This window comes from Planomonospora antibiotica (assembly GCF_014647955.1).
GTDB classification, from domain to species: Bacteria; Actinomycetota; Actinomycetes; order Streptosporangiales; family Streptosporangiaceae; genus Planomonospora; species Planomonospora parontospora.
The window spans coordinates 225,594-282,576 of record NZ_BMQE01000004.1; the positions used below are offsets into that span (position 1 = coordinate 225,594).

At 71.9% G+C, this 56,983-nt stretch carries 49 protein-coding genes and 2 tRNA genes (2 of these 51 only partly in view); 18 read left to right on the forward strand and 33 right to left on the reverse strand.

The window, feature by feature from the left end:
* Window positions 1-365, forward strand: partial view of a sensor histidine kinase gene (locus IEZ06_RS05720; protein WP_189235576.1) — the end only. The gene continues 781 nt to the left of window position 1, outside the view; the window shows 365 of its 1,146 coding nt (coding positions 782-1,146); its start codon lies off the left edge, out of view; the stop codon is at window positions 363-365.
* A 53-nt stretch (window positions 366-418) separates the two neighbouring features.
* Here the strand turns inward: IEZ06_RS05720 and IEZ06_RS05725 are convergent, their stop codons facing one another.
* Window positions 419-1,789 carry a cystathionine beta-synthase gene (locus IEZ06_RS05725; RefSeq protein ID WP_189235577.1) on the reverse strand — a complete coding sequence of 457 codons (1,371 nt, stop codon included), beginning with the start codon at window positions 1,787-1,789 and terminating at the stop codon, window positions 419-421.
* A 190-nt stretch (window positions 1,790-1,979) separates the two neighbouring features.
* Here IEZ06_RS05725 and IEZ06_RS05730 point away from each other — a divergent pair, with 190 nt between their 5' ends.
* The 3 genes from IEZ06_RS05730 (at window position 1,980) to IEZ06_RS05740 (ending at window position 5,970) form a co-directional block, all read left to right on the forward strand.
* Complete coding sequence (locus tag IEZ06_RS05730; protein WP_229797809.1) at window positions 1,980-2,954, forward strand: SGNH/GDSL hydrolase family protein; 975 nt, start codon at window positions 1,980-1,982, stop codon at window positions 2,952-2,954.
* A 51-nt stretch (window positions 2,955-3,005) separates the two neighbouring features.
* Window positions 3,006-4,355, forward strand: coding sequence for a PQQ-binding-like beta-propeller repeat protein (locus IEZ06_RS05735; RefSeq protein ID WP_189235578.1), 1,350 nt, complete (start codon window positions 3,006-3,008; stop codon window positions 4,353-4,355).
* A 394-nt stretch (window positions 4,356-4,749) separates the two neighbouring features.
* Window positions 4,750-5,970, forward strand: a complete 1,221-nt coding sequence (locus tag IEZ06_RS05740) for an acetyl-CoA C-acetyltransferase (RefSeq protein WP_189235579.1) — start codon at window positions 4,750-4,752, stop codon at window positions 5,968-5,970.
* A gap of 17 nt (window positions 5,971-5,987) precedes the next feature.
* On the opposite strand, the gene IEZ06_RS05745 is transcribed toward IEZ06_RS05740, so the two are convergent.
* The 14 genes from IEZ06_RS05745 to mfd form a co-directional block, all read right to left on the reverse strand.
* Window positions 5,988-6,398, reverse strand: a complete 411-nt coding sequence (locus IEZ06_RS05745; protein WP_189235580.1) for a PPOX class F420-dependent oxidoreductase — start codon at window positions 6,396-6,398, stop codon at window positions 5,988-5,990.
* A 69-nt stretch (window positions 6,399-6,467) separates the two neighbouring features.
* Window positions 6,468-6,692, reverse strand: coding sequence for a DUF4287 domain-containing protein (locus IEZ06_RS05750; protein ID WP_068901464.1), 225 nt, complete (start codon window positions 6,690-6,692; stop codon window positions 6,468-6,470).
* Between the two features lie 207 nt (window positions 6,693-6,899).
* A complete protein-coding gene (locus IEZ06_RS05755; protein WP_189235581.1) occupies window positions 6,900-7,682 on the reverse strand; it encodes a Bax inhibitor-1/YccA family protein in 783 nt (260 codons plus the stop codon).
* Window positions 7,683-7,901: 219 nt separating this feature from the next.
* Window positions 7,902-7,974, reverse strand: a tRNA-Leu gene (locus tag IEZ06_RS05760).
* A gap of 158 nt (window positions 7,975-8,132) precedes the next feature.
* Window positions 8,133-9,449, reverse strand: a complete 1,317-nt coding sequence (locus IEZ06_RS05765) for an NAD(P)/FAD-dependent oxidoreductase (RefSeq protein WP_189235582.1) — start codon at window positions 9,447-9,449, stop codon at window positions 8,133-8,135.
* 172 nt (window positions 9,450-9,621) lie between these two features.
* Window positions 9,622-10,419 (reverse strand): uracil-DNA glycosylase, encoded by a 798-nt coding sequence (locus IEZ06_RS05770; protein ID WP_189235583.1) that lies wholly within the window; start codon window positions 10,417-10,419, stop codon window positions 9,622-9,624.
* Window positions 10,420-10,666: 247 nt separating this feature from the next.
* A complete protein-coding gene (locus IEZ06_RS05775) occupies window positions 10,667-11,797 on the reverse strand; it encodes a hypothetical protein (RefSeq protein WP_189235584.1) in 1,131 nt (376 codons plus the stop codon).
* Between the two features lie 169 nt (window positions 11,798-11,966).
* Window positions 11,967-12,926, reverse strand: a complete 960-nt coding sequence (locus tag IEZ06_RS05780; RefSeq protein ID WP_189235585.1) for a Ppx/GppA phosphatase family protein — start codon at window positions 12,924-12,926, stop codon at window positions 11,967-11,969.
* Window positions 12,923-13,468: a DUF501 domain-containing protein gene (locus IEZ06_RS05785; protein WP_189235586.1), complete on the reverse strand. Its 546-nt coding sequence runs from the start codon at window positions 13,466-13,468 to the stop codon at window positions 12,923-12,925. Before IEZ06_RS05785 ends, IEZ06_RS05780 begins: the two co-directional genes overlap by 4 nt.
* A gap of 64 nt (window positions 13,469-13,532) precedes the next feature.
* The gene (locus tag IEZ06_RS05790) at window positions 13,533-14,027 is read right to left on the reverse strand and encodes an FtsB family cell division protein (protein WP_189235587.1); all 495 of its coding nucleotides are present in this window, start codon (window positions 14,025-14,027) and stop codon (window positions 13,533-13,535) included.
* Window positions 14,028-14,353: 326 nt separating this feature from the next.
* Window positions 14,354-15,631: a phosphopyruvate hydratase gene (gene eno, locus IEZ06_RS05795; RefSeq protein ID WP_189235588.1), complete on the reverse strand. Its 1,278-nt coding sequence runs from the start codon at window positions 15,629-15,631 to the stop codon at window positions 14,354-14,356.
* A gap of 208 nt (window positions 15,632-15,839) precedes the next feature.
* Complete coding sequence (locus IEZ06_RS05800; RefSeq protein WP_189235589.1) at window positions 15,840-16,790, reverse strand: nucleoside triphosphate pyrophosphohydrolase; 951 nt, start codon at window positions 16,788-16,790, stop codon at window positions 15,840-15,842.
* Window positions 16,791-16,813: 23 nt separating this feature from the next.
* Window positions 16,814-17,440, reverse strand: coding sequence for a SurA N-terminal domain-containing protein (locus IEZ06_RS05805; RefSeq protein ID WP_189235590.1), 627 nt, complete (start codon window positions 17,438-17,440; stop codon window positions 16,814-16,816).
* A 28-nt stretch (window positions 17,441-17,468) separates the two neighbouring features.
* Window positions 17,469-21,038 carry a transcription-repair coupling factor gene (gene mfd / locus IEZ06_RS05810; RefSeq protein ID WP_189235591.1) on the reverse strand — a complete coding sequence of 1,190 codons (3,570 nt, stop codon included), beginning with the start codon at window positions 21,036-21,038 and terminating at the stop codon, window positions 17,469-17,471.
* A 156-nt stretch (window positions 21,039-21,194) separates the two neighbouring features.
* On the opposite strand from mfd, the gene IEZ06_RS05815 reads away from it, so the two are divergent.
* The 3 genes from IEZ06_RS05815 (at window position 21,195) to IEZ06_RS05825 (ending at window position 24,390) form a co-directional block, all read left to right on the forward strand.
* The gene (locus IEZ06_RS05815; RefSeq protein WP_189235592.1) at window positions 21,195-21,911 is read left to right on the forward strand and encodes a class I SAM-dependent methyltransferase; all 717 of its coding nucleotides are present in this window, start codon (window positions 21,195-21,197) and stop codon (window positions 21,909-21,911) included.
* A 78-nt stretch (window positions 21,912-21,989) separates the two neighbouring features.
* On the forward strand, window positions 21,990-23,267 hold the full coding sequence (gene cysC, locus IEZ06_RS05820) for an adenylyl-sulfate kinase (RefSeq protein WP_189235593.1): 1,278 nt from the start codon (window positions 21,990-21,992) through the stop codon (window positions 23,265-23,267).
* Between the two features lie 169 nt (window positions 23,268-23,436).
* Window positions 23,437-24,390: a sulfite exporter TauE/SafE family protein gene (locus IEZ06_RS05825; RefSeq protein ID WP_189235594.1), complete on the forward strand. Its 954-nt coding sequence runs from the start codon at window positions 23,437-23,439 to the stop codon at window positions 24,388-24,390.
* Here IEZ06_RS05825 and IEZ06_RS05830 read toward each other — a convergent pair.
* On the reverse strand, window positions 24,274-25,323 hold the full coding sequence (locus IEZ06_RS05830) for a glycoside hydrolase family 26 protein (RefSeq protein WP_229797810.1): 1,050 nt from the start codon (window positions 25,321-25,323) through the stop codon (window positions 24,274-24,276). The two genes, IEZ06_RS05825 and IEZ06_RS05830, sit on opposite strands and share 117 nt — an antisense overlap.
* A gap of 350 nt (window positions 25,324-25,673) precedes the next feature.
* Between IEZ06_RS05830 and IEZ06_RS05835 the strand changes: the two genes are divergently transcribed.
* Genes IEZ06_RS05835 through IEZ06_RS05860 form a run of 6 tightly spaced genes read left to right on the forward strand, consistent with a single transcriptional unit; the run spans window position 25,674 to window position 32,298 of the window.
* Entirely contained in the window at window positions 25,674-26,861 is a 1,188-nt protein-coding gene (locus IEZ06_RS05835; RefSeq protein WP_189235596.1) for a YveK family protein, read from the forward strand.
* Entirely contained in the window at window positions 26,858-28,153 is a 1,296-nt protein-coding gene (locus IEZ06_RS05840; RefSeq protein ID WP_189235597.1) for an O-antigen ligase family protein, read from the forward strand. Before IEZ06_RS05835 ends, IEZ06_RS05840 begins: the two co-directional genes overlap by 4 nt.
* Window positions 28,150-29,049 (forward strand): hypothetical protein, encoded by a 900-nt coding sequence (locus IEZ06_RS05845; protein WP_189235598.1) that lies wholly within the window; start codon window positions 28,150-28,152, stop codon window positions 29,047-29,049. The genes IEZ06_RS05840 and IEZ06_RS05845 overlap by 4 nt, the downstream gene beginning before the upstream one ends.
* Complete coding sequence (locus IEZ06_RS05850; RefSeq protein WP_229797811.1) at window positions 29,046-29,903, forward strand: sulfotransferase domain-containing protein; 858 nt, start codon at window positions 29,046-29,048, stop codon at window positions 29,901-29,903. The genes IEZ06_RS05845 and IEZ06_RS05850 overlap by 4 nt, the downstream gene beginning before the upstream one ends.
* Entirely contained in the window at window positions 29,891-31,399 is a 1,509-nt protein-coding gene (locus IEZ06_RS05855; protein WP_229797812.1) for a lipopolysaccharide biosynthesis protein, read from the forward strand. Before IEZ06_RS05850 ends, IEZ06_RS05855 begins: the two co-directional genes overlap by 13 nt.
* Entirely contained in the window at window positions 31,396-32,298 is a 903-nt protein-coding gene (locus IEZ06_RS05860; protein WP_189235600.1) for a sulfotransferase, read from the forward strand. Before IEZ06_RS05855 ends, IEZ06_RS05860 begins: the two co-directional genes overlap by 4 nt.
* Window positions 32,299-32,426: 128 nt before the next feature.
* Here IEZ06_RS05860 and IEZ06_RS05865 read toward each other — a convergent pair whose 3' ends face one another.
* The 14 genes from IEZ06_RS05865 to IEZ06_RS05930 all read right to left on the reverse strand — a co-directional run bounded on the left by IEZ06_RS05865 (window position 32,427) and on the right by IEZ06_RS05930 (window position 46,466).
* Entirely contained in the window at window positions 32,427-33,431 is a 1,005-nt protein-coding gene (locus tag IEZ06_RS05865; protein WP_229797813.1) for a WecB/TagA/CpsF family glycosyltransferase, read from the reverse strand.
* 50 nt (window positions 33,432-33,481) lie between these two features.
* Window positions 33,482-34,426 carry a glycosyltransferase family 2 protein gene (locus IEZ06_RS05870; protein ID WP_189235601.1) on the reverse strand — a complete coding sequence of 315 codons (945 nt, stop codon included), beginning with the start codon at window positions 34,424-34,426 and terminating at the stop codon, window positions 33,482-33,484.
* Window positions 34,423-35,385 carry a sulfotransferase family protein gene (locus tag IEZ06_RS05875; RefSeq protein WP_189235602.1) on the reverse strand — a complete coding sequence of 321 codons (963 nt, stop codon included), beginning with the start codon at window positions 35,383-35,385 and terminating at the stop codon, window positions 34,423-34,425. The genes IEZ06_RS05870 and IEZ06_RS05875 overlap by 4 nt, the downstream gene beginning before the upstream one ends.
* Window positions 35,386-35,496: 111 nt before the next feature.
* Window positions 35,497-36,759 (reverse strand): sulfate adenylyltransferase subunit CysN, encoded by a 1,263-nt coding sequence (gene cysN, locus IEZ06_RS05880; protein WP_189235603.1) that lies wholly within the window; start codon window positions 36,757-36,759, stop codon window positions 35,497-35,499.
* 61 nt (window positions 36,760-36,820) lie between these two features.
* The gene (cysD, locus tag IEZ06_RS05885) at window positions 36,821-37,735 is read right to left on the reverse strand and encodes a sulfate adenylyltransferase subunit CysD (protein ID WP_189235604.1); all 915 of its coding nucleotides are present in this window, start codon (window positions 37,733-37,735) and stop codon (window positions 36,821-36,823) included.
* Window positions 37,736-37,768: 33 nt separating this feature from the next.
* Window positions 37,769-38,602 carry a 3'(2'),5'-bisphosphate nucleotidase CysQ gene (locus IEZ06_RS05890; RefSeq protein WP_189235605.1) on the reverse strand — a complete coding sequence of 278 codons (834 nt, stop codon included), beginning with the start codon at window positions 38,600-38,602 and terminating at the stop codon, window positions 37,769-37,771.
* Window positions 38,602-40,008: a sugar transferase gene (locus tag IEZ06_RS05895; protein WP_189235606.1), complete on the reverse strand. Its 1,407-nt coding sequence runs from the start codon at window positions 40,006-40,008 to the stop codon at window positions 38,602-38,604. Before IEZ06_RS05895 ends, IEZ06_RS05890 begins: the two co-directional genes overlap by 1 nt.
* Window positions 40,009-40,162: 154 nt before the next feature.
* Window positions 40,163-40,777: an aminoacyl-tRNA hydrolase gene (gene pth, locus IEZ06_RS05900; RefSeq protein WP_189235607.1), complete on the reverse strand. Its 615-nt coding sequence runs from the start codon at window positions 40,775-40,777 to the stop codon at window positions 40,163-40,165.
* 53 nt (window positions 40,778-40,830) lie between these two features.
* On the reverse strand, window positions 40,831-41,451 hold the full coding sequence (locus tag IEZ06_RS05905; protein WP_189235608.1) for a 50S ribosomal protein L25/general stress protein Ctc: 621 nt from the start codon (window positions 41,449-41,451) through the stop codon (window positions 40,831-40,833).
* Between the two features lie 160 nt (window positions 41,452-41,611).
* Window positions 41,612-42,589: a ribose-phosphate diphosphokinase gene (locus tag IEZ06_RS05910; RefSeq protein ID WP_189235609.1), complete on the reverse strand. Its 978-nt coding sequence runs from the start codon at window positions 42,587-42,589 to the stop codon at window positions 41,612-41,614.
* Entirely contained in the window at window positions 42,586-44,040 is a 1,455-nt protein-coding gene (gene glmU / locus IEZ06_RS05915; RefSeq protein ID WP_189235610.1) for a bifunctional UDP-N-acetylglucosamine diphosphorylase/glucosamine-1-phosphate N-acetyltransferase GlmU, read from the reverse strand. The genes IEZ06_RS05910 and glmU overlap by 4 nt, the downstream gene beginning before the upstream one ends.
* A gap of 164 nt (window positions 44,041-44,204) precedes the next feature.
* Window positions 44,205-44,277, reverse strand: a tRNA-Gln gene (locus tag IEZ06_RS05920).
* Window positions 44,278-44,327: 50 nt separating this feature from the next.
* Window positions 44,328-45,290 carry a type I phosphoribosyltransferase gene (locus tag IEZ06_RS05925; protein WP_203871829.1) on the reverse strand — a complete coding sequence of 321 codons (963 nt, stop codon included), beginning with the start codon at window positions 45,288-45,290 and terminating at the stop codon, window positions 44,328-44,330.
* A 591-nt stretch (window positions 45,291-45,881) separates the two neighbouring features.
* The gene (locus IEZ06_RS05930; protein WP_189235611.1) at window positions 45,882-46,466 is read right to left on the reverse strand and encodes a TIGR02452 family protein; all 585 of its coding nucleotides are present in this window, start codon (window positions 46,464-46,466) and stop codon (window positions 45,882-45,884) included.
* A 562-nt stretch (window positions 46,467-47,028) separates the two neighbouring features.
* Between IEZ06_RS05930 and IEZ06_RS05935 the strand changes: the two genes are divergently transcribed.
* The 4 genes from IEZ06_RS05935 (at window position 47,029) to IEZ06_RS05950 (ending at window position 52,148) form a co-directional block, all read left to right on the forward strand.
* Window positions 47,029-47,970, forward strand: a complete 942-nt coding sequence (locus IEZ06_RS05935; RefSeq protein WP_189235612.1) for an acyl-CoA desaturase — start codon at window positions 47,029-47,031, stop codon at window positions 47,968-47,970.
* A 124-nt stretch (window positions 47,971-48,094) separates the two neighbouring features.
* Entirely contained in the window at window positions 48,095-49,087 is a 993-nt protein-coding gene (locus IEZ06_RS37100) for a TetR/AcrR family transcriptional regulator (protein ID WP_268245580.1), read from the forward strand.
* Between the two features lie 117 nt (window positions 49,088-49,204).
* A complete protein-coding gene (locus IEZ06_RS05945; protein ID WP_189235613.1) occupies window positions 49,205-51,268 on the forward strand; it encodes an RNA degradosome polyphosphate kinase in 2,064 nt (687 codons plus the stop codon).
* Entirely contained in the window at window positions 51,261-52,148 is an 888-nt protein-coding gene (locus IEZ06_RS05950; RefSeq protein WP_229797814.1) for an NUDIX hydrolase, read from the forward strand. The genes IEZ06_RS05945 and IEZ06_RS05950 overlap by 8 nt, the downstream gene beginning before the upstream one ends.
* Window positions 52,149-52,281: 133 nt before the next feature.
* Here IEZ06_RS05950 and IEZ06_RS05955 read toward each other — a convergent pair whose 3' ends face one another.
* Together IEZ06_RS05955 and IEZ06_RS05960 are read right to left on the reverse strand one after the other, a co-directional pair.
* Window positions 52,282-53,763, reverse strand: a complete 1,482-nt coding sequence (locus tag IEZ06_RS05955; protein WP_229797821.1) for a CYTH and CHAD domain-containing protein — start codon at window positions 53,761-53,763, stop codon at window positions 52,282-52,284.
* Window positions 53,764-53,828: 65 nt separating this feature from the next.
* Window positions 53,829-54,608, reverse strand: a complete 780-nt coding sequence (locus IEZ06_RS05960) for a trans-aconitate 2-methyltransferase (protein WP_229797815.1) — start codon at window positions 54,606-54,608, stop codon at window positions 53,829-53,831.
* 57 nt (window positions 54,609-54,665) lie between these two features.
* On the opposite strand from IEZ06_RS05960, the gene IEZ06_RS05965 reads away from it, so the two are divergent.
* Window positions 54,666-55,196, forward strand: coding sequence for a MarR family winged helix-turn-helix transcriptional regulator (locus IEZ06_RS05965; protein ID WP_189235615.1), 531 nt, complete (start codon window positions 54,666-54,668; stop codon window positions 55,194-55,196).
* Window positions 55,197-55,250: 54 nt separating this feature from the next.
* On the opposite strand, the gene IEZ06_RS05970 is transcribed toward IEZ06_RS05965, so the two are convergent.
* Window positions 55,251-56,983 carry the 3' portion of an ABC-F family ATP-binding cassette domain-containing protein gene (locus tag IEZ06_RS05970; protein WP_189235616.1) on the reverse strand. 94 nt of this gene lie beyond the right edge of the window, so only the last 1,733 of its 1,827 coding nucleotides appear in the window; the start codon falls outside the window, past its right edge — the gene reads right to left on this strand; the stop codon is at window positions 55,251-55,253.

A 56,983-nucleotide genomic window follows, 5' to 3' on the forward strand; every position in this document is an offset into this window, starting at 1 on the left:
TGGAGCGGTTCTCGGCCCACGGAGGGCCCAGGGTGGCCTTCGAGGTCGGCCAGGACATCACCGACGACGCCCTGCCGCCGGAGGTGCTGACCACCCTCCACCGCGTGCTGCAGGAATCCCTCACGAACGTCCGCCGCCACGCCCCCGGCACCGGCTGGGTGGAGGCCGACCTGCGCCGGGCGGACCGGTGCGTACGGCTGCGCGTGCGCAACTACGCCTCGGCCTCCGACGTCAGGGTCTCCCGCCTCGGCGGCGGCTTCGGCCTGGTCGGCATGGCCGAGCGCGTCGAGGCGCTCGGCGGCCGTCTCTACGCGGGCCCCACCCCCGAGGGCGCCTGGGAGGTGTTCGCCGAGTTTCCGCTCTGACGGCGGCGCTGCGCGCGCTCCTCAGTCCAGACGGCGGAGCCCCCTCGCGGGGGCTAGTGGGTGACCAGGAAGGCCAGCAGGTCCTGGCGGGTGAGCAGGCCGACGGGCTTGCCGTCGTCGAGGACCACGGCGGCGTCGGCCTTCTCCAGGGCCTCGACCGCGTGCGAGACGGGCTCGCCTGCGCCGATCATGGGCAGCGGCGGGGACATGTGCCCGGCCAGCGGCTCGTCCGGGCGGAGCCGTCCCCGGTAGAGGGCGTCCAGCAGATCGCGCTCCACGATCGAGCCGACCACCTCGGCGGCCATGACCGGCGGCTCCTCCTTCATCACCGGGAGCTGCGAGACGCCGTACTCCCGCATGATGGCGATGGCGGTGTCCACCGACTCGTGCGGGTGCGTGTGCACGAACTCCGGCAGGCCGGTGCCCTTGCGGACCAGCACGTCCCGCACCAGGCCCTCCTCGGAGGAGGTGGTCAGGAAGCCGTAGTCGGCCATCCAGTCGTCGTTGAAGATCTTGGACAGGTAGCCGCGGCCGCCGTCGGGCAGCAGCACCACGACCACGTCGTCCGGCCCGGCCTGCTGCGCCACGCGCAGCGCCGCCACCGTGGCCATGCCGCAGGAGCCGCCCACCAGCAGGGCCTCCTCGCGGGCCAGGCGGCGGGTCATGCCGAAGGAGTCCTTGTCGGAGACCGCGATGATCTCGTCGCAGACCGTGGTGTCGTAGGTGGCCGGCCAGATGTCCTCGCCGACGCCCTCCACGAGGTACGGCCGGCCGGTGCCGCCGGAGTAGACCGAGCCCTCGGGGTCCGCTCCGATGATCTTCACGCGGCCGCCGGAGACCTCCTTGAGGTAGCGGCCGGTGCCGCTGATCGTGCCGCCCGTGCCGACGCCCGCCACGAAGTGGGTGATCCGCCCCTCGGTCTGCTCCCAGATCTCCGGGCCGGTGGTGTGGTAGTGGCTCTCGGGGTTCTGCGGGTTGGAGTACTGGTCGGGCTTCCAGGCGTTGGGCACCTCCCTGGCCAGCCGGTCGGAGACCGAGTAGTAGGAGTCGGGGTGGTCGGGCGAGACCGCGGTCGGGCAGACGACGACCTCGGCCCCGTAGGCCCGGAGCACGGCGATCTTGTCCTGGGCGACCTTGTCCGGCACCACGAACAGGCACCTGTAGCCGCGCTGCTGGGCCACGATGGCCAGGCCGACGCCGGTGTTGCCCGAGGTGGGCTCCACGATCGTGCCGCCCGGGCGGAGCGCGCCCGACTTCTCCGCGGCGTCGATCATGCGCACCGCGATGCGGTCCTTCACCGAGCCGCCGGGGTTGAAGTACTCGACCTTGGCGAGCACCTGGGCCGGCAGGCCCGCGGTCACCTTGTGCAGCCTGACGAGCGGGGTGTCGCCCATCAGCTCCACCAGCGAGTCATGTACGCGCATCGCGTTGATCACCTCGAAATACCGAAGCTTTGTCAGCTTGTTCTGTCGGATGCCAAGATCCCAGGGGGTGACCGGGACTCGGCTAGTTTCACCTCAAACGCTACCGTCGCATCGCGACGCACAGTGTCGCCACGGGTACGACGAAGTCACCGGTCACCTGGAGCACCATGGCGGAGGAGGGCGCGGACACGTGAGCTGGACACCCGGAGCGGCCCGGGCCGCGCGGCGCATCGCGGCCGCGGCGGCCGTGGGAGGGGGCGGCCTGACCCTGCTCGGTGCGGCCACCTACGGGATCCTGTTCGCCGAGGGCGTGCTGGCCCGGCGGATCGTCGGCCGCCCCCACGGCATGGAGGGGCCGCCCTCGGACGGGGTCTACGGCGAGTTCGGCGGCGAGCCGATCCGGATGGCCATGCTCGGTGACTCCACCTCGGTCGGCCTGGGCATGACCGATCCCGCCGACACCCCCGGCGTGCTCATCGCGTGCGGCGTGGCCGCCGTCGCCGAGCGGCCGGTGCGGCTCACCGTGGCCGGCGTGTCGGGGGCCGCCTCCGCCGACCTCGACGAGCAGGTGGACCGGGCGCTGGAGGCGCGCCCGGAGGTCGCGGTCGTCTTCGTCGGGGCCAACGACGTCACCACGCAGACCTTCCCCGCGCAGGCCGTACGGCATCTGCAGAAGGCGGTGCGGCGGCTGCGCGAGGCGGGGGCCGAGGTGGTCGTGGGCACCTGCCCGGACCTGGGCACGGTCCGGCCGCTCCCGCAGCCGCTGCGCTGGGTGACCAGGCGCTGGAGCCGGCAGCTCGCCGCCGCGCAGACTGTCGCGGTCATCGAGGCGGGTGGGCGGACGGTGGCCTTCGCCGACCTCCTGGGGGAAGAGTTCGAGACAAACCCCCACGAAATGTTCGGACCCGACCGTTACCATCCATCTCGCCGAGGCTACATGCAAGTCGCTTACGCGGTGCTACCTTCTGTTTGCACTGCGTTGGAGCTGTGGCCCGAGCCGCAGCCCGTGCGCGGTCAGTCGGTTTACCTTGCGGCGGCTAAGGCCGCGGAGGAGCCCGGCGCCGAGGTGTCCGCGACCCGGGTCGCCGGCCGAGCCACGGGTCCCCACGGACGATGGGTGACCCTGCTCCGCCGGAGGTCCGAGCCGCTGCCTCACGACGCCTGAGCCCGGTCACCCTCCGCGGCGATGTCGTGACGCCTCGCCCCTTTGGAGTGGATGCCCGTGATCCGGTCTCACGCGAAACCAGCAATGGTGCTCGCCGGAGCCCTGGCCCTGGCCGGCTGCTCCGGCAGCGAAGCGGCCACCCCCGACTACCCACGCTGGCACAACACCGAGGTGAACGCGGTCAGCCGTACCACCACCGCCGGCGGCGTCGCCACGACGACGTCGCTCAGGCCCGACGGCACGCTGGAGACGGTCGCCCTCGACCTCGAGTCCGGCAAACGGCTGTGGTCCGCCCCCGCGGTCATGGCGGGCCGGCTGCCCGGGATGGGGATCCCCGCTCCGGCGATCATCGAGACGGGCCGGGACCAGACCGTCGTCGTCACCGTCGACCCGTCCGCGAAGCGGCGGCGGACCGCCGCGCTCGTCGGCCGCGACGCGAAGACCGGGACCGCGCGGTGGACCCGGCCGGTCCACTCGACCTTCGGACCGCAGAAGTGCGGGATGTTCGTGTGCCTGTCGGAGAACACCGCGCTCTCCACGGCCCGGGTCGTCGTGCTCGACCCGGCCACCGGGAGACCGCGGTGGAAGCTCCCCGGCATCGCGGAGGTGCAGTGGTCCAACGCCTCGCGCGTGGTCTTCCTGCGCCTGGCCCGCAACCCCCTGCTGGAGGCCTACGACCTGCGGACCGGGAAGGTCGTCTGGCAGCAGCCCGTCGAGCAGGCCCTCGGCTCCGGCGTCAACATGTCGGGCGGCTGGTCGTTCGGCTCGACGGCCGAGAACCTCGTCGGCTACGTCGCCCCCTACACCGACCCTAGGACGAAGAAGGTCTCCACCTTCGGGCTCTTCTCCGTGAAGCTCTCCGACGGCTCGGTCAACTGGATCCGCCCCTCGGTCGTGCGCGTGTACCCCAGCGGCAGCCCGGGGTTCGCACCGGTCGTCCGCCCGGTCGACCAGCAGGGCCAGTACGGCGGGTTCGCCCGGCTCGACCCCGAGAGCGGCCGGGTCCTCGGCCAGATCCCGGCGACCGACGTCCCGGGGTCGGGCTGGTGGCTGGCCTTCCCCGCGCGGATGGACCGGATCGGCTTCCTCAAGCACGGCAAGCGCGGGACCGCCTTCGACCTCGCCACCGGCAGGCCGGCCGAGGTCGAGGAGGAGCGCGGCTGGTCCTTCTGCGTCACCGATCCCAAACCCCTCGCGTTGAAGGGTCAGGCCCCCGGGTTCTACTCGGTGGCCTCGCTGTGCGAGTTCGACCTGGCCACCGGGAAGCGGGTGGCCGGCGCGGGCGCTCCGCCCGGCTGGTTCACCGGCAGCCAGAACGGCTGGCGGATCTGGCGCGACGAGAAGGGCGGCCTCCACGGCGTCCAGGACGCCACCGCCACCGCCCCGGGGATGTACGGCTAGCACCCGCCGTCCGCTCATGACTGTGCCCGGGTCCCGCCGAACAGCGGGGCCCTTTGGCATTCCGTAACAAAGTTCTGTTTCTTCCCACCCCGGGTCGTGGCTTCCGGACTACCGCGCGGTAACCTCCGCAGAGGAGCGATTAACGAAGGACCCGCGAGGGGGCTCCGGTGTCTGGACTGAGGAGCGCGCGCAACGAAGTGAGCACGCGACGAGGGAAGACACCGGTTACCGGCCCCCGAGCCGCGACGCGCAGCGTCGCCGTCAACACAGTGAGGGGGCTCCGGTGTCTGGACTGAGGAGCGCGCGCAACGAAGTGAGCACGCGACGAGGGAAGACACCGGTTACCGGCCCCCGAGCCGCGACGCGCAGCGTCGCCATGAGCACAGGAGGCCACATGCCCGAGGCAGTCATCGTCGCGACCGCGCGCTCGCCCATCGGACGCGCCTTCAAGGGATCGCTCAAGGACATCCGTCCTGACGACCTGACGGCGCAAATGATCAAGGCCGCACTGGCCAAGGTCCCCCAGCTCGACCCGAACACCATCGACGACCTGATGCTGGGCTGCGGCCAGCCGGGCGGCGAGCAGGGCTTCAACATGGCCAAGGTGGTCTCCACCCTGCTCGGTCTGGACGGCGTGCCGGGCACCACCGTCAACCGCTACTGCTCGTCCTCGCTGCAGACCACCCGGATGGCCATGCACGCCATCAAGGCGGGCGAGGGCGACATCTTCGTCTCGGCGGGCGTGGAGTGCGTCTCCCGCCTCGTCAAGGGCAGCGCCGACGGCGTGTCCGACACGCAGAACCCGCTCTTCCTCGACGCCCAGACCCGGGGGAAGAAGGCCACCGAGGGCGGGGCCCCCGTCTGGCACGATCCCCGCGAGGACGGCGCGCTGCCCGACATCTACGTCGCGATGGGCCAGACCGCGGAGAACGTGGCCGGCCTCAAGGGCGTCTCCCGGCAGGAGCAGGACGAGTTCGGCGTCCGGTCCCAGAACCTCGCCGAGAAGGCCATCGCCAACGGCTTCTGGGAGCAGGACATCACGCCGGTGACCCTGCCCGACGGCACCGTGGTCAGCAAGGACGACGGCCCCCGCGCCGGCACCACCTACGAGGCCGTCTCCCAGCTCAAGCCGGTGTTCCGCCCCGACGGCACCGTCACGGCGGGCAACTGCTGCCCGCTGAACGACGGCGCCGCCGCCGTGATCGTGATGAGCGACACCAAGGCCGCGGAGCTGGGCATCACCCCGCTCGCCCGCGTCGTCTCCACCGGCGTGAGCGGCCTGTCCCCCGAGATCATGGGCCTGGGCCCGATCGAGGCCAGCAGGCAGGCCCTGGCCCGGGCGGGCATGTCCATCGACGACGTGGACCTCGTGGAGATCAACGAGGCCTTCGCCGCCCAGGTCATCCCCTCCTACAAGGAGCTGGGCATCGACCTCGACCGGCTCAACGTCAACGGAGGCGCCATCGCGGTGGGCCACCCGTTCGGCATGACCGGCGCCCGGATCACCTCCACGCTGATCAACAGCCTCAGGTTCCACGACAGGTCCATCGGCCTGGAGACCATGTGCGTGGGCGGCGGTCAGGGCATGGCCATGGTCCTGGAGCGCCTCAGCTAGCTCCCGCTCCCGAGCCGTCAGCCGTGGACGTCGGGACCGGCGCGGGTGAGGTCGATCCTCACGATCACCCGCCGGTCCCGCTCCATGGCCGCCCGGTAGTCGTCCCAGTCGGGGTGCTCCCCGGAGATGTCCCGGTAGTAGGCCACCAGGAGGTCCATCGCCTCCGGCAGCGGCACGATCTCGGCCGTCCCCTCGATCTGGATCCACTCGCCGAAGAACGCGTCCGTGGTCACGCAGAGCGCCACCCGGGGGTCTCTGCGGAGGTTGCGGACCTTCGCCGCCGTCTCCCGCGTGCTGACGACGGGATTTCCTTCGGAGTCCAGCCCCACGGTGACCGGGGAGAGCTGGGGCCGCCCGTCGGCGTGCCAGGTCAGCATGACCGCTCGGTGGTTGCCCCGGATGAACTCACGTGCTCTGTCGAGATCCATCAGATCATCATCCCCGCGCAGGCGAGGACTCCGCCACCGGTGGCGGCGGAGTCCTCACGAGACGGCGAGTCAGAAGTGGTGACGGCGGTGCCGCTCGTGCTCGTGCACGATGGCGGCGGCGTAGCCGTGGGTCAGTCCGTGCTCTGCGGCGAGCCAGTTGGCGCGCTCGTCGCAGCGAAGGAACGACGGACCGTTGTCGATGGCTTGAAACCACTCGGGGAGTGCGCGTCCCGTGATGTCCGGGACCCTTGCGATCAGCTTGCTGTGCGTCTCCGGTGAGTGGTTCAGCGGCATGGGCACCTCCACGGATAAGGCTCCTTTGCTCGACAGTGCCTCACGACACTACGGATGGCAAGACCTGCGGAGGGTCTTCTGTCACATTTCGTTGATCTCCAGGTGTGTTTCGTTCACAATGTGCCCGTTTTCGCATAGAAAAACCCCACCGGAGCGATCCGGTGGGGTTTGTCCGCTTACCTGAGTGTCTGGCTACCGGGTGTCCGGTCAGTCGCTGCTGCTGAAGTAGCTCAGCAGGCGCAGGATCTCCAGGTAGATCCAGACCAGCGTCATCGTCAGGCCGAAGGCCATCAGCCAGGAGTACTTCGCCGGGGCGCCCATCCGGACGCCCTGCTCGACCTGGTCGAAGTCGAGCAGCAGGAAGAAGCAGCCGATCAGGATCGCCGCGATGCTGACGAGGTAGCCGATCGGGCCCGCCTCGCGCAGGCCGAGGCCGCCCTCGACGAAGAAGCCCGCGACCCAGTTGACCAGCAGCGCGGCCATCAGGCCGAGCGCCGCCGCCACGACGAACTTGGTGAACTTCGGCGTCACCCGGACGATACGCAGGGAGTAGACGGTCAGCATGCCGCCGAAGGCCATGGCTGTACCGAGGACCGCCTGGATGACGATGCCGGGGTAGATGCTCTCCATCATGTGGCTGATCACGCCGACCGCGACGCCGTAGGCGACCGCGTAGCCGAGGATCAGCACCGGGTTGGTGCTCTGCTTGAACGAGATCACCAGCGCCAGCACCAGGCCGACGAGCACGCCGACCATCGCCGCGCCCCAGCCCAGGTTGAGCGCCCAGGCCGCGGCGGCCGAGACGACGAGCGTGCCCAGGGTGATGAAGCCCCGCACGACCACGTCGTCGATCGTCATGGCCCGCTGCGCGGGCGGTGCGTACGACGGGGTGTCGTACATGCCCTGAAGCTGCTCAGGGGTCGGGGTCGGCCCGCCCCAGGCCTGCTGGCCATGGGGCTGCCGCTTGAATACGGGGTTCTTGCTCTCCATCGCTGCCTCCACGCTGCGACCTACACGATCAGCGTATTCGATCGTTCGTCACACAGCCGTATCGTGCTGATATCCATCGTGCGCGATCGGCCGTACGGCTACCGCCGTCTTCTCCAACGACCGGCTCCTCTTCTGAGTTCCCGGTTTCCGCCATGACCTCACGACATCCTGCGACGGGACGCCGCTCCGCCGGCGGGATTCGCAGCCGGGCCGCGTGAGTGCCCCCGGCGGGATTCGAACCCGCACCTCGACCCTTTTAAGGGGTATGCCTCTGCCATTGGGCTACGGGGGCGCCGCAATCATACGTAACGGACCACTCGGGCGTAACCGCTCGCGCCATCTGCCCCACGATTACCCGGTCCGTCCGACGGACCGGGTCCCGCGGGACCGACACGGTGATCGGTGTGGCCTCCGGGACCCGGTGACCGGATGCCCCCCCGGCTCCAGGACTCAGGTCGTCGCCGCCGCGCGGAACTCCTCACGCGGAGCCTCGATCTCTCCCAGCGAGACGGTCTCACGCTTGAAGAACAGCGCCAGGGTCCAGTCCGCCATCACCCGGACCTTGCGGTTCAGGGTCGGCACCCGCGACAGATGGTAGGTGCGGTGCATGAACCATGCGGGCAATCCGCGGAGCTTGACGCCGTAGACGTTGGCGACGCCCTTGTGCAGGCCCAGACCGGCGACCGATCCGACGTACTTGTGCCGGTAGTCCAGCAGTTCCTGCCCGTGCAGGTGCCGGGTGATGTTGTCGGCGAGGACCTTGGCCTGACGGACCGCGTGCTGGGCGTTGGGCGCGCAGTACTGGCCCGGATTGGTCACGTCGGGCACCCCGGCCACGTCTCCCGCGGCGAAGGCGTCCTGGACCCCGACCACGGTCAGCCGGGTGCTCGTCTTGATCCGGCCGCGCTCGTCCAGCGGCAGGTCCCCGGCGTTCACCACCGGGCTCGGCTTCACGCCGGCGGTCCACACGATGGTGGCCGCCTCGAACTCGTCGCCGTCGGACAGCTTGACCAGGCCGCTCTCGCAGGACTCCAGCCGGGTGTTCATCTTGACCTCGATGCCGCGCTCCCGCAGCTGCTCGGCGGTCCACATGCCCATCTCGGGACCGACCTCGGGCAGGATGCGGTCGGTCGCCTCGACCAGGACCCAGCGCAGGTCCTCACGGCGGACGTTGTGGTAGTAGCGGACCGCGTCGAGCGCCATGTCCTCGAGCTCGGCCAGCGCCTCGATGCCGGCGAAGCCGCCGCCGACCACGACGAACGTCAGCGCCCGGCGGCGCAGGCCCTCGTCGCCGTTGCTCTCCGCCCGGTCGAGCAGGCCGAGCACCCGGTTGCGCAGGGCGATCGCCTCGCCGACCGTCTTGAAACCGATCGCGGCGTCCGCCAGCCCCGGGATGGGCAGCGTGCGGGAGACCGAGCCGGCCGCCATCACCACGATGTCGTAGTCGATCTCGTAGGGGGTGCCGACGTTCGGCTCGAAGTACACGCGCTTGGCCGCGTGGTCGATCTTGGACGCCTTGCCGTTGAGGATCGTCGCCTTCGGCAGGACCCGGCGGAGCGGGACCACCACGTGGCGGGGCGAGAGGTTGCCGGCCGCCGCCTCGGGGAGGAAGGGCTGGTAGGTCATGTGGGATTCGGGGGTCAGGACGGTGATGCGCACACTGCCCTCGCGCAGCTCCCTGCGGAGCGTGCGCTGCAGCCGCAGCACGGTGTAGAGGCCGACATAGCCGCCGCCGACGACCACGATGTGCTTGGAGTTGCGGTTCACTTCGGTGCCATCCTTCGGTCCGAGGCCTTGTGAAAGCTTTCACAAGCATACGTCGGACTTTCCAATCACACCAGGGCACCCCCGAGTAACTTCCCTCAAAATTATGCAAAGCGGACTATTCGCTCTTCATTCCAGAGGAAAATTCTGTGATTTTTCTGTTTTGTGATGGACCTCACAGGGCTCGAAGCGTATTGGCCCTGGTGAAGATCTGGTCGAGCATCTCGGCCGTCACCCGGCCGGTGAAGGTGTTCTGCTGACTGGGGTGGTAGCAGCCGAGAAGATGCGCGGAAGTTCCGCCGCGGGAGAGCCGGACCTCGGCGCCGTGCCCGAAGGCGGGCCGTGGCCGCGGCAGGGCGTACCCCGCCGCCCGCAACGCGGGCCAGACCGCCTGCCAGGCGAACCCGCCCAGGGCCACGACCACGCGCAGGCTCTCCGCGACCAGCTCGACCTCGCGGGCCAGCCAGGGGAAGCAGGCGGCCCGCTCCTGCGGCGCCGGCTTGTTGTCCGGCGGCGCGCACCGTACCGCGGCCGCCATCCGGGCGCCGAGGAGCCGCTGCCCGTCCCCTGCCCGGACGCTGGTCTCCTGCGCGGCCAGGCCCGTCCGGTGCAGCGAGGCGAACAGCCAGTCCCCGCTCCGGTCCCCCGTGAAGATCCGCCCGGTCCGGTTGCCGCCGTGCGCGGCCGGGGCCAGTCCCACGATCAGGATCTCCGGCCTCTCCTCACCCCAACCGGCGATGGGCCTGCCCCAGTAGGTCTCCTCGGCGAACGCCCGTCGCCTGACCGTCGCGACCTCCTCGCGCCACTCCACCAGGCGGGGGCAGGCACGGCAGACCGACTGGCGGGCCGTCAGCTCGGCGAGGGTACGGCTCGCCGACGCGAGCTCCCCCACCTCGCCGGGATCGTGTGCGACGGGCGTGTCCGGCCGGGCCGGGTCGTCCGGCCATCCGGACCCCGGAGGAACGAAGGTCATGTCCTCGATCGTGCCACCACTCCGCCGCCTCCCGGCCCCGGCCCCGCGCCGGAGCGCGTCCAGGTGCAGGGCCGCCCCGGCCGGAGCCGACCGGAGCGGGCTGCTCCAGACAGGACAGGCGGGACCCGAGCAGCAAAAAAGACGGCGCCCGCACGGAGCGGGCGCCGCCTCTCAGATCTCCCTCAGCTCAGGCTGAGGTGTCCAGACCGGATCTCAGGCACCGGGAAGGGCCCGAGTCCCGGACGGACTAGCCCCGGAACGTCGGGATCTCGGTGGACGTGGGCTTGGGCTCGGGCTTCGCCTCGGGCTTGCCGCAAGCGGGAGCGTAGCTGTCCGAACTGGAGTCGCCGTGGATCCTCAGGGTGACGACGCCGCCCTTGAAACCGTCCGACGAACCGCTGTACGAGACCGGCTCGACGCCGCCCTTGTAGCCGAACTCCGCGTGACCGCTGCCGACGACGCTGCCGTTGACGATCCAGTCATACCGGACCTTGGCCGGACCGGTCGCGTGCAGGCTGCCGGAGGCCGTGACGGTCGCCCTCGGGCAGACGTCCGCGGTCTGCTTGGCGGACACGTGGCCGACCTTGACGGTCACATGGTGGTCGGGCCTCGACCAGTCCTTGCAGTAGATCTTGAACCAGGTGCGGTCGGAGCTGCTCTGGTAGCGGTCCCCGACCTGCAGGGTCGCCCAGCCGCGCGTGGTCTCCCGCGCGCGGACCACGTGGTAGACGTTGCGCGAGCCGTCCACGCGGACGGTGCCGCGGTCGACGACGTGGCCGTTGACCACCCAGCGGTAGTGCACCCAGCGCGGGCCGGAGGTGCTGATGCGGCCGACCAGGGTGGCCTTGCAGTTGGCCTCGTTCACCCACACCTTGGTGTACAGGCGGCGGTCGTTGACCTCGTGCTTGTCGCCGTGGCCCTCATCGCAGGAGACCTTGAAGTAGGCCTTCTTCGAGGTGGCCTTGCGCGGCGCCAGGACCTGCAGCGCCTCCCAGCCCTTGGTGTCGCCACCGATCTTGTGGGTCTCCTTCACCGTGACGTACTTGACGCCCTTGCCCACGGTGAAGGTCTTGACCGAGCTCTTGGAACCGTTGCCACGCAGCCACCGGTAGGCGACCGTGGTCTTGCCCTTGACGGCCTTCACCTTGATCTGCGAGGAGAACGTGACCCGTACCGGGCAGTCCTCGTCGTAGTTCGAGAGGGAGACCTTGGGGGTGCCGACGGAGACCGCCGGCTTGGTGTGCGAGGAAGTCGCCTTCCCCGCGGTGGACGCACTGGCCGCCGCTGCGGGCGTGGCCAGCAGGCCCGTCGCCATCGTCGCCAGCATGGCCGCGCCGGCTCCGACGGCGGCCAGCTTGCGCGCTAGACCGGACTTCATGAGGGGATGCTCCGTTTCGTTAGGAAGCGGGTGCGCTCCGGAGACGGTTGCCGCCCCGACACCAGCTGTGCCGGGCCCCACGGCAAAGCCTCGCTAAAGCTTCTTCACCTAACCATAAAACGGATGGATCACTCAATACTCCAACTAAACGCGTTTTGTCCAGATGTCGTCACTTTTTGCTGAGACCCCAGGCGATCCCGTCGAGGATGTCCCGCTCGCTGACGACGACCTCGGCGAAGCCGTACCGCTGCAGGATGCGGTCCAGGATGAGCGCGCCCGCCCCGATGACGTCGGCCCTGCCGGGATGCATGACCGGTACGGCCAGCCGCTCAGAATGGGACATTCCAAACAAACGGCGCGATATTTCATGTGCCCGATTTGCCGGAATTCGCGAGTGATGGATTTTGTCCGCGTTATATTCGTCCAGCTCAAGAGCCATCCCTGCGACCGTGGTCACCGAACCCGCGAGGCCGACCATGGTCAGCGCCCGCTCCACCGGCACCTCCTCCGCGACCCGGTCGAGCGCGTCGTCGATGTCCGCGGTCATCGCCTCGACGGCCCCGGCCGAAGGGGGGTCGCCCGCCCCGCGCAGGTGCCGCTCCGCCAGCCGGACGCAGCCGATGTCCACTGAGAGCGCCGCCTCCGCGTGCGTCGAGCCGACCACGAACTCCGTGGAGCCTCCGCCGATGTCCACCACGAGGTACGGCGGGCGGGTGCCGACCGGGGTGGGCAGGCCGGTCTCGGGTGAGAGGCTCACCAGGTCCCCGGTGGCCCCGGTGAACGACAGCTCCGCCTCCTCCGCGCCCGTGACGACCTCGGGCTCCACCCCGAAGATCTCCCGCACACCGTCGGCGAAGTCCTGCCGGTTGGCCGCGTCCCTGGTCGCGCTGGTGGCCACCACACGGACCGCGACGGCCCCGTGGTCCTCGATCAGCCGGGCGTAGCCGCGCATCGCGGCGAAGGTCCGCTCCAGCGCCTCCGGGGCCAGCCTCCCGGTCTCGTCCACCCCCTGGCCGAGCCGGACGATCTCCATCCGCCGCTCGACCTCGTGCAGCGAGTCCTGGTGGATGTCCGCGATCAGCAGACGGACGGAGTTGGTACCGCAGTCGATCGCGGCGACACGGGTCACTGGTCGTCCTCCTCGGAGTCTGTCGTACGGGGCGTGTCCGCCCCCTCCACCCGGCAGCAGGGGCCGTCGGCCCACCACTCGCCGAGCGCGTCGAGCGCCTCACGGCCGAACGGGTTGGTCCCCGGCGCCGCCAGCTCGTGCGCGACCAGCGCGTGCAGGCACTTGACCCGGTCGGGCATGCCGCCGCTGCTCTGCATGCCCCGGGGCAACGGCTCCAGTCCCTCCGCGGCGGCGGCCTTGTCGCGGCGTGCGACGTAGTCCTCGTGCGCCAGCCGGTAGGCGTCGGCCAGCTCCGGGTCTCCGGCGAGGCGCTCTCGCATCTCCCGCATCATCCCCGTGCTCTCCAGGGTGCCGATGGCGGAGTTGGCCCGGGGGCAGGTCAGGTAGAACAGCGTCGGGAAGGGGGAGCCGTCCGGCAGCCGCGGCGCGGTCTCCACCACGTCCGGCAGCCCGCACGGGCAACGGTGCGCCACCGCCCGCAGACCCCTCGGCGCCCGGCCGAGCTGCTGTTCCACCGCCGCCACGTCGCGGTCGTCGACCATTCAGCACACCCCCTGGAAACGGCGTCCAGGCTATCGCCCTCCGGGTCCCGCCCGGGGCGGGCGGTCACCCTCCGGGCCGCGCCGGACCGGCCCCTCCGGCGGCGGGCGCCCTGCGCCCCTTGCCCGTGTCCGCGGCCTCGACCGACTCCCAGAGCGTCTGGTACCACGGCGGGACGGCGGCCTTCTGCTGCGCGGTGGCGCCCTTCCCGCCCGCGGGCTCGTCGTCCATGACGACATAGCACTTCTGCCCCGGCTCGCAGTAGAACAGCCGTTCCCGGGCCTGCCGCTTGATGTAGCCGGGGTCCTGCAGCTGCCTGCGCCGGTCCTCCAGCGCCTTGATCGCCGCCAGCTCCCTGGCCTTGTCCTGCTCCAGCTGGGCGATGTTGCGGCGCAGCGCGATGTACTCCCTGACCGGGTAGGCGAGGCTCATCGCGATCGCGCACACCACGACCGCGAGCACCGCGGCCCGCGCCGTCAACTGCGGCCGCTTCCCCTTGCCGGCGGCGACGCCGCGCTGCGGCTCGGGCGCCGGTGACCGGCGTCTTCCCTCGTCGCTCATCCGCTCTGCTGACGGCGACGCTGCGCGCCGCGGCTCGGGGGCCGGTAACCGGCGTCTTCCCTCGTCGCTCATCCGCTCTGCTGACGGCGACGCTGCGCGCCGCGGCTCGGGGGCCGGTAACCGGCGTCTTCCCTCGTCGCTCATCCGCTGCGCTCCTTCGCTCCTCAGTCCAGACGCCGGAGCCCCCTCGCGGGCTCCTTCGCTCCTCGGCCCGGACGCCGGAGTTCCCTCGCTCCTCGGTCCAGGCGTCGTGCGTCGCCTCCGGGGCCGTGCCGGTACGGCTCGCGCCCGGGATGGAGGACGGGCGCGAGCCGTACGCTGTCAAGCTAGCGCCGGAAGCGCGGGAACGCGGCGCGTCCCGCGTAACGGGCGGCGTCGTCCAGGAGCTCCTCGATGCGGAGCAGCTGGTTGTACTTGGCCACCCGGTCGGAGCGGGCCGGGGCGCCGGTCTTGATCTGGCCGCAGTTGGTGGCCACGGCGAGGTCGGCGATCGTGGTGTCCTCGGTCTCACCGGAGCGGTGGCTCATCATGCAGCGGTAGCCGCTGCGGTGGGCCAGGTCCACGGCGTCCATGGTCTCGGTCAGGGTGCCGATCTGGTTGACCTTGACCAGCAGCGCGTTCGCGGTGCCCTCGGCGATGCCGCGGGCCAGCCGCTCGGGGTTGGTCACGAACAGGTCGTCACCGACGAGCTGGACCTTGTCCCCGAGCGCCCTGGTGATGGCGTTCCAGCCCTCCCAGTCGCTCTCGTCCAGCGGGTCCTCGATGGAGACCAGCGGGTAGTTGGCCACCAGGTCCTCGTAGAAGGCGATCAGCTCGGCGGCGGACAGGCCCTTGCCGTCGATCGTGTAGACGCCCTCGGAGTGGAACTCGGAGGCGGCCACGTCCAGGGCGAGCGCGACGTCCTCGCCCGGCGTGTAACCGGCCTTCTCGATGGCGACCAGGATCAGGTCCAGCGCGTCGCGGTTGGACGGCAGGTTCGGCGCGAAGCCGCCCTCGTCGCCCAGGCCGGTGGCGTAGCCCTTCTCCTTCAGCACGGCCTTGAGCGCGTGGTAGACCTCGGTGCCCATCCGCACGGCCTCGCGGAAGCTCTCCGCGCCGATCGGAGCGATCATGAACTCCTGGATGTCCACGTTGGTGTCGGCGTGCGCACCGCCGTTCAGGATGTTCATCATCGGCACCGGGAGCACGTGCGCGTTCGGCCCGCCGAGGTAGCGGAAGAGCGGCAGCTCGGCGCTCTCGGCCGCGGCCTTGGCCACGGCCAGGGAGACGCCCAGCACGGCGTTGGCGCCCAGCCGGGCCTTGTTCGGCGTGCCGTCCAGGTCGATCATGACCTGGTCGATGCTGCGCTGCTCGGCCGCGTCGAAGCCGAGGATCTCGTCGGCGATCTCGTCGGTCACCCCGAGGACGGCCTTCTCCACGCCCTTGCCGCCGTAGCGCTCGTCTCCGTCGCGCAGCTCGACGGCTTCGAACTGGCCGGTGGAGGCCCCGCTCGGCACCGCGGCGCGGCCCTCGCTGCCGTCGTCCAGCAGGATGTCGACCTCGACCGTCGGGTTACCCCGGGAGTCAAGGATCTCGCGGGCGTGTACGCCCTCGATGGAAGCCACGAAGCGCTCCTAAGGTCGTAGGACAGTTTGCTGCAAAAGCCTATCGACCCCTACTTCCCAGTACGGTTACCGCCCCGCCGGGGGCGTGGATCCGGACGCGTCCCCGCCCCGGCCCGCACTCGCCCCGGCCCGCACTCGCCCCGCGCCCGGTCCGCGCCCGCTCCCTACCTGGTCCGCGCTCGGTCCGTGCCCGTCCGGACCCGTCGGATCAGGTCCGCTCGCGGACCATGTCGCGGTAGGCGCGGGAGACCGCCCGCAGTTCCGCCTCCGGATCCAGCCCCTCGGCCTGCGCCTGCCGCACCAGCTCGAACAGGCGGGCGCCGAGGCCGTCGGGCGGGACGCCCTCCGGCAGGTCGGCGGGGACGCCGGCGCGTCCGGCGCGGCGCAGCAGCTGGGCGGTGAGGGAGAGCGCGGGCTGGCCCATGGGCACGCCGTCGACCGGGGATCCGGCGTCGCCGCCGCTCTTGGCGGCGCGCTCGGCCGCCTTGATGGTCTCCCAGTTGTCGCTGACCTGCTCGGCACCGTCCACCTGCACGGCGGCGAACACGTGCGGGTGGCGCCGGACCAGCTTGTCCACGATGCCCGCCGCCACATCGTCGACGTCGAACCCGCCCTCGCCGGCGGGGCGGTCCTGCGCGACGCGCGCGTGGAAGGCCACCTGCAGGAGCAGGTCGCCCAGCTCCTCGCGGAGCGCGCCGCGGTCGCCCTCCTCGATCGTCTCCAGCACCTCGTAGGCCTCCTCCAGGAGGTACGGCGCCAGCGACTCGTGGGTCTGCTCCGCGTCCCACGGGCACTGGGTGCGGAGCCGGTCCATCACCGCGACGAGGTCGAGCAGGCGCGCGCCCGGCAGGTCGTAGGAGCCGGGCACGACCTCGATCACCGGCGGGTCGTCGAGGGCGACCGCCGCATGCCCGATCAGGCGCATCAGCGCCTCGTCGGCCTCCAGCCAGACCACGTCCCCGCCCTGGGCCTCGCGGACCAGGGCGGCCGGATCGGGCTCCGCGACCTCGACCTCGATCCCCGCCTCGGCCAGGAACGGCAGGTGCGGGTGGTCCGGCGAGGCGGTGCGGACCGGGCCGGCGGCGAGGACCTGCCAGGCGCGGTGGCTCAGCAGGCCCGGCGCGACCCGGGGCGAGGTGGTGACGAGGATCAGCGGCATGTCCGTCGGGCGTCCGTCGGCGGCTACGAGGACGCGGGGACCGCGCCGAAGCGGCCGGCGTCGACGTAGGAGTCCGCGCCGCCCTGCGACTGCGGGTTGGCCACGCCGTAGCGCGGGCTGCGCACGACCTCGATGGTCGCCGCCTCCTGGGCGAGCTTCTGGGACGCGGCCTTCTGGGACGCCTCGTCCTGCCCGGCGCCGAGCCCGGCCAGCAGCTTCCGCTCGACCAGGGTGATGCGGACCAGGTCGCGCAGCTTCGACGGGGGCACGCCGACGTTGACGGCGATCTGCTCGTCGGGCATGCGCTGGGTCTGCCCGCCCTGGGTGGCGATCTGGTTGAGGAAGGCGTCGACCTCCGCCTCGGTGACGGTGACGCCCTTGCGCGCGCCGAGCTGGTCGAGCTGCTCGATGGCGATCACGTTGGTCAGCACGGCCTGCGGGACCGAGCCCCGGAGCTGGAGCTGGCTCTTGTTGAGGCCGGAGGCGACCACCGCCGCCTCGTACTCCTTGACGTCGGCTTCCAGCTCGCTGGAGCTGATCCGCTGGTCGCCCACGACGGCGGCGGCGCCGACCTGCGCCGGGGAGCAGGCGGTCAGCGTGGCCCCCACGGCCACGGCCGCCAGGATGACGCGCACTCGAGTCGACTTCACTTGCGATCCCTTCACGACAAATGCCGCTTCACTTTACCGGCATGTTCTCGAGGAACATCGCCTCGACCAGATCGCCGCACCACTTGAGCAGGTCCAGGTCCCGCAGCGGCTGGCCGCCGAGCGGTCTGGTCTTGGGGACGGGCACCAGCAACGTACCGGTCGCCTGCTTCAGCAGCGCCTTCGGGTAGAGCCGCTGCAGCCTGACCTGCTGGGAGTCGCGCAGGTCCACGGGGGCGAACCGGATGTGCTGGCCCTGCAGGGTGACGTCGGTGAGCCCCGCCCTGCGGGCGCGGATCCGGAAGCGCGCGACCGCCAGCAGGTTGTCGACCTCCTGGGGCAGCCTGCCGTACCGGTCGGTGAGCTCGTCGCGGACCGCCGCGATGTCGTCGTCGGTGCAGATCGCCGCGACGCGCTTGTAGGCCTCCAGGCGCAGCCGCTCGGAGGTCACGTAGTCGTGCGGGATGTGCGCGTTGATCGGCAGCTCGACCTTGACGTCGGGCCGCTCCTCCGGCTCGGCGCCGGCCAGTTTGGCCTTCTGCTCCTGCACGGCCTCGGCCATCATCCGCACGTACAGGTCGAAGCCGACGCCCGCGATGAAGCCCGACTGCTCGGCGCCCAGGATGTTGCCCGCGCCGCGGATCTCCAGGTCCTTCATCGCGACGTACATGCCCGCGCCCATCTCGGTGTGCTGGGAGATGGTGGCCAGCCGCTCGTGGGCGGTCTCGGTGAGCGGCTTCTCCGGCGGGTAGAGGAAGTAGGCGTAGCCGCGCTCGCGGCCCCGGCCGACGCGGCCGCGGAGCTGGTGCAGCTGGGACAGGCCGTAGTTGTCGGCCCGGTCCACGATGAGCGTGTTGGCGTTGGGCACGTCGAGGCCGGACTCGACGATCGTGGTGCAGACGAGCAGGTCGAACTCGCGCTCCCAGAAGCCCACCATGATCTTCTCGAGCTGCTGCTCGTTCATCTGGCCGTGCGCGACGGCGACGCGCGCCTCGGGGACCAGCTCGCGCAGGCGGGCCGCCACCTTGTTGATGCTGGCGACCCGGTTGTGCACGAAGAAGACCTGGCCGTCGCGCATCAGTTCGCGGCGGATCGCGGCGGTGATCTGCTTCTCGTCGTAGGGGCCGACGAAGGTGAGGATCGGGTGCCGCTCCTCCGGCGGGGTGAGGATCGTGGACATCTCGCGGATGCCGGTCAGGCCCATCTCCAGCGTGCGCGGGATCGGCGTGGCGGACATGGCCAGCACGTCGACCTGCGTGCGCAGGTGCTTCATGGCCTCCTTGTGCTCGACGCCGAAGCGCTGCTCCTCGTCGATGATGATCAGCCCGAGGTTCTTGAACCTGGCCTCCGGCGAGAGCAACCGGTGGGTGCCGATGACGATGTCCACCGCCCCCTCCGACAGGCCGCGCAGGGTCTCCTTGACCTCGGCGTCGGTCTGGAAGCGCGACATCGGCCGCACGTTCAGCGGGAATCCGGAGAAGCGCTCGGCGAAGGTGGACAGGTGCTGCTGGACCAGGAGCGTGGTGGGCACCAGCACCGCGACCTGCTTGCCGTCCTGCACGGCCTTGAACGCCGCCCGCACCGCGATCTCGGTCTTGCCGTAGCCGACGTCGCCGCAGATCAGGCGGTCCATCGGGATCGGGCGCTCCATGTCGCGCTTGACCTCGTCGATGGCCTCCAGCTGGTCGCCGGTCTCGGCGTAGGGGAAGGCGTCCTCCATCTCCCGCTGCCACGGCGTGTCCGGCCCGAAGGCGTGCCCCGGCGAGGCCATCCGGGCGCTGTAGAGGCGGATGAGCTCCCCGGCGATCTCCTTGACGGCCTTCTTGGCCCGGGTCTTGGCCTTGGCCCAGTCGGCGCCGCCCATCCGGTTGAGGGTGGGCGACTCGCCGCCGACGTAGCGGGTGACCTCGTCCAGCTGGTCGGTCGGGACATAGAGCCGGTCGCCCTTGGCGTACTCGATCACGAGGTACTCGCGGGTCGCGCCCTGCACGGTCCGCTGCACCATCTCGACGTAGCGGCCCACCCCGTGCTGCTCGTGCACGACGTGGTCGCCGACCTTGAGCTGGAGCGGGTCCACCATGTTGCGGCGGCGGCTGGGGAGCCTGCGCATGTCCTTGGTGGAGGCCTTCTGCCCGACCAGGTCCAGGTGGGTGAGCACCGCCAGCGACGGGGTGGTGAAGCCGTGGTCGACCAGGCCCGTGGCGACGTGCACGACCCGGGGGTCGGGCGCCGGGCCGATCTCCGGTTCCAGCCGCGCGGGCAGGTCGACGCCCTTGAGCAGCTCCACCATGCGCTCGGCCGGGCCGTGGCCCTCGCTGAGCAGCACGACGGTCCTGCCGGACTCCAGCCAGCCCTTGACGTCGGCCAGCGCCCGCTGGGTGTCGCCCCGGTAGGCCTCCGCCTCCTGGGCGTCCAGGACCAGCGCGCCGGCCGCATCCCCGAGGTCTCCGAGGTCGTCTCCGCCGCCGAACGGGGCGATCGACCACCACGGCTGGGCGAGCTTGCGGGCGTGGTCGCGGATCTCCTCCAGCGTCCGGAAGGCCGCCGCGCCCAGGTCGATCGGGGCCTCCCCGCCCGCCGCGGCGTTGATCCAGGAGGCCTCCAGGAACTCCTGGCTGGTCCGCACGAGCTCGTCGGCGCGGCTCCTGATCCGCTCGGGGTCGCAGACGAAGACCGCCGCCGGTCCGGGCAGGTGGTCGACGAGCAGGTCCATCTCCCCGGCGAGCACCGGCGCGAACGCCTCCATGCCCTCGACCGGCACGCCCTCGGCCAGCTGGTCGAGGGTCTCGGCCAGCGCCGGGTGCTCGGCGGCCAGCGCCGCGGCCCGCTCGCGCACCTCGGGCGTGAGCAGCAGCTCCCGGCAGGGCGGGGCGAACAATCCGTCCTGCGCCACCTCCAGCGACCGCTGGTCGGCGACCTTGAACCAGCGGATCTCCTCGACCGTGTCGCCCCAGAACTCCAGGCGGAGCGGGTGCTCCTCGGTCGGCGGGAAGACGTCGAGCAGGCCGCCCCGCACCGCCACCTCGCCGCGCTTCTCGACCATGTCCACCCGGTGGTAGCCGCTGCCCACCAGGGCGTGGACCACGCCGTCGAGGTCGGCGTCGTCGCCCGCGCGCAGCCGTACCGGCTCCAGGTCGCCGAGCCCGCGCACGATCGGCTGGAGCACCGCCCGGACCGGCGCGACGACGACGCGCAGCGGCCCGGCCGAGGCGTCGCCGGCCACCGGGTGGGACAGCCGCCGCAGTACGGCCAGGCGCTGGCCGACGGTGTCGCTGCGCGGCGACAGCCGCTCGTGCGGGAGGGTCTCCCAGGCGGGGAAGACCGCGACGGCGTTCTCCCCCAGCAGGCTGGAGAGCGCCGAGGCGAGGTCCTCGGCCTCGCGCCCGGTCGCGGTCACCGCGAGCACGGTCCGCGGGCCGCGCCCGGCGGTCCCGCCCTCCCCGCCGGTCCCGCCGCCGGCCAGGGCGGCCGCGGCGAAGGGCCGCAGCGCGGGCGGTGCGACGAGGAAGACGTCGGACAGGTCGCCCCGGCGCACGTCCGCCAGCACGGAGTCCAGGGCCGGGTCGGCCACGACGAGGTCAAGCAGTCCGGAAAGGCTCATTGAAATCGCCCACAGCCCCCACGACGGCAACACGAAAGGCCCCCGGATGCGAAGGGCACGGGGGTTGCGCGTCCAAGACTACTTGCCCGGGTCCGGGCGGCGGGAACGATCGGGGGGCATGTGACGGATCGTAATCGATCGACTACTGTAGGTGATATGAGAGGAATGCGACCGGTCGCCGCGCAGGGCGACCTCTTCGAGCGACGGATCCAGGAGCGGTGGACGGAGCGGCGCGGGCGCCGGCTCGACGTCCTGATCGCGGGCTGCGGATGGCCCGACCCGCTGAACCTGGAAATGGAGAGCCGCGTCATCGGGATCGACGAGGACCACCCGGTGGTGCGGGCGAACACCTCGGCGCGGGGGGACCTCACCTCGTGGGCGCTGGGCGACCTGCGGTCGATCCCGGTGCCGCCCCGGGCCTTCGACGTGGTCTACGCGCCCTTCCTGCTGGAGCGGCTGGAACACCCCGAGCTGGTGCTCGACCGGCTGCTCGGGGGCCTGCGGCCGAACGGGCTGCTGCTGCTGCGGATGCGGGACCGGGAGTCGGCCTACGGCACGTGCGCCCGGCTGACCCCGTGGCCGCTGCGGCGGCTGCTGTGGCCCAAGCTCGTCCCCGCGGGCACGCCGGGGCCGCTGCCCAAGGTGTACGGCCCGTCCATCTCGCGGGAGGGCATCCGCGCCTACTGCCTGACCCGAGGGCTGGTGGTCACCGACGAGTTCCTCGGGACCAGCAGCCCGGCGGCCGACCGGCCGCTGGTGCGCGCCGCGTGCTCGGTGATCGAGGCCGTCTCGCGGGGCCGCATCCCCGCCTCGCACGACGAGATCACCATGATCATCCGCAAGCCGGAGGACTACTTCACGCGAGTGCTCTGAACCGGACCGGTTGATGTGGGAGAACCGGAGTGGCTACAGTGGCCATATCCGACTAAGTCGATCGGGAATGTGGAGCAGATGACGGCGCCCTTCGAGTGGACCCCCGACGCCCGCGAGCTCGCCGACCTGGAGCTGCTGCTCTCCGGCGCCTACCACCCGCTGACGGGCTTCATGGGGCCGGCCGACGCGCACTCCGTGGCCGAGCACGGCACGCTCGCCGACGGCACGCCGTGGCCGGCCCCGGTCACGCTCGCGCTGCCCGGCGACCACCCGGCCGCCCCCGGCGACCGGGTCACCCTGCGCGACCCCGAGGGCGCCCCGCTGGCCGTGCTGACCGTCGCCGAGCGCTCCGGCGGCCTGGCCGCCGGGCCGGTCGAGGCGCTGGGCGCCCCCGAGCACGGGCCGTTCGCCCGGCTGCGCCGCACTCCCGCCGAGGTGCGCGAGGAGCTGGCCGGCCGGGAGGTCCTGGCCGTCACCATGCGCGGCCCGCTGGACGACCTGACGGAGATCGAGGCGACCGCCGGGGAACTGGGCGCGGCGGTCCTGCTGCTCCCCCTGGCCTTCGGCGAGGGCGGTCCCGCGGTCGTCCGCGCCGCGCTGCGGGCCCGCGACCGGCTGGCGGAGGGCACCGGGGACACGGGGGGCACAGGGGGCGCAGGGAGCGCGGTGAAGGGCGTCTCGGTCGCCGTGGTGCCGCTGGCGCCCCGCGAGGACCATGCCGTCGACCTGGAGCTGCGTGAGCGCGTCGCCGAGGCCTACGGCGCCGCCGAGCACCTGGCCGGCCCGGAGCCGGTCACGCTTCCCGGGCCGCCGCACCGGCGCGGCCTGGTGGTCTTCTTCACCGGCCTGTCCGGCTCGGGCAAGTCGACCGTCGCCCGCGGCCTGCGGGACGCCCTCCTGGAGCGCGGCAGCCGTACCGTGACCTACCTCGACGGCGACGTGGTCCGCCACCTGCTCTCGGCCGGGCTGGGCTTCTCCCGCGAGGACCGCGACCTCAACATCCGGCGGATCGGCTTCGTCGCCGCCGAGGCGGCCCGGCACGGCGGGCTGGCGATCTGCGCGCCCATCGCGCCGTACGCCGCGACGCGGGACGAGGTCCGCGTGATGGTCGAGGCCGTGGGCGCCGACTTCCTGCTCGTCCACGTCGCCACCCCGCTGGCCGAGTGCGAGCGGCGCGACCGCAAGGGGCTCTACGCCAAGGCGAGGGCGGGCCTGATCCCCGAGTTCACCGGGATCTCCGCCCCCTACGAGGAGCCCGACGACGCCGACCTCGTCGTCGACACCACCGCCGTCACGGTCGAGCAGGCCGTGCGGACCGTGCTGGACCCGCTCCTGCAGGGGGGCTGGGTGCGGTGAGCGGGACCTCCGTACGGACGCCGGGGACGCCGGGGACACCGGGGACCCCGGGAACGCCAGGGACCCCGGGAACGCCAGGGACCCCGGGAACGCCAGGGACCCCGACGACGCCGAGGACGCCGAGGACACTGACCGCCCACGCGGCGGGCGAGGAAGCGGTGAGCGCCTGATGGGCATCGACATCCCCCTGGTCATCGGATCGTTCTTCGTCGCGATCGTCGTCGGCCTGACCGGCATGGGCGGCGGCGCGCTCATGACGCCGATGATGATGCTGTTCTTCAACGTGCCGCCGCTCGCCGCGGTCTCCAGCGACCTCGTGGCCTCGGCCGTGATGAAGCCGGTCGGCGGGGTCGTGCACATGCGCCGCGGCACCGTGAACCTGCGGCTGGTCGGCTGGCTGTGCGCCGGATCGGTGCCGGCCGCCTTCAGCGGGGTGCTCATCGCGCGGGCCTTCGGCGACGGGGAGCAGGTCCAGCAGACGGTGAAGTACGCCCTGGGCGTCGCGCTGCTGCTGGCCGTCGCGGGCCTGGTGGCCAAGGCCTGGCTGGCCCGGCACGAGGGCCCGGCCTCGGCGGACCTCGGCGAGATCAGCGTGCGCCCGATCCCGACGTTACTGGTCGGTATGGTCGGAGGCGTCGTGGTCGGCATCTCCTCCGTGGGCTCCGGATCGCTGATCATCGTGGCGCTGCTCGCGCTCTATCCGGCGCTGCGGGCCAACCAGCTCGTCGGCACCGACCTGGTCCAGGCGGTCCCGCTGGTCGCCTCGGCCGCCCTCGGCCACCTGTTCTTCGGCGATTTCCAGCTCGACCTCACCACCTCGCTGCTCATCGGCTCGATCCCCGGCGTCTACCTCGGCGCGCGGATCTCCTCCCGGGCCCCCGGCGGCGTCATCCGCGCGCTGCTGGCGGTGGTGCTGCTCGCCTCGGCGCTCAAGCTCCTCGGCGTGGGCAACGCGGCCACGCTCTGGATCCTGGGCGGCGCGACGGCCGCCGGAGCGGCCGGCTGGTCACTTCTCCGGCACCGCGGTGGCGCTCAGGTGGGGGTCGCGGGCGAGCTCCCGGAAGGCGCGGCGGCCGGCGGGAGTGGTGTCGAACCGGGTGTCCCCTCGCGGGGCGCTCGGTGAGTCGAAGTAGACCAGCGCCTTGATCTGCGGGTAGCGCCGCAGCTCCTGGCGGACCGAGGCGAAGAACGCCGACTTGAACCACGGCTGCTCCCGGCGCTCGAACACGCCCCACTCGGCGACCATGATGGGCTTGCCCGGGAAGCGCCACTGCATCCAGCGGTAGAACCCCGGCCAGTCGGGGAACTCCTTGCGGGTCTTGTTGATCAGCCCGTCGAAGGTCTGGACCCGGTCGTCGGCGTAGGGGTCCATGGCGACCCAGTCGACCACGTCGTCGCCGGGATAGAGCTGCTCGAACCAGGGCTCGGCCGCCCAGTTGGGTGCGCCCATGTAGGTCATGACGGTGATCGCGTTCCGCACGCCGCCGGCCCGCAGGCGCTCGACCACGTGCCGGAACATCGCCGCGTAGTCGCGCGCGGTCATCCCGGAGGCCGGGTCGTCCCGCACGTCGTTCTCCGGCTCGTGGTGCACGGTCAGGAAGAACCGCTCGGGGAAGGTCGTGCGGATGTGCGCGGCCAGCCGGTCGATCCGCCTGTCCAGCGCCCCATCCGCGATCTCCGCCCAGGTGCGGCCGAACGACGGCTTCCAGTTGACCAGCAGCAGCCTGCGCCCGGCGGGGTCCCGGGCGATCGCCAGCTCCTGCGGGGTGGGGAAGAGCTCGCTCTCCCGGTGGTAGACGTGCACGATGCCGGCCGTACGGCCCATGCGCTTCTCGGCCCGGGCCAGCGCCCGGCCGGGCGGCCGGCCGGTGAAGACCTCCGGGGCCACGCCCCACCAGGCGCCGCACGAGGGGATGAGCTTCACGCTGGCCTCGCAGCCCGCCGCGGGCGTCGCGCGGAGGTCCAGCAGCCCGCCGCGGGCCGCGCTCTGCCGCGCCGTCTCCGAGGCGACGCCCGACGCCTGGCCGCACGCGCCCAGCCCGAGAACGAGAGCCATACCGGCGCCGGCGATCAGGGACATCTTCAGAGTTGGCCTTAAATCGGCATTTGTCCGATACAACGGTTCCTCACAGATGATCCGTCCGCGCGTTTCTTTACCTTCCGCGGGACACACCCTCCCATCCCCCGGACGTGCCGCGTCGCATACTTTGCCGGACCATGCCGCCTCCCCGGCGGAGCGACGAGGAAATATCGGATAAACATCCGTTATCTCGGCGTGATCGGCCGCCACCGCACCAGGAAAATCCTGGGTATGCGGCCGGGAAAATAGCGTTCCGGCCTATAGTCCTAGGGTTCCCAGCGTCAGCCTCCCCCCGCGAGGCCCAGCCCCCGAGAGGGACCAAACGCATGAGCCTGTCGCCGGACCCTCCCGTCCGCCGCTCCGGCGGAGACCTGGCGGATTACGCGTCCCTGCTCCGCCGCCGCTGGCCGGCCCTCCTGCTCTGCCTCGTCGCCGGGACCGGCGGCGGTGGCGCCCTGCTGTGGGCCACCCCGCCCGCCTACACCGCCTCCACCTACGTCCTGGTGACCCCGACCGGCGTCCAGGAGCAGACCAACCAGGTGACCAGCCGGCAGCGGGAGGCCCTCAACCTCGACACCGAGGCCCAGATCGCCCAGTCCGCCGTGGTCGCCAAGAAGGCCCAGGCCGCACTCAAGAGCACTCCCGGCCCCGTCGACGTCGCCGTGCCGCCCAACACCTCGGTCCTGGAGATCTCCTACACCGCCGCCGACCCCAACAGCGCCGCCGCGGGGGCCAGCGCGTACGCCCAGGCCTACCTGGCGCACCGCCGCGAGGCCGCCGACGAGGCCCTGACCGTCCAGCTCAAGACGCTCCTGTCCAAGCTCAGGCAGGTCAACGAGAGCCTCACCAAGGTGGTCGCCGAGTTGCCCGGGCTGGACCGGGGCACGGCCGACCACACCATCGCCCTGCAGCGGCGGAGCGTCCTCAGCCGCCAGGTCTACAACCTCACCGTCAAATACGACGCGCTCAAGACCGTCGCCGTCACCCCCGGTTCGGTGATCAGCGAGGCGGTCGCCCCGGACCGCCCCAGCACGCCCAGCCCTCCCCTGTACCTCGGCAGCGGGTTCATGATCGGCCTGCTCGCCGGAGTCGGGCTCGCCTGGATCCGCGACCGCCTCGACACCCGGATCCGCGACCCCCGCGACCTCGCCCGCCTGACCGGCATCGACCTCGTCACCGGCCGGGAGGTGACCGAGCTGGCGGGCGCCGGCGGCGCCGTGCTGCTGGTCCCCCTGCCCGGGACGTCGTCCCAGGACGTGGCGCGGGCCGTACGGCAGCTGGGCGGGAGCCGCGTCCCGGTCCTCGGCGCGGTCGTCGCCGCGGAGGCGGCCCCCGACAAGCCCCGGGCCGTGCGCCTCGTCGAGCCCGCCGGGGGCACGCTGATCCCCTCGGGCGGAGGGAACCCCCGCGCCACCCTCCCCGAGGCCGACGCCACGGCCGAGATCGCCCTCTCCGACGTGCGCGCCGCCCTGCGCGGGACCCCGCCCACCGGCAGGCGGGTGTTCCCCCCGTGAGGGGTCCGCACCCGGCGAGCTGGCCCATCGCCGCGCTCCTCGTCGGCTACCCCGTCTGGTGGATGCTGGGCTTCGGCGGGCTGGCGGTGATCGTGCTCGCTCCGCCCATGGCGGTCGTCCTGTGGCGGCGACGGCCGATCCGGGTGCCGAAGGGATTCGGGATCTGGCTGCTGCTGCTCGCCGGCTACCTCGTCAGCGCGCTCATGCTCGGCGAGATGCCACCGGACACCTACGGCGAGTTCGGCGCGGGACGGATCATCGGCTACCTGATGCGCCTGGCCCTCTACGTCTCCATGACGATCATGGTCCTCTACCTGGGGAGCCTCACCGAGCACGAACTCCCGCAGCTCAGGCTGGTGCGCATGCTGGGCGCGCTGTTCGTCACGACCGTCGCGGGCGGCCTGCTGGGCGTGTTCGCGCCGCACGTGCAGTTCACCTCGCCCGTCGAACGGCTCCTGCCCGGATGGATCAGCGGCAACTCCTTCGTCCAGAACCTGATCCACCCCACCGCCGCCCAGATGCAGAAGGTCCTCGGCCACGCCTCGCCCCGCCCCGAGGCGCCCTTCGAGTGGGCCAACGCCTGGGGCGGCAACCTCTCGGTCCTGCTCGTCTGGTTCGTGGTCGGCTGGTGGGTGTACGGCGGGCCGCACCGGCGCCTGGCCGCGCTCGTGCTGCTCGCCCTCGCCTCGATCCCGGTCGTCTACTCGCTCAACCGCGGCCTCTGGATCGGCCTGGGCGTCGCCGCCGCCTACCTGGTCATGAGGACGAGCGCGCGGCGCCGCCTGGTGATGTGCGCGGCCGTCGCGGCGGGGGCACTGGCCTTCGTCCTGAGCCCGCTCCAGCCGCTGGTCGCCCAGCGACTGGACAACCCGCACAGCAACGACATCCGGGCCTTCACCGTGTCGTCCACCATCGCCGCGGCGGGCACCTCCCCCTTCATCGGCTACGGCAACAACCGCAGCGCCCGGGGCAACTACCGGACGATCACCACCGGCAAGAGCGACTGGTGCGACACCTGCGGCCACCCGCCGCTGGGCAGCGACGGCCAGCTCTGGCACCTGATGATCACTCAGGGCTTCACCGGCGCCGCGCTCTACGTCGCGTTCTTCGCCGGAGCCGTCCGCCGCCACTGGTCCGACCGCTCGCCGATCGGCACGGCCGGCGTCCTGGTGATGATCCTCACCCTGCTCTACATGTTCGTCTACGACGGGCTGGTCACACCGCTCATCCTCTACCTGATCTCTTTCACACTGCTCTGGAGGAACACCATGGCACGGGGGGCCACCGAATGAACGACGCCCGGGTCCGGCGGCGCTACCTCGACCGGACGATCGGCCTGCTGTTCCCCGGTCCCGGGGGGGACCGGCCGTACAGCCTGCTCCCGCACCCCCTGATCCCCCGCAGGCTCACCCCGCGGGCGTGGTGGCACCCCTGCGGCAGGGTCATGGTCCCCGCGGGGGAGGACAGCATCGAGACCCACCTGAGCGAGGTGCTGGGCATCCCGGTCCGGGTGACCCTCCACGTGCGCCCCGCCCGGCGGGCCAACCGCAAGCCCGTCCTGGAGGCCCGGGGCCCGGACGGCACGGTCGCCTTCGTCAAGATCGGTGACACCGACCGCACCCGCGAACTCGTCGCGCACGAGGCACGGACGCTCGCCATGCTCGCCGAGACGCCGCTGAAGACCGTCATCCCGCCGACCGTGCTCCACCACGGCTCCTGGCGCGACCTGTCGGTCCTCGCGCTCTCCCCCCTGCCCGTACGGCGCGGCGCGGCCGGGGCGGACCTGCGCGCCGAGGCGATCCGCGAGATCAGCGGGGTCGGCGGGGAGCGCTTCGCCTGGCACGGCGACTTCTCCCCGTGGAACATCGCGTGCGGCCCGGACGACCGGTTGCTGGTGTGGGACTGGGAGCGGTTCGGCACCGGCGTGCCGCTCGGCTTCGACGCGCTCCACCACTTCCTGCAGCGGGCTCTGCGCCGGATGGACCCGGCGACCGCCGCCCGCGCGTGCCTGGCGCAGGCGTTGCCGCTGCTGGCCCCGTTCGGCCTGTCGGCGGGCGAGGCGCGGCTGACCGCGGTCCACTACCTGACCGCACTGGCCCACCGGCACGCCGCCGACGGACACGAGCCGCTCGGCCCGCCCGCCGCATGGCTCAACCCCGTCGTCGACTCCCAGGAGGTCCTGGTGTGAAACCCGCGCTGAAACGCTCCGTGCACGCCGTGTCCCGGACCACGGGACGTCTCACCTCCGGCAACCGGGTCCTGCCGTCCTTCCTGGTCGTCGGGGCGCAGCGCTCCGGCACGACCTCGCTCTACCGGGCGCTGGCCCGCCACCCCCTCGTGCTCAAGCCCGTCCTGCACAAGGGCGTGCACTACTTCGACGTGGCCTACGACCGCGGCCTGTCCTGGTACCGGGCGCACTTCCCGCTGCGGGGGGCGACCCTGCGGCTGTCCCGCCGCTACGGCCACCGCCCCCAGGCCTTCGAGTCGGCGCCCTACTACCTGTTCCACCCGCTGGCCGCCGCCCGGATCGCCGCGGACCTGCCGGGCGTGAAGCTGATCGTGCTGGTCCGCGACCCGGTCGAGCGCGCCTTCTCCGCACACGCCCACGAGCTGGCCCGGGGCTTCGAGACCGAACGCTGCTTCGCCAGAGCCCTGGAGCTGGAGGAGGAGCGGCTGGCCGGGGCGGAGGAGTCCCTCGTCGCCTCGCCGTACTCGACGCACCACGCCCACCGCCACCACGCCTACCTGGCCCGGGGCCGTTACGCCGAGCAGCTCGCCCGGGTGGAGCGCCTGATCGGCCGGGAGCGGATCCTCGTACTGGACAGCGGGGAGTTCTTCACCCGGCCGGAGCCCGTCTACGACCGGGTGCTGCGGTTCCTCGGCCTGCCGCACCTCGGCGATCCGGTGTTCGACCGGCACAACGCCCGCCCCCGGCCCGCTCCGATGCCCCCGTCGCTCCGTCGCGAGCTGGCCGCCCGGTTCGAGGGGTCCGACGCCCGGCTGGCGCCCTGGCTCGGCGCGGAGCCATCGTGGCGGTCCTGAGACGGGGCGCGGCCGGACTGGCCGGCGCCGCCATCGGTGCCGTCGCGCAGTTCCTACTGATCCTGGCGGTCGGCCGGGAGGCCGGGCAGGAGGCGGCGGGTTCGTTCTTCGCCGCCACGGCGCTCTGCCTGACGGCCGTCGGGATCCTACGGATGGATGCCGGCAATGGGCTGGTCCACGTCGTCTCCCGCGGCGGACCGGCCGGCCTCGACCGGGCCCGGGGCTACCTCCACGCGGCACTCGTCCCGGTCCTCGTGCTCTCGGCGGCCGTCGCGGCCGCCGTCCTCGCCTGCGCCGAGATCCTCGCCGGGACCTCCGCCGGGGCGGTGGGACCGGCCGACGCCGTCCGGGTGCTGGCCGCGGCGCTGCCCGTCCTCGTCTGCGCCGACGTGCTGGTGGCGGCCACCCGCGCGTTCGGTTCCATGCGCCCCACTCTGCTGCTGGACGGGATCGTCCGGCCGGTGGGCCAGTTGGCGCTCGTCTGCTCGGTGCTGGCGGTGCCGCCCGCCGACCCCGTCCTGCTCGCGGCGGCCTGGACCCTGCCCTCCCTGCCGGCGCTGCTCCTGGCCGCCCTCTGGTTGCACCGCCGGCTGCCGCCCCGCGCGCCGCGGGCTTCACGGGCATCGCAGGCGCCAGGGGCTTCGCGGGTATCAGGGGCACCGGGGGCGTCCCGGGCGCCGTGGACGCCGTGGACCCCGCAGGCGCTGGACGACGCCCGGGACCTGTGGCGGCACACCTGGCCCCGGTCGGCGGGCGCGGCGCTGCAGGCGGTGTTCCAACGGCTCGACGTCGTCGTCGTGGCGGTGCTCGCCGGACCGGCCGAAGCCGCCGTCTACACCGCCGCCACCCGGTTCAAGGTCGTGGGCCAGCTCGCCGGCCAGGGCCTGGCCCGCGCCGTACAGCCTCGCCTGGTCCGCGCGCTGGCCGACGGCGACCTGCCCCGGGCCCGCGCGCTCTACCAGGGCACGACCCTCTGGCTGGTCCTGCTGACCTGGCCCGTCTGGCTCGGCTATGCCGCGTTCGCCCCCTGGCTGCTCGGCCTGTTCGACAGCGGTGGCGGTGACGGGGGGAGCTACGCCTCCGGTGTCCCGGTGGCGCTCGTGCTGTCCGCGACGATGATGGTCGCCACCGCCTGCGGCATGGCCGACGTGGTGCTGACCGCCGCCGGGCACGCCCGGGCCGGACTCGTGAACCTGATCTGCGCCGTCGCGGTGACCGTGCTGCTCGACGCGCTGCTGGTCCCCTCCCACGGCGCGTACGGCGCGGCCCTCGGCTGGGCCGGGGGCGTGCTCGTGAAGAACGCGCTGCCACTGTGGCAGCTCCACCACCACAGCCTGCACCCCTTCGGCCACGGCACCCTGGCCGCGTGCGGGCTGCGCCGGACGCGACCGGACGCGCCCGCCCCGGGGAGCAGAGCCCCGAACACCTCCGCTCCCGGAGGCGGGGATCCGGACGCCCCCGTCCCCGGCCCCCTGACCTCCGGAGGCGGCCGGTGACCCCCGTCCTGGTGACCGGGCTGCCCCGGAGCGGGACGAGCTGGACGGGCAGGATGCTCGCGGCGGGCGGCGAACTGGTCTACGTCAACGAGCCGCTCAACCCGCTGCCCCGGCCGGGCCGCTCCCCCGGCGTGCTCGACGCCGACGTCACCCACCGCTTCCAGTACATCTGCGCCGACGACGACGGGCCGTGGCTGCGGGCCTTCACCGACACCGTCTCCCTGCGCTACCGGTTCCTGGCCGAGCTGCGCCGCAACCGCGCGCCGTACGACCTCGCCCGCATGGTCCGGTACGGCACCGCGTTCACCCTCGGGCGGCTGACCGGCCGCCGGGCGCTGCTCGACGACCCGTTCGCGCTGTTCTCCGCGGGCTGGTTCGCCCACCGGCTGGGCTGCCGGGTGATCATCCTGGTCCGTGACCCGGTGGCGTTCGCCGGGAGCTGGCAGCGGCTCGGCTGGACGGTCTACTTCCACGAGCTGCTGGAGCAGCCGCTGCTGGTCCGGGACCACCCCCGGGTGGAGGAGCTGCGGCCGCTGGTCGGCTGCCAGGACCGGCTGCTCAAGAACGTCGCCCTGTGGCGGACGGCCGCGGCCGTCGCCGCCGACCTGGCCGCCCGGCACCCGGAGATCCTGCTGGTCCGCTACGAGGACCTGGCCGCCGCCCCGGTGGAGGGCTTCCGCCGCCTGTACGACTGGGCCGGCCTGACCTGGTCCGCGCGCGCCGAGGGACGCGTCCGCCGCGCCTGCACGGCCCCGGGCTCCACCGCCCGCGGCTTCGCCTGGCACGGCCTGTCCCGCACGGCCTACCGGCCGATGGACTCCCGCCGGGCCCTGGCCGAGGCGGGAAGCCGCCTCAGCGAGGAGGAGGCCCGGCGGGTCAGGGAACTGACCCGCGGCTGAGCGGGCGTCTCCCGGGCGGGCGTCTCCCCGAGGGGCCGTCCCCGCCACTCCGCCGCGGTGCGGGGAGGGGCGGGGTGGGGCACGAAGGGCACGGAGAAACGGCGTGAAGCGTCAGGAGACCACGGTCTTCAGGAGAACAGCCGTTTGAACAGGCAGACGGTGAGCAGTTTCAGCGCGAACGGCAGGTCGTCGACCAAATAGCGGCGGGCCAGCCGGCCCGGCTCGCTGAGCAGCCGGAAGAGCCACTCCAGCCCGGACCGCTGCATCCACTCCGGCGCCCGGCGCACGGCCCCGGCGGCGAAGGCGATGGCCGACCCGCAGCCGATGAACCAGGTCCCCGGCAGTTCCTCGCGGAGCGCGGCGATCAGCCGGTCCTGCTTGGGGAAGCCCAGGCCGACGAAGACCACCCGGGGCCCGGCGGCCACGATCGCCGCCCGGACCCGCTCGTAGCCGTCGGGGGTGTCCTCGAACCCGTACGGCGGCGCGTCCACCCCGGAGACGAGCAGTCCCGGGTAGCGGTCCACCAGCCTGACCGCGGCCTGCTCCGCCACGCCCGGCGGACCGCCCAGCAGGTAGATCGGGTAGCGGTAGAAGGCCGCCGCCTCCGACAGGGACCAGATCAGGTCCGCGCCGGTGATCCGGCCGGGGACGGGGGTGCCGAGCAGCCTCGCCGCCCACACCAGCGGCATGCCGTCGGCCACCGCGAGATCGGCACCCTCGACCAGCCGGCGCAGTGCCTCGTCGCGGGCGACGGCCCGGCTGATGTCCACGTTCGGGGTGACGATGTGACCGCCCTCGCCCCGTTTCAACGCGGCCACCGCGTGGTCGACCACCTCGGTCTCGGTCATCGGGTCGATCGCGACGCCCGCCACCCGGACGCGGCGGCGGAGCCGCCTGCGGGTGGCCTTGTCCGGCCGCGGCCGCTGCCGCGGGACCGCCGCGCCCGCGGAGGCCGCCGTCTTCCCCGGCCTCGCCGCCTGCGCCGGGTCCGCGGGGAGCGCCGTCTTCCCCGATCTCGCCGCCTGCGCCGGGTCCGCGGGGAGCGCCGACTTCACCGACTTCACCGACTTCACCGACTTCACCGCTCTTCCCGGCCCGAACCTCCCGGCCGGGTCCTTCGGTCCCGTCGCCATCGCGAGGCACCCGTCCGTGGCCACCGGGGCGTGGCCTGCTCCGGCCCGCATCAGATGCCGTGTCCGTGGTGGTGCAGGCGGCTGAGGACCGCCTGGGCGGGCACCAGGCCGAGCGCCACGGCCAGGGCGATCGGCGCGCGGGGTTCGCCGCGCCTGGCGGTGAAGGCCCGCCAGGCCCAGCGGCCCGCCTCCCTCCGGCGGCCCAGGGCCGCGTGGTGGAAGGCGAGTTGGCCGTAGATCCGCGCCGCGCCGCGCGGGTCTACGGCCAGATCCGGGTGCCGGGCGAGCATCCACTCGAGCCCGGCGATGCGATCGGCCCAGCGGGTCGCGTACGTGGAGCCGCCCCAGCGCACCTGCACCAGCGGGCGGTCGACGTGCACGATCGGGTGGCGGCCGGCGGCGCGCAGGGCCAGGTCCCAGTCCTCGTTCTGGCCCCCGGGAGCGCTCTCGTCCACCCAGAAGGCTCCGCGCCGGAACAGGAACGTCGAGGAGTGGACCATCACCATGCGCGAGCGGACGAGCTGCTCACGGGTCACCCGGCGGGTGCCCGCCAGCCGCGGCACCCGCCGGGAACCGTACTCCACCTCGATGGCGCAGCTGGCGAACTCCGCCTCCGGCGCCGCCTCCACCGCCGCGACCTGCGCGGCGACCTTCCCCGGCAGCCACCGGTCGTCGTCGTCGCAGAAGGCCACCAAGTCGGTGCCGAGCGCGGCGATGCCGGTGTTGCGCGCCCCCGGCAGGCCGGGGGTGAACCGGTTGGCCAGCACCCGCACGCCGCGCTCCGGCGGCGGGGTCTCCCCCCGGACCGCCAGGGCCCGGCCCGCGAGGAGGTCGGCCACCTGGCCGGCCACCCGCGACGGGTCACCGCCGTCGGCGACGATGACGATCTCGACGGAGCCCGGGTAGTCCTGCGCGAGCACGGCGCACGTGGCCGCGCGCAGCTGGTCGGGCCGATCTCCACGCGTGGGGATGACCACGCCCACCGATGGACTCACGAGAGCCTCCAGGGATAGTCGTACTTGAGCATGAGGGGCCAGGTCAGCGCGGTGACCAGGCTCCGTTGCCGGGGCGGGGCGCCGGTGCGCCAGCCGTCGTCCCGCGTCAGGCCGATCCGGCCGACCGTGAACCGCACGGGGTTGCCCGAGGCGGTGTGCGCCACCGACAGCTCGGCCTCGCCGTCGCCGAGGAAGCCCAGGCTCGGGCGGACGCCGAGCCCCGCGGCCAGGCGCCGCAGCGTTCTGGCGGGAGAGCCCAGCAGGTCCTCGTAGCGGATCCGGGTGACGGGCACGCCCTCACGGGCCAGCAGCTCGAGACCGAGGTTCTGGGTCAGCCAGTGCATCGAGGTCCGGGCGGGCGACCAGATGGTCATGGGGGTGCCGTCCTCCGGTCGCGCGACCCGGCGCCGCCAGGAGTGCGCGACCGCGCGGGGGTCTCGCACGACGTGCACGACGTGCACGTCGACTCCGGCCGCCGCCAGGCAGAACGCCAGGGAGGCGTGTTTGCTGGAGTCGACGACGAGCGGGCTGTCCGCGACCTCGGCCGCCGCCTCGTAGAGCCTGCGGTAGGCGGTGGCGTACTCGCCGAGCTCCTCGGTCACCGTCGGCGACCGCCACGCCCCGGCGCCCGCCCGCTCCTCGGCGAGCAGCCGGGCCAGGCCCGGGATCCGCCGGGTGCGGTCCACCCGGCGCCTCAGCTCGAGCACCCGCTCGGCCCGCTCCGCGGACCACCCGCCGAACGCGCGGTCACCGACCTTCAGCCAGAAGGGGCACGCGCCGAACGGCTCACCGCAGCCGCAGGCCTCGTCCGCCAGCACACCCCGTGCCCAGAGGTGGACCACCTCGCCGAGGGCGACGCAGCCGGGGAGCTCCCCGAGCAGGCGCTCCAGCAGCGTGGTCCCGCTACGGCCAAGCCCACCCAGGAAGACCACCCGGGTGGGCTGCGGACGAACAGACACAGGCACGAATCCTCACCGTTATGGATACGGAACGTGCCGACGATATCGCGGAGAGTAACCTCGCAGTCAGTGAACGGTCAAAGGATCTACCTACGGCGGGTGACCGGCCGGTTACCGCACCTCGACGATCATGCCCGCCGCGACGGTGTTGTTGGTGGCCTCGTCCACGAGGATGAAACCGCCGGTGAGACGGTTGCGCGCGTAGTCGTCCACGAACAGCGGCTGGGTGACGCGCAGCGAGACGCGGCCGATCTCGTTCAGGCCGAGCGCGGTCGCCGACTCGTCGCGGTGCAGGGTGTTGACGTCGAGCCGGTAGTGCAGGTCCCGCACCAGCGCGCGGGCCGTCCTGGTGGTGTGCTTGATCGTCAGTTTCGTGCGCGGGGCCAGCTTGGACGCGTCGGTCATCCAGCAGACCATCGCCTCCACCTCCTGCGCGACGTGCGGCTGGTTGTTCGGGCGGCAGATCATGTCGCCGCGCGAGATGTCGATGTCGTCCTCCAGCCTCAGGGTGACCGACATCGGCGCGAACGCCTCCTCCACCGGGCCGTCGAACGTGTCGATGGACGCGATGCGCGTGGTCAGCCCGGACGGCAGGTGCACGACCTCGTCACCGGGCTTGAGCACGCCGCCCGCCACCTGCCCCGCGTAGCCGCGGTAGTCGTGGAAGGCCGGGTCGGTCGCCTTCTGCGGGCGGATGACGTACTGCACGGGGAAGCGCACGTCGACGAGGTTCCGGTCGGAGGCGATGTGCACGTTCTCCAGGTGGTGCAGGAGCGACGAGCCGTTGTACCACGGCATGTTCTCCGACCGGGAGACCACGTTGTCGCCGTGCAGCGCGGAGATCGGGATGAACGTCAGGTCCGGCGCGTTCAGCTTCGAGGCGAACGCGGTGAACTCCTCGCGGATCTCCTCGAACCGCTCCTGGGAGTAGTCGACCAGGTCCATCTTGTTGACGGCCAGCACCAGGTGGGGGACGCGCAGCAGCGTCGTCAGGAACGCGTGCCGGCGCGACTGCTCCAGCACGCCCTTGCGCGCGTCGATCAGCACGACCGCCAGGTCCGCCGTGGAGGCGCCGGTGACCATGTTCCGGGTGTACTGGATGTGCCCGGGGGTGTCGGCGATGATGAACTTGCGCTTGGGAGTGGCGAAATAGCGGTAGGCCACGTCGATCGTGATGCCCTGCTCCCGCTCCGCCCGCAGGCCGTCGGTGAGCAGCGACAGGTCGGTGTACTCGGTGCCCCGGTCGCGGGAGGTGCGCTCGACCGCCTCGAGCTGGTCCTCGAAGATCGCCTTGGAGTCGAAGAGCAGCCGCCCGATCAGGGTCGACTTCCCGTCGTCGACACTTCCCGCGGTGGCGAAGCGAAGGATGTCCATCAGTTCTGCTCTCCAGAGGTCGTACGGCGTGCGCTGGGGGACGGGGAGGGGAGGTGCCGCATCAGAAGTAGCCCATCCGCTTGCGGTCCTCCATCGAGGCCTCGGAGGCGCGGTCGTCGGCGCGGGTGGCGCCCCGCTCGGTGATCCGGGTCGCGGCGATCTCCTCGATGATCTCCTCGACGGTCGCCGCGGTGGACTGCACGGCGCCGGTGCAGGTGATGTCGCCGACCGTGCGGTAGCGGACCGTCATCTCCACGAGCGGCTCGTCCTCGTCCCGGGTGACGAACTCGCTGTCGGCCAGCAGCATGCCGTCGCGCTCGAACACCTTGCGCGTGTGCGCGTAGTAGATCGACGGGATCTCGATGCCCTCACGCCGGATGTAGTCCCAGATGTCCAGCTCGGTCCAGTTGGAGAGCGGGAAGACCCGGATGTGCTCGCCCTTGCGGATCTTGGCGTTGTAGAGGTTCCACAGCTCCGGCCGCTGGTTCTTCGGGTCCCACTGGCCGAAGTCGTCGCGGAAGGAGAACACCCGCTCCTTCGCGCGGGCCTTCTCCTCGTCGCGGCGGGCGCCGCCGAACACCGCGTCGAACTCGTTGTCCTCGATCGCGTCCAGCAGCGTGGTGGTCTGCAGCCGGTTGCGGGAGGCCCGGCGGCCGGTCTCCTCCACCACGCGCCCGGCGTCGATCGAGTCCTGGACGGACGCCACGACCAGGCGCGCGCCCAGCTCCGCGGCCCGCCGGTCGCGGAACTCGATGACCTCGGAGAAGTTGTGGCCGGTGTCCACGTGCATCAGCGGGAACGGGATCGGCGCGGGCCAGAACGCCTTCTCCGCGATGCGGAGCATCACGATGGAGTCCTTGCCCCCCGAGAAGAGCAGACACGGTCGCTCGAACTCCGCCGCCACCTCACGCATGATGTGGATGGCCTCCGCCTCGAGGACATCGAGCTGCGACGTGGTGTAGTCGCGCTGAAGCATCTGACTCTCCCATCGGGGATTGGGGGTGCGCCCCTATCGGTGCAGATCCCGGATTCCGGCGAGCAGCGTTGGCGCCAGTCCTGGTAGGGATACCAGAATATCCGGTAGTGAGGGGTCGTCCTGGTTGTAGGTCAGCGCTGAGCCGTCGATCCGGCTCGCGTGGGCCCCGGAGGCCAGCGCCACCGCGACCGGAGCCGCCGAATCCCACTCGTACTGACCCCCGGCGTGCACGTACGCCTCCACCTCGCCGGTCAGCACCGCGGAGATCTTCGCCCCCGCCGAGCCGATCGGCACCAGGTCCGCGCCGACCAGGTAGGCGAGCTTCTGCACGAACTCCGGCGGACGCGTCCGGCTCACCGCGATCCGCACCCGGCCGCCGCCCGGCCGTGCGACCGGCTCCGGGTCGGGAGCCGCCGCCTCCGAGCCGGGGGCCGCCTCCGGGCCGGGGAGCGGGCCGGGCAGCACCGGCGGCTCCGCCGTGGAGAGCGTCCTGCCCTGCGCGGGCAGCGCCACCGCCCCGGCGGTCAGCACGCCCCGCTCCCACAGCGCCACGTGGACCGCCCAGTCCTGGCGGCCCTCCTCGGCGAACTCACGGGTGCCGTCCAGCGGGTCGACGATCCACACCCGCTCCGCCGACAGGCGGCGGGAGTCGAGGCGCTCCTGCTGGGTCGCCTCCTCCGACAGCACGCTGTCACTCGGGCGCAGCCGCGCCAGGGCCTCCATCAGGAACCGGTGCGACTCGGCGTCGCCCCGCGCACGCAGCGCGGACGGATCGCCGAAGCCCTCCCCGTCCCGCAGCGCCAGCAGCCTCTCGCCGGCCTCGGCCGCCAGATCCCCGGCCAGGACGTGATCGTCGCGAATCGTCATCAGTATGCTCCAGCCCCTCGCGCGACAGCCGACCAAGTCTTCCACAGGATCTGCAGGTCCAGCATGAGGGACCAGTTCTCCACGTAACGCAGGTCCAGCCTGACCGATTCCTCCCAGCTCAGGTCCGACCTCCCGCTCACCTGCCACAACCCCGTCATCCCCGGCCGGACCAGCAGCCGCCGCCGGACGTCGTCACCGTACCGGGCCACCTCCTCCGGCAGCGGCGGGCGGGGGCCCACCAGCGACATGTGCCCGAGCACCACGTTGATCAGCTGCGGCAGCTCGTCCAGGGAGTGGCGGCGCAGCCAGGCGCCGACCGGGGTCACCCGCGGGTCGTTACGGATCTTGAACAGCACCCCCCCGTCGTCGCTCATCAAGGTGATCTTCCGCTGCTCCGCGTCGGTCACCATCGTCCGGAACTTGTAGATCATGAACTCCGCGCCGTCCCGGCCCACCCGCGTCTGCCGGAACAGCACCGGCCCCGGCCCCGACATCCGCACGGCCAGCGCCAGCGCCAGCAGCAGCGGCGCCAGCAGCACCAGCAGCGCCCCCGCCCCCACCCGGTCGAAGAGCATCTTGACCACCTGGCGCAACCCCGCGAGCTCCGGGTGGTCCACGTGCAGCAGCGGCAGGCCCGCCACCGGGCGGATCGTGGTCCGCGGCCCCGCCACCTCCATCAGCGCCGGGGCCACCACCAGGTCCGTGTGCGTCTTCTCCAGCCGCCAGGCCAGCCGCCGCAGCGCCGTGCCGTCCATCTCCGGGCAGGCCAGCACCGCCACCGTGTCCGCGTCCGCCTGCCCCACCACCAGCGGCACGTCCGACAGGCCGCCCAGCACCGGCACCCCCGCCACCTCGGGACCGCCGCCGCGCGGCACGCACACCCCCACGACCTCCATGCCGTGGTAGCGCTCCCGGCGCAGCCGGTCGACCAGCTCCGCCGCCGCCACCCGGTGGCCCACCGCCACCACCCGCCGCATGCACCCGCCCCGGGCCCGCCTCCGGTGCAGGGACCGGCGCAGGCCGTAGCGCGTCAGCAGCGTCAGCACCGTGGCCAGCGGCACCGCCAGCACCACGTAACCGCGCGCCACGTCGGTCTTCGTCACGTACGCGCCGACCGCGAGCGCAGCGGTGATCATGAAACCGCACTGCAGGACCCGCTGGAACTCCTCCGGACCCAGACCGATCAGCCTCGCCTCGTAGGCCCGGTTCAGCGCGATCACGCACACCCACACGACGGGCAGCGCCGCGCTCAGCACCATATAGGGGACGACGTACGGCGTGACCTCGCCGAACCGCACGAAGAACGCCAGAGCGCCTGAGAGGGAGGCGCACCCGAAGTCGGCGACGACCGCCCGCGCCCGGTGGCCGCGCACCCAGACCGGCTCCCGCCAACGCGCCGCCGGCACGGACCCGGACACCACATGGAGAGCCGTTACGTCGCGCACGCACCCCTCCGCGTAACCATTCGTCTACGGACAGTAATGGAATGGTATCGGCGAGAAGGAAGAACGGGGGGCGAACGCCGGAACGCACACCCCCGCGAGCCGTCCGCCGTGCCCGCTAGCGGGGCGGGCCCGCCGGCTTCAGATCGACGGCGTGGAAGGTGTTCTGCGTCGCCTCGAGCCCCACCCGGACCAGCGACTCCACCACATCCGCCGCCCGGTCCACCAGGAACGCCAGGTCCTTGCGCTCCGCGGTCGCGAAATCCCGCAGGACGTACGCCGCGGTGTCCATCCGGCCCGGCGGACGGCCGATGCCGAACCGCACCCGCAGGTAGTCACGCGTCGCCAGCGACTTCGTGATCGACTTCAGCCCGTTGTGTCCGTTGTCGCCCCCGCCCAGCTTCGCCCGGAGCGCGCCGTACGGCACGTCCAGCTCGTCGTGGACGACGACCACCCGCGCCGGATCGACCTTGTAGAAGTCCGCCAGCGCCTTCACCGGGCCGCCGGACAGGTTCATGAACGACAGCGGCTTGGCCAGGACCGCCGGGGCGCCCGCCAACCGGCCCTCCAGCACCTCGGCCCGCGACCGGTGCGCCTTGAACCGCCCCCCGGCCCGCGCGGCCAGCTCGTCCAGCACCATGAACCCGGCGTTGTGCCGGTTCCCGGCGTACTCCGGCCCCGGATTCCCCAGGCCGACCACCAGCCAGCGGTCCACGGCCGGCACCCCTTTCATACGCGTCAGGGCAGCCCGCTTCCGGACCGCCCTGACAGGTGTAGCAGAGAGAACTACTCGGCGGACTCGCCCTCGGCGGCCTCGGCGCTCTCGGCGGCCTCGCCCTCGGCGGACTCGGCGGCCTCGCCCTCGGCCGGCTCGGCGGCCTGCTCACCGGCGATGATCAGGACCAGCGCCTCGGAGTCGGCGGCCAGCGTCGTGCCCTTCGGCAGCTTCAGGTCGCCGGCGGTGATCTGGGTGCCGACCGCCAGGCCGGTGACGTCGACCTCGACGCCCTCGGGGATGTGGGTCGCCTCGGTCTCGACCGAGACCGAGACCATCTGCTGGTCCATCATGCCCTCGGAGACCTCACCGACCACGTTGACCGGGATGTCGACGGTGACCTTCTCGCCGCGCTTGACCAGCAGCAGGTCGACGTGCTCCAGGAAGCCCTTGATCGGGTCGCGCTGCACGCCCTTCGGGATCGCCAGCTCGTCGACCGCGCCCTCGAGACGGATCAGCACGTTCGGCGTGCGCAGGGCCAGCAGCAGCTCGTGGCCCGGCAGGGACAGGTGGCGGGGGTCCGTGCCGTGCCCGTAGAGGACGACGGGCACCTTGTGCTCGCGGCGGATCTTGCGGGCGGCGCCCTTGCCGAAACCGGTGCGCGACTCGGCGGCGATGACTACTTCAGACACGGCAGATCTCCTAGGGATCCTCGACGGTGAAAGCGCGCTCCCCCTCACCCGCCCTAGCGGAAGGCGTTACGAACGCGCGCAACCTGCACAGCCTATCGGCTCGCCGCAGGGCTTCGTCCGCCTCCCCGCGGGAGACGGACGGCGACCCCGGCCGACGCGCCTAGCTGTCGCCCTCGAACATGCTCGTCACCGAGCCGTCGCTGAACACCTCGGTGATCGCCCGCGCGATCAGCGGCGCGATCGACAGGACGGTCAGGTTGTCGAACCGCTTGTCCTCCGCCAGCGGGAGCGTGTTCGTGACGATGACCTCGGAGATGCGCGAGTTCTTCAACCGGTCCACCGCCGGGTCGGAGAAGACCGCGTGCGTCGCCGCCACCACCACGTCGGTCGCACCCTGCTCGTACAGCGCGTCCGCCGCCTTGCAGATCGTGCCCGCCGTGTCGATCATGTCGTCGATCAGCACGCAGGTGCGGCCCCGCACCCGGCCGACCACCTCGTTCACCTTCACCTGGTTGGCCACGTCCAGGTCGCGGCGCTTGTGGATGAAGGCCAGCGGAGTGCCCAGCGTGTCCGCCCAGCGCTCCGAGAGCCGCACCCGGCCGGTGTCCGGCGACACCACCGTGGTGTTGGCCAGGTCCAGCTTGTCCTTGAGGTAGTTGACCAGCACCGGCATCGCGAACAGGTGGTCCACCGGGCCGTCGAAGAAGCCCTGGATCTGCGAGGTGTGCAGGTCGATCGACATCAGCCGGTCGGCGCCGGCGGTCTTGAACAGGTCGGCCATCAGGCGGGCCGTGATCGGCTCGCGGCCCCGGCCCTTCTTGTCCTGCCGGGCGTAGCCGAAGAAGGGCATGATCACGGTGATCCGCTTGGCGGAGGCGCGCTTGAGCGCGTCCACCATGATCAACTGCTCCATGATCCACTGGTTGATGGGCCCGGTGTGGCTCTGGATCACGAACGCGTCGCAGCCCCGGACCGACTCCTGGTAACGCGCGTAGATCTCACCGTTGGCGAAGTCGCGCAGCGTGGTCGGGGCGATCCCGATCCCCAGGTGGTTGGCCACCTCCTCCGCCAGCTCGGGATATCCGCGCCCGGAGAAGAACATCAGTTTCTTCTCACCGGTCTGCTTGATGCTGCTCATTCGGAGGTGCTCCCCTGCTGATCTCCGGCCTCGGCGGCCCGCTGCGCCGCCTGCGCCGATCTGGTGCCCGGGCGCTTGCGCACCGTCCACCCTTCAATGTTGCGCTGCCGACCGCGGGCCACCCCGATCGCCCCGGCGGGGACGTCGGAGTCGATGACCGAGCCCGCGGCGGTGTAGGCGCCGTCGCCGATGTTCACCGGCGCGACGAGCATGGTGTCGCACCCGACGAAGGCGTGGTCGCCCACCGTCGTGTGGTGCTTGTTCACTCCGTCGTAGTTGACGAAGACCGAGGAGGCGCCGATGTTCGCCCCGGCGCCGATCGTGGCGTCGCCCACATAGGACAGGTGCGGCACCTTCGAGCCCTCGCCCACCCGGGCGTTCTTCAGCTCGACGTACGTCCCGGCCTTGGCCCCGCGGGCCAGCACGCTGCCCGGCCGCAGATAGGCGTACGGCCCGACGGCCGCCTCCGGACCCACCTCGGCCTCCACGCAGACCGCGTTGCGGACCACCGCCCCCTCGCCGACGACCGTGTCGGTCAGCGTCGAGGCCGGACCGATCTCGGCGCCCTCCCCGACGGTCGTACGGCCCTGCAGCTGGGTGCCCGGATGGACCACCACGTCCTGCCCCAGCACGACGTCCACGTCCACCCACGTGCTGGCCGGGTCGACCACCGTCACACCCGCCCGCATGTGCCCCTCCAGCAGCCGGGCGTTGAGCACCCGCCGCGCGAAGGCCAGCTGCACCCGGTCGTTGACGCCCTCCACCTCGACGTAGTCCGCCGCGACGTGCGCGCCCACCCGGTGGCCGTCCTCGCGCAGGATGGACAGCACGTCGGTGAGGTACTCCTCGCCCTGGGCGTTGGAGGCCGACACCCGCTTGACCGCGTCGGCCAGCAGCAGGCCGTCGAACGCGTAGACGCCGGAGTTCATCTCCCTGATCGCCCGCTGCTCCGGGCTGGCGTCCTTCTCCTCGACGATCGCCAGGACCGCCCCCGAGGAGTCGCGGACGATCCGCCCGTATCCGTGCGGGTCGGGGACCTCCGCGGTGAGCACGGTGACGGCGTTGCCGTCCTCGGCGTGCCGCTCCAGCAGGCCCGCCAGGGTGCCGGTGCGCAGCAGCGGCGTGTCCCCGTAGGTCACCAGGACCGTGCCGGCGACCGTGCCGACGGCCTCCAGGACCGTCCGCACCGCGTGGCCGGTCCCCTTCTGCTCCTCCTGGACCACGGCCAGCGCGTCGGGGCTGCTCACCGCCAGATGCGCCCGGACCCGCTCCCGCTCGTGGCCGATGACGACGATCAGCCGCTCGGGCTCCAGCCCCCGGGCGGCGGTGAGCATGTGGTCGACCAGCGTGCGGCCGCACAGCTCATGGAGGATCTTGGGTGTTCTCGACTTCATCCGGGTGCCCTCGCCTGCGGCGAGGACGATGACGGCGGCCGGACGCGGCACACTCACGGGCGAGGCTCCCTCGGCATCGCGGCTGAGACATGACGAAACGGGGTGACCGGCGGCTACCACCAGGGCACCGCACCGTCACCCGCTCGACAACGTGAGGATACCTTCCCCCCGGGGATCCCCCCAGCCGACCAGCCGCCCACCGAACCAGACAAACATCACAGTTCCGCCGCCTGGACTCGAACCAGGACATCCCGACACCAAAAGACGGTGGGCTGCCAATTACCCTACGGCGGATCACTCGGACAGATCTGACGGGTTGATCACCCATCGAGACAAGCCCGCCTCTACCTTACCGGGGATGGCGGTCTTCCGCCGATCGAGATCCGCCAACTCCTGGCGGCCCGCCGGACGACCGGCTTCGAGACAGAGCGTTCACCCCCCTCTGATGGAGGACGACTTCCCCGCATCGCTCCGACAGCCCATCCCTCGATCATTCTGTAGACCTCTAGTGGCTTCAGCACGTCGATCCGAAGGCAGCCTCGGTAGTCGGCTCCCGTGTTGTGTCGTACCGTCTGGAAGTTATGCCGCTTGAGAGTCGCCCGCCGGAACTGATCCGGATCCGCTCCGGTCAGGTCGAGCCAGAATCTCTCGGCAGCCTCGACATCGGCGCTCTCGTGAATGTGGACCCGGAAGTAGAGGCGATCCCTTGACACGCCGGCGACGTCCATGAAGCGGAGGAACAGGAGAATGAGCCCGGGATCGCTGTTGATGAACGTGACATGGTTGGACTCCCGGTAGGGCTTGTTCTTGTAACCCTCGCACCAATAGGCGACGGCCCCGGCGATGAGGATCTCACGGTCGGTCAACCGCCCTATCTCAGCGGCCGCGGCGTCGGAAATGCCCTGGCGGGTGGCCCGACGAATCTCCCGCTCCCGCTCCCAGTAACGCTCCACGCCTTCTATATTCCGCCTTCTGGCCTCCTCCCGACTCAGCCTTCCAGTCCTCGGAAGATCTCTCACCCACAGGGACACCGAGGACTTGGACACACCCAGTTCCTCGCCTATCTCCTTGTATGTGCGGCCTTCAGCTCGCAGTTCCCGCGCCCTCCGGTGCAGATCGTCCTTGGCGTTCGCACGCAGGCGGGAGTCGGGCAGCACCGTGCCCTTGAGGAGTTCGTTGAGGGTCCAATTGCTCGTCAGGCCGAGCTCCTCCTTGATCTGCATTCGCGATCTGCCCTCATCCCGCAGGGCGGCGGCCCGGAGGCGGAGGTCTTCGAAGCGGGCCATCTGTTCGGGGGTTCTGCTCATATGGGAACACTAGTTCCAGTTACTCTCGGCTTTCAAGTGATTACAGAAATCCAGAGGGCTCTCTTCGAGCTCAGCCTCGCTGTTCCAGCGCGGCAGCCGGATGTCTCGCTGGAACAACGAACCTCATCCGGTGGCGCGAGGGGATGTCGCGATCGGGCGGTGACCGCTGAGGAGATCGCCCATCAGCGGTGGGTCGGCACCACGGCCTGCCGATCGCATCCCACCACCCGCCACCCACCGCTCCTGGCGCCGTCCCCAGTGCCCCACCGCCGCGAAGAACTGCAGCTCCGGCCCGAACTCTGCTCACCGGTTCCAGGTCCCACACGTACGCCGCCGTCGCTGCCGGTCATGACGGTTGTCGGGCATACGACTGCCGGGGCAGCCGGGCGTCCGGCTCCGAGGCCGCTTCCAGCAGCGCCATCACCGATCAGGGTTCCCGCTCATCATCGCCGGGTCGGGTACCGACGGTGAAGCGGAGGGCGCGCCGCATGGGGATGCATTGCATCCGCTGTCATGCTGATCGCCGGCCGTGCCTTCGTCGACCGACTGGTCGCGTGTACCCGAGAGCGATCGCCGTCCAGCGCCGTTCCACTACCGGGAGACTGCGCTCTCTCTGCTGGAGAAGACGCGGGCGAACGCGGTATAGGCCGGCGTACCGGGATGTCGGTCGAGTACGGCGAAGTGAACCTGGTCGAAGCGGTTGCGCGTGGCCAGCGCCCGGGCGAACGCATCGGCGACCAAACCGGGATCGTTGCCGAACACCCCGCATCCCCACGCGCCGAGCACCAATCGGCGGTGACCGTGAGCTTCGGCCACATCGAGCACGCGAACCGCCCTCTCCCGCAGGACGGCCGGGACACTGTCCGCCAACTGCGGCTGGTTGCGCGCGATGACCCCCGCGTTGGGCGCGGCCGAGGTCAGGAAAGCCACCCGGTACGGCTCGTCGAGCATGCGACCCTTATCGTCGCGGAAGACCGGCACACCGGGTGAGTGGATGACCCGATCGCTGTATCGCAGGTCGCCTTGGGCGCGATGGTAGGCGTAGAGCCGGGTGTTCGCCACGGCATGCGTCACGTCGTCCGCCAGATGCACCCACCGGCCGGCTGGCGATGTGTACCCACCGCGTTGGACGATGGCGACCGTATCCCGTGCGATCGCGCGCAGCCGACTACTCATGATCCCCATCGTGGCATCCGGGCGGCTCCCATCACGAGGGATTTGTTCCCGGGTGGCACATCCGTCGAGCCCTAGGCTCTCGCCCGCGGCGGGGGGGCCGCCGGGCATTCTTCCTGTCAGCCCGTCCGCTCGAGCAGGGCGATCTACTCGCCGAAGCCGACCAGCAGGCCGCCACCCGCAGCGCGATCTTCGAGTTCATCAAGGGCTGATACGACCTGCGCCGGCCGCACAGCGCTCTGGGCCACGTCAGCCCTGCCACCTATGAGGCCGCTCACGCGGCCTGACCGCCATACCAAAAGTGTCCGTCGAAGCGGAACGAGCTCATCCTGCGCATGGAGCGGAGACGGGCCAGGATTACCGATCATCGGGCGGGGCAGCAGGACCGCGATGGGACCCCTAGCAGGCCGGCCCGAGGGCGGCAAGTCACGGCGACGTCAGGAAATCGCCGGAAAAGAGTCCTGTTCACGGCGTTGGCGCTTTAGGGGTTCTAACTTACTGTTGCGTAGGTTACGGTTGCGTAGGCAAGCAGAGCGCACGCCCTTCTCGATTCATGAGGTACCGCATGACAGTCGTATCCGACCGTCCCGCACCGGGTCCCAAGCCGGAGCTCGACCCGGAGCGGAAGACGCTCCCCGAACTCATCACCTTCGGCGTGGTCGTGGCCGCGCCGCTGATCGCCCTGGTCGTCGCGGTCCCGTTCGCCTGGGGCTGGGGGCTGGGCTGGGTCGACATCGCGATCGCCGCCGTCTTCTACGTGGTGTCGGGGCTGGGAATCACGGTCGGGTTCCACCGCTACTTCACGCACGGTTCGTTCAAGGCGAAGCGCCCGCTGAAGCTGGCGCTGGGCATCGCGGGCAGCATCTCGCTGGAGATGTCGGTGCTCGACTGGGTGGCCACCCACCGCAAGCACCACAAGTTCTCCGACAAGGAGGGCGACCCGCACTCGCCGTGGCGGTTCGGACCGGGGTTCTGGTCGATGGCCAAGGGCCTGCTCTGGGCGCACATGGGCTGGCTGTTCGAGACGCACCGCACGAACCGGGAGAAGTACGCCCCGGATCTGCTGAAGGACCCGGACATCATCAAGCTGCACAAGTGGTTCCCGGTGCTGGCGATCACCTCGCTGGTGGCCCCGGCGGTCCTGGGCGGCCTGATCACCTGGTCGTGGCAGGGCATGCTGACCGCCTTCTTCTGGGGCACGGTGGTCCGGATCGGGCTGCTGCACCACGTGACGTGGTCGATCAACTCCATCTGCCACGTCTTCGGCGAGGAGGCCTTCGAGTCCCGCGACAAGTCCCGCAACGTGTGGTGGCTGGCCATCCCGTCCTTCGGCGAGTCCTGGCACAACCTGCACCACTCCGACCCGACCTGCGCCCGCCACGGCGCGCTGAAGGGCCAGATCGACCTCAGCGCCGGAGTGATCCGCTGGTTCGAGAAGGCGGGCTGGGCCTACGACGTCCGCTGGCCGACGCCGGAGCGCCTGGCGGCGAAGCGCATTGGGGGCTGACCGGCCCGCGGGGACCGTTCCGGCGGTCCCGGTGGCGATGGCGGTCCTGCCCGGCACGGCGCTCGCGGTGGTTCCGTCCCGTACGGCTCCCGCCTCCCCGGTCGCCGGCGTCATTATTGGTCGTGTGAACGAACCTCGGCGGCGGATGACCGGTAAGGAGCGCAGGGAGCAGCTGATCCAGGTCAGCCGCACCCTGTTCGCGGAGAAGGGGTTCGACGGCACGTCGGTGGAGGAGATCGCGGCGAGCGCCAACGTCTCCAAGCCGGTGGTCTACGAGCACTTCGGCGGCAAGGAGGGCGTCTACGCGGTCGTCGTCGACCGGGAGATGCAGAAGCTGCTGGGCATGGTGACGGAGGCGTTGTCGGCCTCGCACGCCCTGGTGAAGCTGGAGCGGGCGGCGCTGGCGCTGCTGGCGTACGTCGAGGAGAACAGCGAGGGTTTCCGGATCCTGGTGCGCGACTCGCACGCGGCGTCGGGGACGGGCACGTTCGCCAGCCTGATCAACGACATCGCCAGCCAGGTCGAGGACGTCATGGTGGCCGAGTTCGCGGGGCGCGGTTACGACCCGAAGCTGGCGCCGATGTACGCGCAGATGCTGGTGGGCATGGTGGCGCTGACCGGCCAGTGGTGGCTGGACGTGCGCAGGCCGTCGCGCGAGGAGGTGGCCGCGCATCTGGTCAACCTCTCCTGGAACGGCCTGACGGGTCTGGATCCGCATCCCCGGCTGACGGCGACCTCCCGGGAGGCGGAGAAGCGGCGTCCGGTGACGCCGCGGCCGACGGACAAGGAGCTGCGGGAGCGGGAGAAGGCCCGCGAGCGGGAGCTCAAGGAGCTGGAGAAGATCCGCGAGCGGGAGCAGCGCGAGGCGGAGAAGCTGGCGCGGGAGCAGGAGAAGGCGCGGCAGCGGGAGCTGCGGGAGCGGGAGAAGGCCCGCGAGCGGGAGCTCAAGGAGCAGGAGCGGCTGCTGCGCGAGCGGGAGAAGGCCCGCGAGCGGGAGCTCAAGGAGCTGGAGAAGATCCGGCTCCGGGAGGCGAGGGCCGCCGAGCGGGAGGCCGCGAGGCTGGCGAAGGCGGTCGAGCGGGGGGCGGACCAGGAGGCTTCCCGCTCCCGGGAGTGAGCTTCCCCGTCCTCGGGAGCGGGTTCCCGCCCTCCGGATCGGGAAGGCGGGAGAAGCAACAGCGTCCGTTGAGCCGTAGTTAACGTTACGTTCAACAAAAGCGGGCATTCTGGTCATATGTCCGCAGAACCCGCGCCCCCCTCTCCGGAAGGGCTGCCTCTCCCCCAGGAGCGTTTCCTCAACCGCGAGGAGAGCTGGCTCCAGTTCAACCAGCGTGTCCTGGAGATGGCGGAGGATCCGTCCCTGCCGCTGCTGGAGAGAGTCAGGTTCCTGGCGATCTTCGCCAGCAACCTGGACGAGTTCTTCCGCGTCCGGGTGGCCGGCCTGAAGCGCCGGATGGCCACCGGCCTGCTGCTCCGCACCAAGAGCGGGCTGAAGCCGCGTGAGGAGCTGGCGAGGATCGCGGCGATCGCCGACGGCCTCGCGCAGCGGCACGCGGCCTGCTTCCACGAGAGGGTGCGCCCCGAGCTCACCGCCGAGGGCATCGCGATCGTCCGCTGGAACGACCTGAGCCGCGACGAGCGCACCGAGATGCGCAGGCTGTTCCGGGAGCGGATCCGGCCGGTGCTGACGCCGCTCGCCGTCGACCCCGCCCACCCCTTCCCCTACATCTCCGGGCTCTCGCTCAACCTCGCGGTGACCGTCCGCAATCCGGCGACCGGCCACACGGTGTTCGCCCGGGTGAAGGTGCCGGGCCGGCTGCCGCGTTTCGTCGCGGCGTCCGGGGAGCGGTTCGTCCCCCTGGAGGACGTGATCGCGGCCCATCTGGGCCAGCTGTTCAAGGGCATGGAGGTCGTCGAGCACCATGTCTTCCGGGTCACCCGCAACGAGGACCTGGACGTCGACGAGGACGTCACCGAGAACCTCATGCAGGCGCTGGAGAAGGAGCTGCTCAAGCGGCGGTTCGGCCCGCCGGTCCGGCTGGAGGTGGAGGACACCATCACGCCCGAGGTGCTCGACCTGCTGGTCGACGAGCTGGGCGTGGCCGAGCACGAGATCTACCGGCTGCCCGGCCCGCTGGACCTGACGGGGCTGCACACGATCGCCGACCTGGACCGGGGGGAGCTGAGCTTCCGCCCGTTCGTGCCGGCGGAGGTCGTGCACGTCGAGGACGACATCTTCACGGTGCTGCGGGAGCGGGACGTGCTGCTGCACCACCCGTACGACTCGTTCGCCACGAGCGTGCAGCGCTTCATCGAGCAGGCCGCCGCCGATCCGGGCGTGCTGGCCATCAAGCAGACGCTCTACCGGACCAGTGGCGACTCGCCGATCGTGGACGCGCTCATCGACGCGGCGGAGGCGGGTAAGCAGGTCGTCGTGGTGGTGGAGATCAAGGCGCGTTTCGACGAGCACGCCAACATCAGCTGGGCGCGCAAGCTGGAGCGGGCCGGGTGCCATGTGGTCTACGGCGTGGTGGGCCTGAAGACGCACTGCAAGCTGGCCCTGGTCGTGCGGCAGGAGCCCTCCGGCGAGCTGCGCACCTACTGCCACATCGGCACGGGCAACTACAACCCGAAGACGGCGCGGCTGTACGAGGACCTGGGGCTGCTGACCGCCGACCCGCTGGTGGGCGAGGACGTCACGGACCTGTTCATCCACCTGACGGGCTACTCCAACCACACGGCCTACCGGCGGCTGCTGGTCGCCCCGCACTCGCTGCGCGGCGGCCTGCTGGCCAGGATCGACCGGGAGATCTCCCACCAGCGGGCGGGCCGTCCGGCCCGGATCCGGATGAAGACGAACTCCCTGGTGGACGAGCCGCTCATCGACGCGCTGTACCGGGCGTCGCAGGCGGGCGTCCCGGTGGACCTGTGGGTGCGCGGGGTCTGCACGCTGCGGCCGGGGATCCCGGGCCTGTCGGAGAACATCCGGGTCAGGAGCGTGCTGGGCCGGTTCCTGGAGCACTCGCGGATCTACGAGTTCGGCCAGGGCCGCAGGCCGGAGATCTGGATCGGCAGCGCCGACCTGATGCGCCGCAACCTGGACCGCCGGGTGGAGGCGCTGGTGAAGGTGACCAGCCAGAAGCACCGGCTCTACCTCAGCGACCTGCTGGACCGGGCGATGGCGGAGGACACGACGACGTGGTGGCTGAACGCGGACGGCTCCTGGAACCGGCACCGGGGCGAGGACCTGCAGAGCCATCTGGTGGGCACGCGGCGGTGGAGGTCGGTAGATGACTGAGTCCGTTCGGGCGCGCACCCGTCCGGGCGGCATGATCCGTGCCGCCGGGGCGGTGGTGTGGCGGGGCGAGGAGTCGGCTCCGGAGATCGCGGTCGTCCACCGGCCGAGGTACGGCGACTGGTCCCTGCCGAAGGGCAAGCTGAAGCAGGGCGAGCACGTGATCGCCGGGGCGCTGCGCGAGGTGGCCGAGGAGACCGGGGCGACGGTCGTGCTGGGCCGGGCGCTGCCCCCGGCGCACTACATGAAGGGCGGCCGGCTCAAGCGGGTCGACTACTGGGTGGCGCGGGCGGTCGCCGAAGGGGCGCCCACCGCGGCGGACGAGGTGGACGAGGTGGCCTGGCTGCCGCTGGAGGAGGCGTGGCGGCGGCTGACCTACGAATGGGACGCCGAGCTGCTCCGGTCGCTGTCCGGGGCCCCGCTGGCGACCGTGCCGCTGGTCCTCGTCCGGCACGGCGTGGCGGGTTCGCGCGACGCGTGGGAGGGCGACGACGACCTGCGCCCCCTGGACGGGACCGGGAGGGCGCAGGCGGGGCGGCTGGCGGACGCGCTGGCGGGTTACCGCCCGGTGGAGCTGGTCAGCTCGCCGAGCCTGCGGTGCGTGCAGACCCTGGAGCCGTACGCCGGGCGGGCGGGCCTGGAGGTCCGCCGCGAGCCGCTGCTCTCGGAGAGCCGCCACGACCCCGCCGGGACCCTGCGCGTCGCGTCGGCGGTGCTGGAGTCGGGCGCGCCGGCGGTGCTGTGCAGCCACGGCAAGGTGCTCCCGGGACTGATCGCCGGACTCGTCGGCGGGCCGGACGAGGTACGGCTCGACAAGGGCGCGTTCCTGGTCGTGCACCGGGCGGGCGGCCGGATCGTCGCCACAGACCGCCACCCCGCCTGAGACGGGCCGGACGGCCCCGCGGGGGCGGGGCCGTCCCCGGTCTCCGGGTCGGTCGTCCCGGTGCCCCGGAGCCCGTGCGGTGGCCGGCCGTACGGGTGCGGGTGCGGGGCGGGCCGGACCGCCGCCGGGCGGATCAGAGGAGCCTGGCGACGGCCTTGGCCGCCCTCCGCCACACCTCGGGGAAGTCGGCGCGGGCCCGGTCGGCGCGGGCCCGCTCCAGGCCGGTCAGGACGCCGTAGGTGAAGGTGTCCTCCCCGGCCTGCCGCGCGGCGCGGGCCTCCGCCGCCAGCCGCCGCTGGGCCACCACGCCGTCCTGGTGGGCGCCGAGCACCTCCTGCACGGCCTCGGCCCGCTCGGCGAGCTCGGTCATGCCGAGGGATTCGGCGGTGTAGCGGGCCCGTTTGGCGGCCTTGCGCACCTCGTGCAGGGCGGTCTCCCGCTCTCCGGGGTCCTCCGTTTCCTGGGCGGCCTGGGCGGCGCTGTAGGCGCGGGTGACGCGCTGCCAGCTCCTGGCCGCGACGGCGGTGAGGGAGGCGGCGGGCCGGCCGGCGTCCTTGGTGAGCGCGGGGGTGGCCAGGAGGTCGTCGAGAGCGTCGAGCAGGGCGAAGTAGCGTTCGCCGCCGAGCGCCTCCCTGATGCGGTCGTGGGCCTCGTGCTCGTCGTCGAGCAGGTCGGAGCCGAGGCGGGCGCGGACCGGGCCCGCGACCAGGTCCCCGTCCAGTCCGTCCAGGGCGCGGGAGAAGCGCTCTCTGATGACCTCCAGGTCGCGGGCCTCGCCGAGGACCTCGCCCAGCCATCTGAGTTCGTCCCGCAGCGGGCGGGTGCCGGTGACGATCCCCTTGAACGACTTCAGGGCGCTCCGCGTCCGGCGGCAGGCGACGCGCATCCGGTGGACGGCGTCCTCCTCGTTCCGGCGCACCCGGGGGTCCTCGGCGAGCAGCACGGCGACCTGGGAGGCCAGGTAGCCGACGACGGCCTCTCCGGCGCTCCCCGGCGCGGTCCGCGCGAGCTGCGGGCGGGGGATCCCACGGGAGGCGCCGAGCAGGCGGGCGAGTTTGCTGGCCGATCCGGCGGGGGCCGCCCCGGCCTTGCGGAGCCGCTTGCCGACCTTGCGCAGGAGCTTCTCGTCGCCTTCGACCAGTTCGGCCTCGACCTCGCGCCAGCGCTCGACGTACGGCTCGCCGCCGAGCACGGTGCCCTTGACCCGGTCGTCGGCGATCTCCACCAGGCGGACGCCCGCGCCGTTGCGCAGGTGGGTGACCGAGCGGCGGGTGTCGAGCTCGGCGACCGGGGTGAGGGGGGCGCCTCTGGTGTAGGCGAGGACGAGGTCGGCCAGCTCGGCCGGGACGATCTTGGTGCTGGGGGTCAGCGGGCAGGTGATCTCCTGCCGGACGCCCTTGGCCTTGGGCAGTTTGAGGTGCCAGCCGGGATCGAGGCCCCCTCGGCGGCGGCGGAGGGTGATGCCGCGGGCGGCGAGCCTCAGGTCGGGGGTGTCGAAGTAGACGGCGACCAGCCGGTGGGACTTGGGACCGGCGATCTCGTCGCAGCCCGGCAGTCCCGTCAGGTCGGGGAGGCGGTAGTCCTCCGGGACGTCGAACTTGTCCTCGATCTCCATCACCACGAGCCCACCCCTTTTGCCCGACTGTTTACCACACCATCCCAACACTTACCGATAAGCCGTTATTCATCCGTGGCGGCCTTGTGCACCACGGCGAAGACGCGCCGGAAGGGGAAGGGCGTGCCGTACGGCCGGCGGGGATAGGCCTCGTTCAGCAGGATCCCGCAGTCGGTGAGGAACTCCTCGTGCTCGGCCGGGGGCAGGCGGTCGAGCATGGGCCGCAGGGCCGTGCCCGCGATCCAGCCGAGGACGGCGTTCCGGCCCGGCAGGACGTGCAGGTAGGTGGTCTCCCAGGCGTCCACCTCGCGGCCCGGCCCGGCGAGCAGGTCCAGGTAGTCGGCGGGCCCGCCCACCGGGTCCTGCCGGACCAGGTCGCCGAGCCAGTCGAACCACTTGACCCGGATCACCTCGCGGACCGCCTCGTGGCTGGGCGCGTGGAAGTTGCCGGGGACCTGGAAGGCGAGCCACCCGCCGGGGGCGAGGGCCTCGACCCAGCGCGTCAGCAGCTCCGGGTGGTCCGGCACCCACTGCAGCACCGCGTTGCACACGATCACGTCCACCGGGCGCTCGGGGCGCCAGTCCGCGACGTCGCCGACGGAGAAGGAGAGCCGGTCGCCGGCCGGGGCCCGCTCGATCATCGCGGGCGAGGAGTCGAAGCCGTGGACCTCGGCCTCCGGCCAGCGCCGGGCCAGCTCCGCGGTGAGCTCGCCGCTGCCGCAGCCCGCGTCGACGACGTGGCCGGGGCGCTCCGCGCCGATCCTGGCGACCAGGTCGCGGAAGGGACGTGCCCGCTCCTCGGCGTAGCGGGCGTAGACCTCGGGGTCCCACATATCTCTTGACATCAAGATAATCGATATCAAGTTATATATCTCGATGTCAAGACAGATACACTCCCTGCCATGACCTCGCACCACCCGGACAGGACCGAGGACGAAGTCGACCGCCTGGTCGCCGCCTGGCGGCAGGAGCGCCCCGACCTCGACGTGGAACCGCTCCAGGTGCTCAGCCGCGTCTCCCGGCTGGCCCGCCACCTCGACCGGGCCCGGCGCGCGTCGTTCGCCGAGCACGACCTGGAGACCTGGGAGTTCGACGTGCTCACCGCCCTGCGCCGGGCCGGCGAGCCGTACGAGCTGAGCCCGGGGGCCCTGCTCCGCGCGACCCTCGTCACCTCCGGGACCATGACCAACCGGATCGACCGCCTCGCCGCCGCCGGGCTCGTCACCCGCCGTCCCGATCCCGAGGACCGGCGCGGCGTCCTGGTCTCGCTGACCGACGCGGGCCGCAAGCGCGTGGACGACGCCTTCGCCGACCTGCTCCGCCGCGAGCACGAGCTGCTGGCCGGCCTCGGACAGCATGAACAGCAGGCCCTCGCGGGCCTGCTGCGCACGCTACTCATCCCTTTTGACGCGACGGACACCGGAGCACCCTGAACCACAGGACTCTCTGTGCCCGCCCTGCGGGGGATAAACGCGATCTGCGGAATGTCATTCGCCGAGGCGGTCGGCGAGCTCCATCCACGCGGTCTCGATGTCGTCCTTCTCGGCCCGGACCGCCTTGAGCTCCGCGTCCAGCTCGGCCAGGCGGCCGTAGTCGGCGGCGGCCGCCGCCATGGAGTCGTGCAGCTTCGCCTCCCGGCCGGCCAGCTTGTCGAGCTGGCGCTCCAGCCGGGAGAGCTCCTTGCGGAGCTCGCGCTCCTCCTTCGCCGACAGCCCCGGACCCGTCTCCGCGGCCGGGGCGGCGGACGCGGCGGTGCCCGAGGGGGCCGCCGGGGAGACCGCGCCGGAGCCCGAGGCCGCGCGCGCCGACAGGGCCGCACCCGAGGCGCGCCGCTGGAGGTACTCGTCCACGCCGCCGGGGAGCATCGACAGCTTTCCGTCGCCCAGCAGCGCCACGCAGCGGTCGGCGACCCGCTCCAGGAAGTAGCGGTCGTGGCTGACCAGGATCAGCGTGCCGGGCCAGCCGTCGAGCAGGTCCTCCAGCTCGTTCAGCGTCTCGATGTCGAGGTCGTTGGTCGGCTCGTCGAGCAGCAGGACGTTCGGGTCGTCCATGAGCAGCCGGAGCAGCTGCAGGCGGCGGCGCTCGCCGCCGGACAGGTCGCCGACGACCTTCCACTGCGCCTCGCCCTTGAAGCCGAGGCGCTCCAGCAGCGCCGAGGCCGTCCACTCCTTCTTGCCGACCTGGATGAACTTGCGGATCTCCTCGACGGTCTCCAGCACCCGGCGGGACGGGTCGAGCTCGCCCAGTTCCTGCGACAGGTGCGCCAGGCGCACCGTCCGGCCGCGCACGACCTTGCCGGAGTCGGGCTGGACGGTGCCGGACAGCAGCCGCAGCAGCGAGGACTTGCCCGAGCCGTTCACCCCGATCAGGCCGATCCGGTCGCCGGGGCCGAACTGCCAGGTGCAGCGGTCGAGCACCAGCGGGCCCTGGTCGGGCCCGCCCGCGTGCAGGGTCACGTCCTCCAGGTCGTAGACCGTGCGGCCCAGCCGGGCGGCGGCGAACTTCACCAGCTCGACGCTCTCCCGCGGCGGCGGCTCGTCGGCGATCAGCGCCTGGGCGGCGTCGATGCGGAACTTGGGCTTGGAGGTGCGCGCGGGCGGGCCGCGGCGCAGCCAGGCGATCTCCTTGCGCATGAGGTTCTGCCGGCGGGCCTCGGAGGCCGCGGCGATGCGGGCGCGCTCGGCCTTGGCCAGCACGTAGGCGGCGTAACCGCCCTCGTAGCGCTCGACCGCGCCGTCGACGACCTCCCACGTCCGGGTGGAGACCGCGTCGAGGAACCACCGGTCGTGGGTGACGACCACCAGTGCGGTCCGCCGCGCGGACAGGTGCCTGGCCAGCCAGTCGATGGCCTCGATGTCCAGGTGGTTGGTGGGCTCGTCCAGGATGATCAGGTCGTGCTCCTCGATGAGGAGCCGGGCCAGGGCCGTACGGCGCCGCTCACCGCCGGACAGGCTCCGCGCCGGGGCGGTCAGGTCGATGTCGCCGAGCAGGTTGGCGAGGATCTCGCGGATGCCCGCGTCGCCCGCCCACTCGTGCTCCGGCCGGTCGCCGAGGACGATCTCGGCCACCGAGCGCGCGGGGTCGAGGTCGTCGCCCTGCGACAGGGTGCCGACGTGCAGGCCGCGGTTGTGCGTGACCCGGCCCTCGTTGGGCTTCAGGTGGCCGGCGATCACCGAGATCAGCGTCGTCTTGCCGCCGCCGTTGCGACCGACCACGCCGA

What these genes read in the sequence shown, in the direction of transcription:
- IEZ06_RS05725 (WP_189235577.1), bottom strand. Translation starts at nt 1,789, where the DNA reads ATGCGCGTACATGACTCGCTGGTGGAGCTGATGGGCGACACCCCGCTC.
- IEZ06_RS05735 (WP_189235578.1), top strand. Translation starts at nt 3,006, where the DNA reads ATGCCCGTGATCCGGTCTCACGCGAAACCAGCAATGGTGCTCGCCGGA.
- IEZ06_RS05740 (WP_189235579.1), top strand. Translation starts at nt 4,750, where the DNA reads ATGCCCGAGGCAGTCATCGTCGCGACCGCGCGCTCGCCCATCGGACGC.
- IEZ06_RS05745 (WP_189235580.1), bottom strand. Translation starts at nt 6,398, where the DNA reads ATGGATCTCGACAGAGCACGTGAGTTCATCCGGGGCAACCACCGAGCG.
- IEZ06_RS05750 (WP_068901464.1), bottom strand. Translation starts at nt 6,692, where the DNA reads ATGCCGCTGAACCACTCACCGGAGACGCACAGCAAGCTGATCGCAAGG.
- IEZ06_RS05755 (WP_189235581.1), bottom strand. Translation starts at nt 7,682, where the DNA reads ATGGAGAGCAAGAACCCCGTATTCAAGCGGCAGCCCCATGGCCAGCAG.
- IEZ06_RS05770 (WP_189235583.1), bottom strand. Translation starts at nt 10,419, where the DNA reads ATGACCTTCGTTCCTCCGGGGTCCGGATGGCCGGACGACCCGGCCCGG.
- IEZ06_RS05775 (WP_189235584.1), bottom strand. Translation starts at nt 11,797, where the DNA reads ATGAAGTCCGGTCTAGCGCGCAAGCTGGCCGCCGTCGGAGCCGGCGCG.
- IEZ06_RS05785 (WP_189235586.1), bottom strand. Translation starts at nt 13,468, where the DNA reads ATGGTCGACGACCGCGACGTGGCGGCGGTGGAACAGCAGCTCGGCCGG.
- IEZ06_RS05790 (WP_189235587.1), bottom strand. Translation starts at nt 14,027, where the DNA reads ATGAGCGACGAGGGAAGACGCCGGTCACCGGCGCCCGAGCCGCAGCGC.
- IEZ06_RS05800 (WP_189235589.1), bottom strand. Translation starts at nt 16,790, where the DNA reads ATGCCGCTGATCCTCGTCACCACCTCGCCCCGGGTCGCGCCGGGCCTG.
- mfd (WP_189235591.1), bottom strand. Translation starts at nt 21,038, where the DNA reads ATGAGCCTTTCCGGACTGCTTGACCTCGTCGTGGCCGACCCGGCCCTG.
- IEZ06_RS05815 (WP_189235592.1), top strand. Translation starts at nt 21,195, where the DNA reads ATGAGAGGAATGCGACCGGTCGCCGCGCAGGGCGACCTCTTCGAGCGA.
- cysC (WP_189235593.1), top strand. Translation starts at nt 21,990, where the DNA reads ATGACGGCGCCCTTCGAGTGGACCCCCGACGCCCGCGAGCTCGCCGAC.
- IEZ06_RS05825 (WP_189235594.1), top strand. Translation starts at nt 23,437, where the DNA reads ATGGGCATCGACATCCCCCTGGTCATCGGATCGTTCTTCGTCGCGATC.
- IEZ06_RS05830 (WP_229797810.1), bottom strand. Translation starts at nt 25,323, where the DNA reads ATGGCTCTCGTTCTCGGGCTGGGCGCGTGCGGCCAGGCGTCGGGCGTC.
- IEZ06_RS05835 (WP_189235596.1), top strand. Translation starts at nt 25,674, where the DNA reads ATGAGCCTGTCGCCGGACCCTCCCGTCCGCCGCTCCGGCGGAGACCTG.
- IEZ06_RS05845 (WP_189235598.1), top strand. Translation starts at nt 28,150, where the DNA reads ATGAACGACGCCCGGGTCCGGCGGCGCTACCTCGACCGGACGATCGGC.
- IEZ06_RS05865 (WP_229797813.1), bottom strand. Translation starts at nt 33,431, where the DNA reads ATGGCGACGGGACCGAAGGACCCGGCCGGGAGGTTCGGGCCGGGAAGA.
- cysN (WP_189235603.1), bottom strand. Translation starts at nt 36,759, where the DNA reads ATGGACATCCTTCGCTTCGCCACCGCGGGAAGTGTCGACGACGGGAAG.
- cysD (WP_189235604.1), bottom strand. Translation starts at nt 37,735, where the DNA reads ATGCTTCAGCGCGACTACACCACGTCGCAGCTCGATGTCCTCGAGGCG.
- IEZ06_RS05890 (WP_189235605.1), bottom strand. Translation starts at nt 38,602, where the DNA reads ATGACGATTCGCGACGATCACGTCCTGGCCGGGGATCTGGCGGCCGAG.
- pth (WP_189235607.1), bottom strand. Translation starts at nt 40,777, where the DNA reads ATGAAAGGGGTGCCGGCCGTGGACCGCTGGCTGGTGGTCGGCCTGGGG.
- IEZ06_RS05910 (WP_189235609.1), bottom strand. Translation starts at nt 42,589, where the DNA reads ATGAGCAGCATCAAGCAGACCGGTGAGAAGAAACTGATGTTCTTCTCC.
- IEZ06_RS05925 (WP_203871829.1), bottom strand. Translation starts at nt 45,290, where the DNA reads ATGAGCAGAACCCCCGAACAGATGGCCCGCTTCGAAGACCTCCGCCTC.
- IEZ06_RS05930 (WP_189235611.1), bottom strand. Translation starts at nt 46,466, where the DNA reads ATGAGTAGTCGGCTGCGCGCGATCGCACGGGATACGGTCGCCATCGTC.
- IEZ06_RS05935 (WP_189235612.1), top strand. Translation starts at nt 47,029, where the DNA reads ATGACAGTCGTATCCGACCGTCCCGCACCGGGTCCCAAGCCGGAGCTC.
- IEZ06_RS05945 (WP_189235613.1), top strand. Translation starts at nt 49,205, where the DNA reads ATGTCCGCAGAACCCGCGCCCCCCTCTCCGGAAGGGCTGCCTCTCCCC.
- IEZ06_RS05950 (WP_229797814.1), top strand. Translation starts at nt 51,261, where the DNA reads ATGACTGAGTCCGTTCGGGCGCGCACCCGTCCGGGCGGCATGATCCGT.
- IEZ06_RS05955 (WP_229797821.1), bottom strand. Translation starts at nt 53,763, where the DNA reads ATGGAGATCGAGGACAAGTTCGACGTCCCGGAGGACTACCGCCTCCCC.
- IEZ06_RS05960 (WP_229797815.1), bottom strand. Translation starts at nt 54,608, where the DNA reads ATGTCAAGAGATATGTGGGACCCCGAGGTCTACGCCCGCTACGCCGAG.
- IEZ06_RS05965 (WP_189235615.1), top strand. Translation starts at nt 54,666, where the DNA reads ATGACCTCGCACCACCCGGACAGGACCGAGGACGAAGTCGACCGCCTG.